General features: G+C 42.3%; 47 protein-coding genes, 1 tRNA gene, 1 pseudogene and 1 riboswitch (1 of these 50 running past the window's edge). Of the genes and pseudogenes, 35 read left to right on the plus strand and 14 right to left on the minus strand.

Translation table 11 applies throughout. The features are described 5' to 3' along the window. Positions 1-643 precede the first annotated feature (643 nt). From C2M33_RS10810 to C2M33_RS10820, 3 genes are all read left to right on the plus strand, one after another. Entirely contained in the window at positions 644-2,233 is a 1,590-nt protein-coding gene (locus tag C2M33_RS10810) for an alkaline phosphatase (protein ID WP_063702877.1), read from the plus strand. Positions 2,234-2,244: 11 nt separating this feature from the next. After that, a complete protein-coding gene (locus C2M33_RS10815) occupies positions 2,245-4,041 on the plus strand; it encodes an alkaline phosphatase (protein ID WP_105174438.1) in 1,797 nt (598 codons plus the stop codon). A 73-nt stretch (positions 4,042-4,114) separates the two neighbouring features. Next, positions 4,115-4,831 (plus strand): hypothetical protein, encoded by a 717-nt coding sequence (locus C2M33_RS10820; protein WP_063702873.1) that lies wholly within the window; start codon positions 4,115-4,117, stop codon positions 4,829-4,831. 65 nt (positions 4,832-4,896) lie between these two features. Here the strand turns inward: C2M33_RS10820 and C2M33_RS10825 are convergent, their stop codons facing one another. Further along, positions 4,897-6,963 carry a TonB-dependent receptor gene (locus C2M33_RS10825; RefSeq protein ID WP_105174565.1) on the minus strand — a complete coding sequence of 689 codons (2,067 nt, stop codon included), beginning with the start codon at positions 6,961-6,963 and terminating at the stop codon, positions 4,897-4,899. A gap of 231 nt (positions 6,964-7,194) precedes the next feature. Between C2M33_RS10825 and C2M33_RS10830 the strand changes: the two genes are divergently transcribed. From C2M33_RS10830 to C2M33_RS10850, 5 genes are all read left to right on the plus strand, one after another. Then, a complete protein-coding gene (locus C2M33_RS10830) occupies positions 7,195-7,989 on the plus strand; it encodes a VOC family protein (protein ID WP_063702870.1) in 795 nt (264 codons plus the stop codon). Positions 7,990-8,102: 113 nt separating this feature from the next. Next, positions 8,103-8,768 carry an SDR family oxidoreductase gene (locus tag C2M33_RS10835; protein WP_105174439.1) on the plus strand — a complete coding sequence of 222 codons (666 nt, stop codon included), beginning with the start codon at positions 8,103-8,105 and terminating at the stop codon, positions 8,766-8,768. A 138-nt stretch (positions 8,769-8,906) separates the two neighbouring features. Further along, positions 8,907-9,287 (plus strand): hypothetical protein, encoded by a 381-nt coding sequence (locus tag C2M33_RS10840; RefSeq protein ID WP_105174440.1) that lies wholly within the window; start codon positions 8,907-8,909, stop codon positions 9,285-9,287. Next, positions 9,284-11,620, plus strand: a complete 2,337-nt coding sequence (locus tag C2M33_RS10845; protein ID WP_105174441.1) for a fatty acid cis/trans isomerase — start codon at positions 9,284-9,286, stop codon at positions 11,618-11,620. The genes C2M33_RS10840 and C2M33_RS10845 overlap by 4 nt, the downstream gene beginning before the upstream one ends. Positions 11,621-11,714: 94 nt before the next feature. Then, the gene (locus C2M33_RS10850; protein ID WP_105174442.1) at positions 11,715-13,466 is read left to right on the plus strand and encodes a response regulator; all 1,752 of its coding nucleotides are present in this window, start codon (positions 11,715-11,717) and stop codon (positions 13,464-13,466) included. A 13-nt stretch (positions 13,467-13,479) separates the two neighbouring features. Here C2M33_RS10850 and C2M33_RS10855 read toward each other — a convergent pair whose 3' ends face one another. Next, the gene (locus C2M33_RS10855; RefSeq protein ID WP_105174443.1) at positions 13,480-14,109 is read right to left on the minus strand and encodes a hypothetical protein; all 630 of its coding nucleotides are present in this window, start codon (positions 14,107-14,109) and stop codon (positions 13,480-13,482) included. A gap of 129 nt (positions 14,110-14,238) precedes the next feature. Here C2M33_RS10855 and modF point away from each other — a divergent pair, with 129 nt between their 5' ends. Then, positions 14,239-15,696, plus strand: coding sequence for a molybdate ABC transporter ATP-binding protein ModF (modF, locus tag C2M33_RS10860; protein WP_105174444.1), 1,458 nt, complete (start codon positions 14,239-14,241; stop codon positions 15,694-15,696). Positions 15,697-15,722: 26 nt separating this feature from the next. On the opposite strand, the gene C2M33_RS10865 is transcribed toward modF, so the two are convergent. Continuing rightward, entirely contained in the window at positions 15,723-16,601 is an 879-nt protein-coding gene (locus C2M33_RS10865; protein WP_105174445.1) for a TraB/GumN family protein, read from the minus strand. Positions 16,602-17,137: 536 nt separating this feature from the next. On the opposite strand from C2M33_RS10865, the gene ilvG reads away from it, so the two are divergent. The 7 genes from ilvG to can all read left to right on the plus strand — a co-directional run bounded on the left by ilvG (position 17,138) and on the right by can (position 25,589). Beyond that, complete coding sequence (gene ilvG / locus C2M33_RS10870) at positions 17,138-18,787, plus strand: acetolactate synthase 2 catalytic subunit (protein WP_063702853.1); 1,650 nt, start codon at positions 17,138-17,140, stop codon at positions 18,785-18,787. Beyond that, complete coding sequence (ilvM, locus tag C2M33_RS10875; RefSeq protein WP_054554110.1) at positions 18,784-19,029, plus strand: acetolactate synthase 2 small subunit; 246 nt, start codon at positions 18,784-18,786, stop codon at positions 19,027-19,029. Before ilvG ends, ilvM begins: the two co-directional genes overlap by 4 nt. Positions 19,030-19,133: 104 nt before the next feature. Then, complete coding sequence (gene ilvD, locus C2M33_RS10880; protein WP_063702851.1) at positions 19,134-20,990, plus strand: dihydroxy-acid dehydratase; 1,857 nt, start codon at positions 19,134-19,136, stop codon at positions 20,988-20,990. 2 nt (positions 20,991-20,992) lie between these two features. Next, entirely contained in the window at positions 20,993-22,546 is a 1,554-nt protein-coding gene (gene ilvA / locus C2M33_RS10885; protein ID WP_063702849.1) for a threonine ammonia-lyase, biosynthetic, read from the plus strand. A gap of 128 nt (positions 22,547-22,674) precedes the next feature. Then, positions 22,675-23,679 carry an ABC transporter substrate-binding protein gene (locus tag C2M33_RS10890; protein ID WP_199776364.1) on the plus strand — a complete coding sequence of 335 codons (1,005 nt, stop codon included), beginning with the start codon at positions 22,675-22,677 and terminating at the stop codon, positions 23,677-23,679. Between the two features lie 50 nt (positions 23,680-23,729). After that, the gene (locus C2M33_RS10895) at positions 23,730-24,908 is read left to right on the plus strand and encodes a methyltransferase (protein WP_105174446.1); all 1,179 of its coding nucleotides are present in this window, start codon (positions 23,730-23,732) and stop codon (positions 24,906-24,908) included. Between the two features lie 18 nt (positions 24,909-24,926). After that, positions 24,927-25,589, plus strand: a complete 663-nt coding sequence (can, locus tag C2M33_RS10900; protein WP_063702845.1) for a carbonate dehydratase — start codon at positions 24,927-24,929, stop codon at positions 25,587-25,589. 45 nt (positions 25,590-25,634) lie between these two features. Here can and ubiK read toward each other — a convergent pair whose 3' ends face one another. Beyond that, positions 25,635-25,898: a ubiquinone biosynthesis accessory factor UbiK gene (gene ubiK / locus C2M33_RS10905; RefSeq protein WP_036971505.1), complete on the minus strand. Its 264-nt coding sequence runs from the start codon at positions 25,896-25,898 to the stop codon at positions 25,635-25,637. Positions 25,899-26,009: 111 nt separating this feature from the next. Here ubiK and rep point away from each other — a divergent pair, with 111 nt between their 5' ends. Beyond that, complete coding sequence (rep, locus tag C2M33_RS10910) at positions 26,010-28,022, plus strand: DNA helicase Rep (protein WP_105174447.1); 2,013 nt, start codon at positions 26,010-26,012, stop codon at positions 28,020-28,022. Here rep and C2M33_RS10915 read toward each other — a convergent pair. From C2M33_RS10915 to elbB, 3 genes are all read right to left on the minus strand, one after another. Next, positions 28,012-30,576 carry a bifunctional diguanylate cyclase/phosphodiesterase gene (locus C2M33_RS10915; RefSeq protein ID WP_105174448.1) on the minus strand — a complete coding sequence of 855 codons (2,565 nt, stop codon included), beginning with the start codon at positions 30,574-30,576 and terminating at the stop codon, positions 28,012-28,014. The genes rep and C2M33_RS10915 overlap by 11 nt on opposite strands. Positions 30,577-30,777: 201 nt before the next feature. Continuing rightward, positions 30,778-31,170, minus strand: coding sequence for a c-type cytochrome (locus tag C2M33_RS10920; protein WP_063702839.1), 393 nt, complete (start codon positions 31,168-31,170; stop codon positions 30,778-30,780). Between the two features lie 182 nt (positions 31,171-31,352). Further along, a complete protein-coding gene (gene elbB / locus C2M33_RS10925) occupies positions 31,353-32,003 on the minus strand; it encodes an isoprenoid biosynthesis glyoxalase ElbB (protein WP_063702837.1) in 651 nt (216 codons plus the stop codon). 511 nt (positions 32,004-32,514) lie between these two features. On the opposite strand from elbB, the pseudogene polA reads away from it, so the two are divergent. Continuing rightward, positions 32,515-35,249, plus strand: a pseudogene (gene polA, locus C2M33_RS10930) (DNA polymerase I). A 330-nt stretch (positions 35,250-35,579) separates the two neighbouring features. Here polA and C2M33_RS10935 read toward each other — a convergent pair. Next, positions 35,580-36,500, minus strand: a complete 921-nt coding sequence (locus C2M33_RS10935; protein ID WP_199776361.1) for a lipase family alpha/beta hydrolase — start codon at positions 36,498-36,500, stop codon at positions 35,580-35,582. A 424-nt stretch (positions 36,501-36,924) separates the two neighbouring features. Between C2M33_RS10935 and C2M33_RS10940 the strand changes: the two genes are divergently transcribed. Beyond that, positions 36,925-37,512: a YceI family protein gene (locus tag C2M33_RS10940; protein ID WP_063702832.1), complete on the plus strand. Its 588-nt coding sequence runs from the start codon at positions 36,925-36,927 to the stop codon at positions 37,510-37,512. Continuing rightward, positions 37,512-38,030 carry a DUF1285 domain-containing protein gene (locus C2M33_RS10945; RefSeq protein WP_063702830.1) on the plus strand — a complete coding sequence of 173 codons (519 nt, stop codon included), beginning with the start codon at positions 37,512-37,514 and terminating at the stop codon, positions 38,028-38,030. The genes C2M33_RS10940 and C2M33_RS10945 overlap by 1 nt, the downstream gene beginning before the upstream one ends. A 4-nt stretch (positions 38,031-38,034) precedes the next feature. Here C2M33_RS10945 and yihA read toward each other — a convergent pair whose 3' ends face one another. Continuing rightward, positions 38,035-38,685 (minus strand): ribosome biogenesis GTP-binding protein YihA/YsxC, encoded by a 651-nt coding sequence (gene yihA, locus C2M33_RS10950; protein WP_063702828.1) that lies wholly within the window; start codon positions 38,683-38,685, stop codon positions 38,035-38,037. A gap of 283 nt (positions 38,686-38,968) precedes the next feature. Here yihA and C2M33_RS10955 point away from each other — a divergent pair, with 283 nt between their 5' ends. The 3 genes from C2M33_RS10955 to C2M33_RS10965 all read left to right on the plus strand — a co-directional run bounded on the left by C2M33_RS10955 (position 38,969) and on the right by C2M33_RS10965 (position 41,467). Further along, complete coding sequence (locus tag C2M33_RS10955) at positions 38,969-39,601, plus strand: c-type cytochrome (RefSeq protein WP_063702826.1); 633 nt, start codon at positions 38,969-38,971, stop codon at positions 39,599-39,601. A 751-nt stretch (positions 39,602-40,352) separates the two neighbouring features. Beyond that, the gene (gene yihI / locus C2M33_RS10960) at positions 40,353-40,955 is read left to right on the plus strand and encodes a Der GTPase-activating protein YihI (protein WP_105174449.1); all 603 of its coding nucleotides are present in this window, start codon (positions 40,353-40,355) and stop codon (positions 40,953-40,955) included. Next, on the plus strand, positions 40,952-41,467 hold the full coding sequence (locus C2M33_RS10965; protein ID WP_105174450.1) for a DUF2489 domain-containing protein: 516 nt from the start codon (positions 40,952-40,954) through the stop codon (positions 41,465-41,467). The genes yihI and C2M33_RS10965 overlap by 4 nt, the downstream gene beginning before the upstream one ends. A gap of 61 nt (positions 41,468-41,528) precedes the next feature. Here the strand turns inward: C2M33_RS10965 and hemN are convergent, their stop codons facing one another. Continuing rightward, complete coding sequence (gene hemN, locus C2M33_RS10970) at positions 41,529-42,902, minus strand: oxygen-independent coproporphyrinogen III oxidase (RefSeq protein ID WP_105174451.1); 1,374 nt, start codon at positions 42,900-42,902, stop codon at positions 41,529-41,531. A gap of 273 nt (positions 42,903-43,175) precedes the next feature. On the opposite strand from hemN, the gene C2M33_RS10975 reads away from it, so the two are divergent. From C2M33_RS10975 to C2M33_RS10995, 5 genes are all read left to right on the plus strand, one after another. Next, positions 43,176-43,252, plus strand: a tRNA-Ile gene (locus C2M33_RS10975). A gap of 228 nt (positions 43,253-43,480) precedes the next feature. Further along, positions 43,481-44,188: a hypothetical protein gene (locus C2M33_RS10980; RefSeq protein WP_105174452.1), complete on the plus strand. Its 708-nt coding sequence runs from the start codon at positions 43,481-43,483 to the stop codon at positions 44,186-44,188. A gap of 21 nt (positions 44,189-44,209) precedes the next feature. Further along, a complete protein-coding gene (locus tag C2M33_RS10985; RefSeq protein ID WP_105174453.1) occupies positions 44,210-44,713 on the plus strand; it encodes an RNA polymerase sigma factor in 504 nt (167 codons plus the stop codon). 5 nt (positions 44,714-44,718) lie between these two features. Beyond that, a complete protein-coding gene (locus C2M33_RS10990) occupies positions 44,719-45,288 on the plus strand; it encodes a hypothetical protein (RefSeq protein WP_158685582.1) in 570 nt (189 codons plus the stop codon). Positions 45,289-45,439: 151 nt separating this feature from the next. Further along, positions 45,440-47,890, plus strand: coding sequence for a carbohydrate-binding domain-containing protein (locus tag C2M33_RS10995; protein ID WP_105174455.1), 2,451 nt, complete (start codon positions 45,440-45,442; stop codon positions 47,888-47,890). A gap of 550 nt (positions 47,891-48,440) precedes the next feature. Here C2M33_RS10995 and galE read toward each other — a convergent pair. After that, a complete protein-coding gene (galE, locus tag C2M33_RS11000; RefSeq protein WP_105174456.1) occupies positions 48,441-49,454 on the minus strand; it encodes a UDP-glucose 4-epimerase GalE in 1,014 nt (337 codons plus the stop codon). Positions 49,455-49,684: 230 nt separating this feature from the next. Here galE and C2M33_RS11005 point away from each other — a divergent pair, with 230 nt between their 5' ends. Continuing rightward, positions 49,685-50,188 (plus strand): DUF3016 domain-containing protein, encoded by a 504-nt coding sequence (locus C2M33_RS11005; protein WP_063702775.1) that lies wholly within the window; start codon positions 49,685-49,687, stop codon positions 50,186-50,188. Between the two features lie 176 nt (positions 50,189-50,364). Here C2M33_RS11005 and C2M33_RS11010 read toward each other — a convergent pair whose 3' ends face one another. Then, on the minus strand, positions 50,365-50,655 hold the full coding sequence (locus tag C2M33_RS11010) for a hypothetical protein (RefSeq protein WP_054561134.1): 291 nt from the start codon (positions 50,653-50,655) through the stop codon (positions 50,365-50,367). A gap of 72 nt (positions 50,656-50,727) precedes the next feature. On the opposite strand from C2M33_RS11010, the gene C2M33_RS11015 reads away from it, so the two are divergent. After that, positions 50,728-50,940, plus strand: coding sequence for a hypothetical protein (locus C2M33_RS11015; protein WP_054554124.1), 213 nt, complete (start codon positions 50,728-50,730; stop codon positions 50,938-50,940). A 268-nt stretch (positions 50,941-51,208) separates the two neighbouring features. Here the strand turns inward: C2M33_RS11015 and epmB are convergent, their stop codons facing one another. Then, positions 51,209-52,222: an EF-P beta-lysylation protein EpmB gene (gene epmB / locus C2M33_RS11020; protein WP_063702774.1), complete on the minus strand. Its 1,014-nt coding sequence runs from the start codon at positions 52,220-52,222 to the stop codon at positions 51,209-51,211. 41 nt (positions 52,223-52,263) lie between these two features. Between epmB and efp the strand changes: the two genes are divergently transcribed. Beyond that, entirely contained in the window at positions 52,264-52,830 is a 567-nt protein-coding gene (gene efp / locus C2M33_RS11025) for an elongation factor P (protein ID WP_063702772.1), read from the plus strand. A gap of 227 nt (positions 52,831-53,057) precedes the next feature. Continuing rightward, positions 53,058-54,032 carry an elongation factor P--(R)-beta-lysine ligase gene (gene epmA / locus C2M33_RS11030; RefSeq protein WP_105174457.1) on the plus strand — a complete coding sequence of 325 codons (975 nt, stop codon included), beginning with the start codon at positions 53,058-53,060 and terminating at the stop codon, positions 54,030-54,032. A gap of 66 nt (positions 54,033-54,098) precedes the next feature. On the opposite strand, the gene C2M33_RS11035 is transcribed toward epmA, so the two are convergent. After that, positions 54,099-56,198, minus strand: a complete 2,100-nt coding sequence (locus C2M33_RS11035) for a TonB-dependent receptor (protein WP_105174458.1) — start codon at positions 56,196-56,198, stop codon at positions 54,099-54,101. A gap of 123 nt (positions 56,199-56,321) precedes the next feature. Between C2M33_RS11035 and C2M33_RS11040 the strand changes: the two genes are divergently transcribed. The 3 genes from C2M33_RS11040 to thiC form a co-directional block, all read left to right on the plus strand. Continuing rightward, positions 56,322-56,711, plus strand: coding sequence for an acyl-CoA thioesterase (locus C2M33_RS11040; protein WP_054561129.1), 390 nt, complete (start codon positions 56,322-56,324; stop codon positions 56,709-56,711). Positions 56,712-56,877: 166 nt separating this feature from the next. Then, complete coding sequence (locus C2M33_RS11045) at positions 56,878-57,237, plus strand: META domain-containing protein (RefSeq protein WP_283206515.1); 360 nt, start codon at positions 56,878-56,880, stop codon at positions 57,235-57,237. A gap of 66 nt (positions 57,238-57,303) precedes the next feature. Beyond that, positions 57,304-57,405: riboswitch (TPP riboswitch) on the plus strand. Positions 57,406-57,549: 144 nt separating this feature from the next. Continuing rightward, positions 57,550-57,671, plus strand: partial view of a phosphomethylpyrimidine synthase ThiC gene (thiC, locus tag C2M33_RS11050; RefSeq protein WP_105174459.1) — the beginning only. Its footprint extends 1,831 nt past the window's final position; 122 of the gene's 1,953 nt are visible here — the first part of the coding sequence; its start codon is at positions 57,550-57,552; its stop codon lies beyond the right edge, outside the window.

Below are 57,671 nucleotides of genomic sequence, written 5' to 3' on the forward strand. Positions count from 1 at the left end.
TGCTGGTGTTGTTGCAACTATCGTTGAGTAATATCAACAGATAGAGCTTCACAGCTTATAAAAAGGTCGCCTAGGCGGCCTTTTTTAATGCCTGTAGAAAAGCTATCAGCTGTCAGCTTTCAGACGTCAGATTAGACTGATGGGGTTGTTAAGTTCGGTGTCTCGCTCAGCATTCGGCCTGTTCATTCTTCGGGTAGGTTGGTTAGAGCGTAGCGAAACCCAACGTAAACAGAGCTATCAGCTATCAGACGTCAGATTAGAACGGTGGGGTTGTTAAGTTCGGTGTCTTACTCAGAAATAAAATACCGTAGGAGGCACTTTAGTGCCGAATTAGAACCATTCTTACAATTAGGCTTGACCTAGAACCTAGAGCCTTTACCCTCGTAACTCGTAACTCGTAACTCGTAACTCGTAACTCGTAACTCGTAACTCGTAACTCGTAACTCACCCCTAGCACCTAACCCTTTTATTTCCCCTAAAACTAAATACTTACTTATATCTAAAGTCGTTTTTGTTTCATCATTTCGTCATGAAAAGTCACTTTTTTAGTAACAATGCGTTCTTAGTATTACTGCGCTAATTATCCAAGTGCAGTTTAGTTAGCACTCAAATTCTTAAAATAACGTACTAACGGAACGTAACGATGAAAATTAATAAAATTGCTACTGCAATTGGTTTAACGTTGGCATTGTCAGCGACGGCCAATGCAGGTGTGTTACCAGACAGTCAAAAACAAAATGATTGGTATAGTGCCGCTGAAGCTACATTAACAAAAAAAGAAGCGGCAGCTCAGGCTGAGCAAACGTTTAAAGCTAAAAATGTCATTCTATTTGTTGGCGATGGTATGGGTATTTCAACGCTCACTGCGTCACGTATCATGGCAGGTCAAATGGAAGGTAAGTCGGGCGAAGAAGGCTTACTAAGCTTTGAAGAATTCCCTTACTCTGCGCAAATCAAAACCTACAACGTTGATGCGCAAACACCTGACTCTGCAGGCACAATGACAGCAATTATTTCAGGCGTTAAAACCGATGTAGGTGTTATTGGTGTTAACGAAAACATCGAGCGTGGCAAGTGTGCAACCGTTGCTGGTAACGAGTTAATTACCGCTACAGAACTAGCAGAAATCAAAGGTCTAGCAACAGGTATTATCTCAACAGCGCGTATTACTCACGCAACGCCAGCTGCGACCTATGCAAAATCAGCTGACCGTAACTGGGAAGACGTATCAGACATGCCAGCTGATGCTGTTGAAGCGGGTTGTGAAGACATTGCCTCACAACTTGTTAATTTTGAAAAGAATCTAGAAGCACGCTTCGTAGGCACTGACGTTGATGGTCTTGAAGTTGTGATGGGCGGTGGTCGTCGTCACTTCTTACCAAAAGACGCAACGTTCAACTCCGCTGATGCAGTCAGCGAAGTTGAAGGTGACCGTACGGATGAGCGTGACCTAACTGCTGAATGGCAAGAAATGTATCCTGATGGTAAGTACGTTATGGATCAAGCGGGTTTCGATACGCTTAATGCCGATACCAAACGCGTATTTGCACTGTTTAATGAATCACATATGCAATACGAAGCAGACCGCGCTAACGATGTAGCGGGTGAGCCGTCACTGTCTGAAATGACAGGTAAAGCAATTGATATCTTAAAGAGCAACGAAAAAGGCTTTTTCTTAACCGTTGAATCAGGCCGTATCGACCATGGTCACCATGCGGGTAATGCTTATAACGCGTTAAACGATACCGTTGAATTTGCCAAAGCAGTGCAAACAGCAGTAGAGAATACCAATCCAGAAGAAACACTTATTCTTGTTACTGCTGACCACAGCCACGTATTTACTATCGCGGGTTATCCGAAACGCGGTAATCCAATCTTAGGTCAAGTGGTTGCCATTGGTAGCGAAGAGCCAAGCCTTGCGGCAGATGGTATGCCTTACACCACTGTTGGCTATGCAAATGGCTTAGGTTTCCGTGATTTAGGCGATGAAACAGATGCAGAGGTGTCTTATAACGATGCTGCTGTTGCAGGTCGTGTTGATTTAACCGGTGTTGATACGACTGCACCTGGCTATCACCAAGAAACGACTGTGCCATTAAGTTCTGAGACTCATGCGGGCGAAGATATTTCGCTTCATGCAAAAGGTCCAGGTGCGCAACTAGCACAAGGCGTTGTGGAGCAAAACGTAATTTTCCACATCATTAACCAAGCTCTAGAACTAATTGAAGAATAATGGCGACGACGATGAAAAAACTAAATTTAATTTCTCTTGCTGTAGTAGTGGCATTAGCGGGTTGTTCGGATGACGATGACAACTCTCCAAAAACATTAACCGTAGAAAACACGTTAGCTGTAGGTTCTGAGCAGTGCGTAAACGGTGGTACAGAAACCCTAACAGGTGCAGATAGCAATGATAACGGTGAGCTAGACTCAGCAGAAGTAACGGATACAACCGTTGCATGTAATGCACCAGCAACGTCGTTAACAGCATCGCAATTAGCGCCGTTGACTGATAATGCGTGGTTCAAGTCAGCACAAGTTAAAGTCGCTACTAGCGAAGAAAACATTGCGGCTGTTGTAAAAGGGTCAGGTAAAGCGAAAAATGTGATTCTGTTTGTTGGTGATGGCATGGGTATTTCGACTGTCACAGCAGCACGTATCATGGCCGGCCAGCTAGAAGGTAAGCTGGGTGAAGAGCACCAACTTAGCTTTGAAACACTCCCATTCTCAGGGTTTGCTAAAACCTATAACGTTGATGCGCAAACACCTGATTCAGCGGGTACGATGACGGCAATGGCATCGGGCGTAAAAACGGATGCTGGCGTTATTGGTGTTGATGAAGATATCGAACGTGGTAACTGTGCAACGGTTGCAGGTAATGAACTAGTCACAGCCACTGAGCTTGCTGAGATTGCTGGTAAGTCGACAGGTATTATTTCGACAGCTCGAATCACACACGCAACGCCAGCAGCAACCTATGCCAAATCGGCTGACCGTAACTGGGAAGATGTATCTGATATGCCAGAGGCAGCAGTTACCGCTGGTTGTGAAGATATTGCATCGCAATTAGTTAACTTTGAAGCAAACCTTGAAGCTCGCTACGAAGGCCTTGATGTTGATGGTTTAGAAGTTGTGATGGGCGGTGGTCGTCGTCATTTCTTACCAAAAGATGCGGCTTATAACTCAGCTGATGCGATGAGCGCTGTAGAAGGTGACCGTACGGATGGTCGCGACCTAACAGCTGAGTGGAAAGCCAAATACCCTGCGGGTCAGTATGTAATGGACCAAGCTGGTTTTGATGCAATCAATGCAGAGTCAACAGAGCGTGTTTTTGGTTTATTCAATGAATCACACATGCAATACGAAGCAGACCGTGCAAACGATGTAGCGGGTGAGCCGTCACTGTCTGAAATGACTGCAAAAGCAATTGATGTACTAGATAACAACGCCAATGGTTTCTTCTTAACAGTTGAAGCAGGGCGTATTGACCACGGTCATCACGCTGGTAATGCTTACAATGCACTAAGCGATACAGTTGAGCTATCAAAAGCAGTACAAGTTGCTCTTGATAAAACCAGCATTGAAGACACGTTAATCATCGTTACAGCTGACCACAGCCACGTATTTACCATTGCAGGCTACCCAAAACGTGGTAACCCAATCTTAGGTAAAGTGGTACCTGTGGGTAGCGATGAACCATCTCTTGCCGCAGATAACATGCCATACACAACGGTTGGTTATACCAATGGTGGCGGTTTCCGCGATTTAGGTGATGAGACTGATGCAGAAGAAGGTTACAACTATGCGCCAGTAACAGGTCGTGTTGACTTAACCGATGTTGATACCACGGCACCTGGTTTCCACCAAGAAGCGCTCGTGCCATTAGGCTCTGAAACACACGCAGCAGAAGATGTGGGTGTGTATGCAGTAGGCCCAGGTGCACATTTAGTTACAGGCACTAATGAGCAAAGCCTTATTTTCCATGTTATGGATTATGCCGCTGACCTTGTTAAACAAGCCGATGCTAAATTAGCACAATAATGAGTGTTTGGGAGGCTCTGAGCCTCCCTTACTCAATCAGTTATAAAGAAAACCAAGATAAAAAGAGAATCCCGTGAAAGCAGCCATCTTACTTGCCTCATTACTTAGCCCACTTGCTGTTGCAGGGCAATGCGATATGAATACCGGTTTTACGCAAGCAGACTATAAAGTCACCACAGACATTGTTGCTAATAAGCAGCATTCTGAAGACACCTTCACTCTATGGCGCACGCCTCATCAGGTGGCTAAGCAAAATCCACAGTTTATTGAGCTATGGCAGCAATTACGTAATCAACAAATTCGCCCAATTCGTTATTTCCAGCAAGCGCAGCGTGGCATTGAATATCAACCATCGGAAGTGCAAGGTGAGCAAGATTGGAGTAGCAAATATCAGTTAGTAAGCGATAAGTTTTTAGCGTCAATGACGCACCAAAAAAGCACGGGTGAAGGCTGTGAACTAACAGAATATTACACACAGCAGCAAGGTGAAAGCAAAGTCGAGCTAAGCTGGCTTGCCAATCAAAAGTTACTTAAAGCAATTCGTATTTCAACACCCACTTATAGCCGTGAAATTGCTTTAACAACCAGCCATCACAACCAGCAAAAGGTGCAGGCAGAGTTTGCGAAATGGGATAACTACCAAACCACCGATTACGCAGATATCGGTGATAATGAAAGCGATCCATTTTTAGCTAAAATGATCAACTTAGGGTTTGTTGAGCATGGCGCGAGCGGTTTCTATGATGCGCAAGGTAATCAGCTCAAAGGTGAGCATGGACATCATCACTAATTAGTACCAACCACAAAAAAAGGCACCAAGGTGCCTTTTTTATTGTTTAATTACTTAGCTTAAACCTAAAATGCATAGTTCCAAGTTAGGTTTACGGTACGACCCGTACCCGCAAAATAGCGTGTTGCAGCTGGGCGTGTTTGACCGTAGTAAGTGATGTAATACTTATCTAGCAGGTTATCGATACCTAGGCTAAATGCACCGTACTCAACACTTTGATATTGTACCGATAAATCAACGGTTGTGTAGCCGTCAAACTCTTCCCCAGTATTAAAGTCGCGGTCAAATACTTTGTTAGCTTGTACGCGGCTAGATAGATTCGCTGGCCACTGTTGCTGCCAGTAAAGGTTTAAACGTGTAGGTGAAATATTGCTGCCGCCTAAATCGCTTTCTACTTTATTATCGCCATCACCATCATATTGGCCTTCTGTATCAGCGTAACTTGCACCAAATGTTGTGCTGTTAGTTAGGTAATATTGTGCATTTGCTTCAAAACCTGAGATCTCAGTACGCTCACGTTGCACGCTGTAAATACCATCAGCATCAGCTTGTAAACGTGAACCTAAGTCTGAGTCAGATTCAAAGTAGCTAGCTTTAATATTGAAGCTATCGTTGGCATATTCAAAACCCAATTCGCGGTTATCAGAAATAACCGGCTCTAGGTTTAAGAAACTCTCAACCGATAAACCTGCTTGATTAATGCCACGCAGCACGCGACCAACATCAGCCATGCTAAAGCCTTCGCTGTAGCTTGCATATAGACGAAGTTCATCTGTTACTTGATAGACAACACCTAAGTTCTCTAATAATTCATTAAAGCTTGGCTCACCGCCTTCTACAAAGCTGCTGTTGTATGAGGCTAGGGTGGTAAAATCATCCACTTTTAATTTGCCGTACTCGTAACGAACACCGGCATTGAACGTCCAATCCTCTAAGCCGTCATAACGTAGTTGAGCGAATGGCGCGATGTTATTAAACTTGGTTTTTGGCACCCAATGGCGACCTGTTTGCGCAAGCTCTTGGTATGTTTCGTCAGAAAGTAAATCAATACCGGTCGCAATATCAAACTGGCTGTTTAACAGGTTATCTTTATTGTAAGTAACGCGGCTACCAAACTTTTGTGATTTATTTTGAGACTGATCGAAAATACTCTCGCCATAGGCTGGATCTTGAAACGACGCAAATGTGCCGCCGCCATACATAGCTGCAAAATCTTGCGTAAATAATTGAATAGCAAGGTTACCGCCAGCCACATTGCTGTGGTTATAATCTAGGGTAAAGGTTGTTACACGGTTACGTGGCGTGTCGCCTTCTACATCCCCTTTTTCAGCTGAGGTTGCAAGGCCTGTTGCTGGATCGCCATTTACAGCTACAAAGTCACCATTACCTTCAATTTTGTAGTGGTTCAGCATTGCTTGAATGCTTTGCTCGTTATCAAGCTGATATTTAACTTTTAAAAATAAGTCTAGGCTGGTTGAATCTTGCGTGTCACCTTGTGTGCCATCTAAACCAACAAAGTCACCGTTTCCATCGCGATACATACCCGTACTACGAGCCGATACACCACCAATGAAGCTAATATCATCTAGTTGTTTGCTGAATAAGTAGCTGGCTTTATAGCTTTGGCTGTCGCTGCCACCGTCTGTTGGAGTGCTAAACCCCGCGCTCATTTGGTGATTAAAATCGCCAGCTGATTTTGTGATGATATTAATAATACCGCCACTTGCGCCCATGCCTTGAATTGCATTTGCGCCACTGATCACTTCGATGCGTTCGATCATTGCAGGGTCAATCGTATTCCCATCACGAGAACCGTTACGAAGCGGGTTTGACTGAGGAACACCATCAATCATGTATAGCGGCTCACGGCCACGGAGTGTTTCACCTGCACTGGTCATTTTTTGACGACTTGGTGAAAAGCTCGGTAATAAATTACCTAAAATTTGCGATAGATCTTGAGTATGAGCAAGTTGCTCAGCAATGTCTTCACTAGTAATAACACTGATAGTTGCAGGTACAGTACTAACAGGTGCCGTACTACGAGTTGTAGAAACGGTAATACGTTCAATATCTTGGGCCTGATTTGCAAACGCAGCGATAGGAGTAAGTAAAAAAGGAAGCGCAAATTTCATCGTCATAGTTAAATCGCTATACAATTGTTATTAAAAATTGTTCGCATTTATACATGCGTTTATTGTGACAATCAATATAGTGCCATAACTGCAATTCTCTGTTTTAGCAGGGTTTAAACCTAAGTTATTGATTATGATTATTTAATTTTTCTAAACGTGAATTAAATAAATTTTAAAAATAATTGGCAAAAAAGCAGCTTGTTGATTACCGTTAATGAAGGAGGAACAGCCATGACAAAAATAAATACAAAACACCCTGCAGGTACTTTCTGCTGGGCCGAGTTATGCGCGAAAGACTGGCAAGCTGCGAAGCAATTTTATACGCAACTTTTTGACTGGGGTTTTGACGACCAGCCAATAGGTGAAGATATGTATTACACCATGCTGCAAAAGCAAGGTGATGATATTGCCGCTATGTATCAACTGCCTGCAAGTATGAGTGAGATGCCAACCCATTGGTTATTATATATTGCTGTTGATGATGTTGACCAAAGCACTGAGCAGGCAAAGTCATTGGGGGCAACGGTTTTGGCAGGGCCACATGATGTCATGACAGCGGGTCGCATGGTGATGCTGCAAGAACCTGGCGGTGCAACATTTGCCTTGTGGCAAGCGGGTGAGCATATCGGGGCTAAACGAGTGCAAGAGCTAAACCTGCCTTACTGGTTTGAGCTTGTGTCGAAAGACATGCAAAAAAGTCGCGACTTTTATTGTCAGTTGTTCGGATGGCAGTTTGAGGTGAAACCCATGGAGGGCATGGACTACACCTTATTTACCATCGATGGGCAACCGATTGCAGGCATGCTTGAAATGACCAATGAATGGCCAGATGACATTCCACCCCATTGGATGCCATATTTTGCGGTAGCAGATTGCGATCAGGCTGTCGCCAAAGCAACGCAGCTTAATGGGGCTATTTGTGTGCCAGCAACAGACATTCCAGATGTTGGGCGCTTTAGTGTTATTACCGATCCGCAAGGGGCTGTATTTTCTATTCTTAAATCAACCATTGATGAATTAACTTAAGCCCTTGGTTTTTGTCAATCTGTCCCAAAGTATATAGCTAAGCCTCTTCAAGATGCAGAAACTCGCACCTTGAAGTGGTTTGGGTATAGAAAAGCCTACTAAGGAGCAGATTGATGACTAAGCATGTGGTGGTTACGGGGGCCAATAAAGGTATTGGCCTAAATTTTTGTAAACAGTATTTAGCCCAAGGTGACCGTGTTACTGCAGTGGTTCGCACCCCAAGCGAAGAGCTAAAAGCACTCGACGTAAAAATTATTAGCGATATTGATGTGGCTGATGCCGATGATGTTGCAACCCTTGCCAATTACTTGCACGGCGACAAAATTGATATTTTGGTTAACAACGCCGGTATTTTTCATAACGAAACATTAGCTGACATGGACTTTGCTGCCATCGAAAAACAAATTAGCGTGAATAGTATCGCGCCTATTCGTATTACTCATGCATTACAGCAAAGCTTAGGTATTGATGCCAAAGTAGCGATGATCACATCACGTATGGGCTCAATTGCAGATAATAGCTCGGGTGGTTACATTGGTTATCGTATGTCAAAAGCGGCACTTAATGCTGCCAGTGTTAGTTTAGCCCATGAGCTAAAAGATAAAAAAATTGCCGTAGGGTTATTTCATCCGGGCTTTGTACAAACGCAAATGGTTAATTTTGCCGGCGATATCAGCCCTGAAACTGCCGCAGAGCGGCTCATCAAGCGGATTGACGAATTAAACCTTAGCAACACAGGTGGGTTTTGGCATTCAAACGGCGAAACGCTACCTTGGTAATGCATTTTTCACTGTTTTTATAATTCGGTTAGTTAGCAGCTAAAAAGCTGCTAACGGCTGATAAGTTTCGCTAATTATTGAACTTATAGTTTGCTATACTCGTACAATTAAAAGTCATTTTGATGTAGAGAGCAGCACATGGAATTAGAGCAAAATAGCGATTTAACCCTTCCTCTTTTTTATTTCGATGAAAACCTTCATAGCCGTGACATCGAGTCCCCAGATGTATTAATACATATAACCTTAAGCGAAGACTTACTCGCACAGCTTTGTCAAAATCCAGCTGTTGATAGCAGTGTTGCAATTGCCATTAATGAATATCGGCTTGAAGCGTTAAATGATGACTACCAAGTATTAATTGACGGTGAGCATGATGCGCAACTGACACTCGTTCGTGGACCACTGTTGAGTGCGATGCTTAGCTGCGACAACGACCAAACCTTTGTGTCGCCGCAAGTCGATATGATGCCAACCTTCGATTTAGGTGATGACGTTGAAGATATCGAGGAGGAAGGATGAGAAAACTCCTCACCACCGTATTTGGTCTTATTCTATTAAGTGGCTGTGCATATTTAGGTGCCGCTCATTACGATGAACTGTTTGGTAAAGAACAACCACAACAGCGCGTGGTTGCAGCATCAACACTTGAAGGTGCTGAGTTTTTAAGTGATGTAAAGCCCGTACTTGATAGTCGCTGTGTGGTTTGTCATGGCTGCTATGATGCACCGTGTCAGCTTAAGTTATCTTCTGTGGAAGGTATCGACCGCGGCTTAAGTAAAGAGCGTGTTTATGACGGCACACGTTTACTAGCGCAAGAGCCAAGCCGCTTGCTGTTTGATGCGACAAGTACCGCCCAGTGGCGTGGAAAAGGCTTTACCCCAGTACTTAATGAGCGAGCTCAAACCGAAGAAGCGAACCTTGCCGGTAGTGTGCTTTATAATGCCTTAGTACTTAAGCAAAGCAGCCCACTGCCTAAACAAGCAATTTTAGGCGATGAGTTTGATTTTTCACTCGACCGTGAGCAAACATGTACCACAATGAATGAGTTTGACTCATTTGCTAAAGATAGCCCGCATAGTGGTATGCCTTATGGTTTACCGGGTATCTCGAGTGAAGAGTTTCAGCACCTTGCTAAGTGGCTCCGAAAAGGCGGTTATTTAGCTCATATCGAGCCTCCTGAAAAAGGAGTACTCAAACAGGTCGAACGGTGGGAAGCATTTTTAAATCAAGATGGTTTAAAGCATCAACTGGCTGCTCGCTATATTTATGAGCACTGGTATTTAGCGCATATTTACTTCCCTGAGCATGGCGATAAACACAGCTACTTTAAGCTGGTTCGCTCTTCAACGCCACCGGGTGAAGAGATCAAACACATTAGCACCCGTCGCCCCTATGAAGACCCTAAGGTTGAGCGTGTTTACTATCGTTTAATGCATGATCGTTCGACTATTTTAGCGAAAACACATTTACCTTTAGCATTAAATGACGAAAAGCTTGCACGCTTACATTCGCAATTTATTGAAGCTGATTATCAAGTAGATAAACTGCCAAGCTATAAGCCAGAAGTGGCGTCAAACCCATTTAAAGCCTTTGCGGCAATACCAGTAAACTCACGTTATCAATTTATGCTTGATGAAGCTGAGCTTATTATTATGGGCTTTATTAAAGGGCCGGTTTGTCGTGGTCAAATCGCGTTAAATGTAATTAACGACCAGTTCTGGGTGGGTTTTGCGAAGCCTGAAATGGCGGCGACACCTAAAGTCGGTGAAATGTTGTTACAACATGAAGATGCATTAGCATTACCGGCTGAAGAAGAAAGTAATGCTTTGCCGATTTCTAGCTGGGTGAAGTATTCAAAACGCCAAAACAAATATTTGTCTGCCAAAGTTGCACTGGCAAATAAGATGTTTGCTAACGGTCAGCACCTTACAACCGATTTACTTTGGCAAGGAGATGGTCATAACCAAAATGCAGCGCTGACGGTATTTCGCCATTTCGATAGCGCAACGGTTGTAAAGGGTTGGATAGGCCAGCAACCAAAGACCGCTTGGATTCTCGACTATGCGTTATTTGAACGTATTCATTACTTGCTGGTGGCGGGTTTTGATGTGTATGGCAACATTGGTCATCAGTTATTAACTCGTTTGTACATGGACTTTTTACGCTTAGAAGGTGAAGCAAACTACCTTGCATTATTACCAGAAGCTAAGCGCAAAGAAATTAAAGCCCAGTGGTATCGTAAATCGCCACCTAGCTTAACGAGCTTCTTTGAGGATGAATTGTCATTTAGTCAACCTACGGGCATTGAATACAAAACAATGGATCCGCAGTCTGAGTTGTTCAATATGCTAAAAGCGAAACTGAAGCCAATATTGAGCCCTCGTTACGACTATACGAAAGTGCCTGAGCCGCTTGCGCGAATTAACGATCTTCCAGTTAAAGCTGTGAACTTGCTACCGCAAATTTCGTTTGTGTTAGTCAAAGATGGCGCTGATAAGCACAAGGCCTATACCCTGATCCACCATAATGCTCATTACAATATTTCGAGCTTATTGAATGAAGAAGGGCAGCGCGCTTATGACGAAGATACAGTGACGATTGTGCCTGGGTTTATAGGTGATTACCCAGAAGCAATTTGGTACTTGCACAATGATCAGCAGGTTGCAGCTTTTGCAGCTGGGCTGGCTAAAGCAACAGATGAAGCAGCTTACAGAGATCTGAAAAGTGAGTTTGCTATTCGCCGAACACATCCACAGTTTTGGCAATACAGCGATATTTTACACCGTGTAGCGAAAGAGTATCGCGGCGTCGAGTTTGGTTTATTTGACTATAACCGACTCGAAAATCGATAAATTTCTGTTAACTATCATGTTTAAAGCCCACTTCAAGTGGGCTTTCTTGTATTCTATGAACTACAATTATTTTTAAAAAAATAATGAGTAAAGCATGTTGCAGCTAGTCACAGATATCCGAAAACGATATCGCTGGGGGTTATTGGCGATTGCCATATTGATCTCTGTATCAGCCATCTTGATACAGAGCCTTTTGTATATCCAAAAGGGTGATGCCAAGGTCATCAATATTGCCGGTAAGCAACGCATGCTGTCACAAAAAATTGCCTTGTATGGCAATGCACTCATTTATCATGAATCCGATCATTTTCAACAGCAACACCGAAGGCTATTGCAACAAGCGGTTGAGCAATTTATTGCAGGGCATCAATTTTTAATTCAGCAAGATGAGCAAGATCACTATATTCATTTAAATGAGGCGCTTGAGGCCCATTATTTCTCGCCGCCGACTGCGTTAGATGAACATGTGAAGCGCTATGTGAGTAAAGCGCAGCAGCTATTAAACAATACCGATGATTTTGCCTATGTAGACCGCTCAACATTTGTTAGCAATCAGCTTGAAGCACTACTCACAAAGCTAGACCAAGCGGTTAAGTTACTTGAGCAAAAATCAGTTCAAAAAGTCACATTTTTGGCGGTGCTAGAGTTATTGTTTTGGTTGCTCGCCATGACGTTATTAGCAATTGAGCTATTTTTCATTTTTAAACCCATGGAGAAACTGGTCACTAAAAATATTGCTAAATACAAAGAACAAAAAGAGTTTGCTGAGCGTGTTAATAAAAATAAAGAGCGCTTTATTGCCCGTACCAGTCATGAGTTTAGAACACCATTGCAAGGGCTAACCGCATCAATCGAAGCGCTTGATATAAACGACAGCCAACAACTGACTAAACAGCAGGCACTTTATTGCGTGAATAGGCTGGTGGCCATGCTAGACGAATTAATGGATTTACAGCAGCTAACCTCGGGAGAATGGCAGTTAAGTTTTACTAGCAGCAATTTGTTATCAACATTAAAGCAAGCTATCTCACCCTATGAATATGCCTGTAACGATAAAGGTATTACCTTGAGCTTGAACTTAGCTGAGTCACTCAATAAAGAGGTGAGTACTGACCATGCAAGGTTGACGCAAATTGTTGCTGAAATCATTAACAATGCCGTTAAATTTACTCCAAGCCAAGGCCGTATTGCCGTAACTGCTGCGTTCCAAGGTGAGCAGCACTTTGTAATGGAAATACAAGATAACGGTAAGGGGTTTGAAAAGCCGCCGACAGATTTACTTAGCTACGAAAATGACTCAGAGCAACACTTTCAAGGCTTAAAAACGGGGCTGCTTAGGGTTATGCACATTGTTAAAGCATTAAAAGGAGAAATCCAATTTCTCAATGCTGAGCCACAAGGTGTGAAAGTATTAATTAATTTAGAACTAGAGAGCACGCCTAAATCAGTAATGCCAGCGCCGTTGCCGAAAGCTTTACACTGCTTAATTGTTGAAGATAACCCGCTAAACGCCACTATTTTAGGGCGCATGGTTAGCCATTTAAATTACAGCTTTGATGTGGCTGAAAACGGCTTAATCGCCACAGATAAAGCGTCAGAAAAGCACTACGATTTAATTTTTATGGATTTGAATATGCCCGTTATGGATGGTTTTAAAGCGATTGATATTATTCGTAATGAGCAGGGGCAGCAGGTGCCAATTTTGGTGGTGACAGCCAATACATCGAATGATGATTTACAACGAGTATACGAACTTGGAGCAAACTTGCACGTTTACAAACCGATCTCGCTAGATTCAGTGCAAAAAGCTCTCAGCATTTTATTTACTGAGAGCTCACAGGGATAACCAAAGCATTCAATTAGTTCGTTACTTTAATGTCGCCAACACCTACTTCTACTTCTACTTCAATATTGTATTGACCATTACCACGGTAGCTTGAATGCGAGCTAACCACTTTACGGCTGGTATTACCGTCATTTTTTAAGCCGCGAATTTTAGTGTCGCCCACACCGGTATCAAGCTCGATACGTTTGTAGTCATCAAGCGCACTATCAATTCTTACCGCGCCCACACCTAACTCAATATCAACCGAATTACTAGCGTCGTTAATTTCAATATCGCCAACACCTAACTCAACATCAATTGCCATCGATTTAGGCATTTTTACATGCCAGTTTTGTTGAATATCATCGTTATCTAGCTTTAAGCTAAGTGAGCTGGCACTTTGCGAGTGGCTTAATTCGATATCTGATAAGTCAACATCAGAGCTGAACCAGCTATTGTCATTTTTTGGTTCAATGCGAACTGTAACCACGACTTCGCTGCCGTCATAGCTTTCGACTTCTAAGCTGCCTACCGGAAAATCTATATCAAGTTGGCTTGCACCATTCACTGCAAAGTTATGATTTAGCTCACGTGAGTCTTTTGCCATTGCGTATGTTGTTGTAAGTGCTAAGCCTAATGCCGCTACACAAAGTAATTTTTTCATTGTCTGATTCCTGTTAATGACCTTTTATACCTTAGTCGCAGCTGTGTTTAAAAAAGGTTTAAACGATTTTTAATTTTTTATCGAATGCGGTAACGTCAAGCTAACGGTAACTTAGAATGAGGATTCAAAGTGCAACAAGTGCAGTTGGTTAATGTTAGAGCCAGCCTAAAGGGGCAGGGCAATGACGTTTATTATTTAGATGATCTTAATATCAATGTATCGCCATTGCAGCAATGGGTTTTACTTGGTGCGAATGGGGCGGGTAAGTCAGCCGTTGCTGCTGCCATTGCCGGTTTTGCGAAAATAGAGCAAGGCCAGTATGAGAATAGCTTTGAGCGTATAGCATTGGTTTCGCCAGACAGTCAAAAGCAGCTCCTTGCGGCTGAGCTAACAAAAGATCAAGATGACATTATTGATGGCGTTACGCCTTCAAGTACGGTATATGAGCTGATTATTGCGGGCCGAGACGAGCAACAGCTTGATAGTGATTTGCTACAGCAACTAATAAGTCTATTTGATTTTAGTGACAAACTTAGCAAGGCATTTCGCGATTTATCGACCGGTGAAACCCGCAAATTGATGCTGATTAAAGCCATAATAGGTCGGCCAGATTTACTTGTGCTTGATGAGCCTTTTGATGGCTTAGATGTCAAGGCAACGGCTGGGTTGAATCAGTTACTCGCTGAGCTTAGTAAAACGACGACCCTTATTTTTGTGCTTAATCGCTTAACTGAGATCCCTGACTTTGTTGATCACTACGCCTACGTTAAAGAGGGTCATGTCACAGAGCAATTAGCAAAGCCTACAGCCGAGCAGCGCGATGATTTACTCAAGCTATTGCATCTCACGCATACTCAGTTACAAATACCTGAGGCAGATATTGACCATCAAGCGCCTCCGCTCACTGATTCTATGCTGGTCAGATTAAACAACGCATCGGTAAGTTATGGCGGCGAGGCTATTTTTGAAAAACTCAACTGGCAAATTAACCAAGGCGAACATTGGCAGTTAACAGGTAAAAATGGCTCAGGTAAAACTTGTTTGCTGAACCTTATCACTGGTGATAACCCGCAGTGTTACAACAACGATATCAAGGTGTTTGGCTATCAGCGCGGAAGCGGTGAGAGTATTTGGCAAATTAAACAGCACATTGGTTATATCTCCAACGCGCTGCATATGGATTATCGAGTGAGTATCACCGCACTCAATACGGTTGTTTCGGGCTTTTATGACAGCATTGGTCTTTACCAAAAAGCCACTGATAAGCAACTTACCATAGCCAAACAATGGTTAGCGTTATTAGGGTTAAGTGACAAACAAAGCAGCTCATTTAGCCAGTTATCTTTTGGTGATCAGCGTTTATTATTGATTGCTCGGGCTATGGTTAAACACCCTAACTTATTGATTCTTGATGAGCCTTGCTTAGGTCTTGATGAAGCGAATAGACAGCGTGTGTTATTGTTGATAGAAAAAATCTGCGCTGCAGGTACCAGCACCGTGGTGTATGTTAATCACCATGCGAGTGACAAAATAGCCGGTATCGACAACTATTTAGAGATGGCTGATTTCACAAAAAAAGCGCCTTAAGGCGCTTTTTAAACGATTGAAATCATTTAGATACGGGTAACTGTAAAACCCTTGTCTGTTAACTGCTTCAATAAGCCGTGTTGCTCAGGTAAGTGCAAAGCGCCCACTGCAATGAACAGCTTTTCTTTACCGATGCGAGTAGATAGTTGATTAACCCAGTCATTGTTACGGTCTATCAACATCACTTGCTCGCTTAGTTGACCATACTGTGTGCCATCAAAGCTTTCGTTATAAAACTGTGTAAGTGTTTTCATGTCACCTGATTTCCAAGCCTTGATAAGACCAAAAAAGTAGGTGTCTACATCTGCAAGTTGGTCGAATGTTTCTTCGATCATTTTGTCATTCATAATTGCTAAGTGCTCAAACATTTCCATTTGGCGTTCAAGAGTTTCTAGCTCACCAACAGAAATTTTATGTTCTTGAGCGTAAGCAAGTACTTGCTTGTCGATGCCGTATTGATCTGAAAAACCGACGCTTTGGAACTCCATTTGCATCATGGTGACCATCACCGCCCACGGTGCTAAGTTCTTAAACATCGCAATATCAATTGATTTATCTGCAAAGTACTTTTGCAGTTTTGCATAGTTTTCAGGTGATAATTCTGATTGTAAGGTTTTGCCATTTTTCAGCATCATAAATGGTAATGAGCGACGCTGCATTTCCATTGGTGAAATAGCGCTGATATCGACCTCAACAATGACTTTATCTGAGTTATCAAGTGCTTTCGTTACCTTACTTGGTAAGCCTTTCATGCTGTTGTCACCCACATGCACGGTACCAAATAAATAAGAAGCAACGCCGTTTTTTTCTACTTTCCATAACCCCGGCTCTGCAAGTGCATATTGGCTAAAACCAAGCAGTAGCACCATAAAAAATAGGGCATTTATACGCTGGACGAATTTCATAACTTTCCTTTTCATAACGTGGTTATTTTCAATACTAAACTAATTTTTTAAAGAGGCGTTAAATTAAATCGGCTTTAAGCAGAAAAATCACATCTAATTGCTAAAAATTAATCAATCATAGAATGGCAGATAAAGAGGTATGAAATTTCAATATTTAGCAAATGGTGAAAAATAAATCTTATTAATGCTAATTGTTGGATATTTATTTCTTTAAAATCGTTTTTTTGCTTGTTTTTTGAATTGAATTTTATGTTGACTTAACGCCCCCAGCGCGGTACTAATAGAAAAAGACAGCGGGATGGCTAGATTTCCGCTACAAATGAACAGAATTTGGTTACAGATAAATGCTTACTAACAAACTTTCTCTAATTCTAATTAACGTCGTGGTGATTATTATTACCGCGGGGGCTAGTTAGTGCTTAGAGAAAAGTGAAGCATTTAAAAAGCCCCCCGCACTTAACAGTCCGGGGGGCTTTTTTGTTTTAAGGTTTGAGTCGCAGCAAATACACAATGTCACTGAGGAATGAGGATTTACGATGACAGGCGCAGAGTTAACAATCGATTTATTAGCTAAACATGGCGTTAAGGATGTTTTTGGTTACCCGGGCGGTGCCATCATGCCTATTTACGACGCTTTGTACGGTGCGCCAGTCAAACATTATTTGACGCGTCATGAACAAGGAGCGGGTTTTGCTGCTGTAGGGTTTGCCCGTAGCACAGGTAAGTTAGGTGTGTGCTTTGCAACATCAGGCCCAGGTGCGACTAACTTAATAACAGCCCTTGCTGATGCGATGATGGATTCAGTGCCGTTACTTGCAATCACAGGGCAAGTACCTACCGCAGCGATAGGCTCCGACGCCTTTCAGGAAGTGGACGTTCTAGGTATGTCGTTATCATGTACTAAACACAGTTACATGGTTGAAAGAGCTGAAGATTTAGCCGAAATATTACAAGAAGCCATCCACTTAGCGCAAAGCGGCCGCCCAGGTCCAGTGTTAGTTGATATCCCGAAAGACATCCAAATGGCGCAAGTGCCATTCCACCCTTGGTTAGCCGCCGAAGATCATTTACCAAAATTAGACCCAAACCAAGTTGCGATAGCCAATCAAATCTTAAGTGAGGCGCAGCGTCCTGTGGCGTATATCGGTGGTGGTGTACAAGCTGCTGATGCGCAAAACGAGCTTATGCAATTTTTAGAAAAAACACATATGCCAGCGGTATCAACGTTGAAAGCGCTAGGCAGTGTATTACCTGATTATGAATATGATTTGGGTATGCTAGGTATGCATGGCGGTAAAGCGGCTAACTTAGCTGTGCAACAATGTGATGTGCTTGTTTGTATCGGCGCACGTTTTGACGACCGTGTTACTGGCAACTTAAGTAAATTTGCTGCAAAAGCAAAAGTGATACACCTTGATATCGATGCCGCAGAAATTGGTAAACGTAAGCCTGCAAAAGCGTCTTTAGTTGCAGATTTAAAAACCTCATTACCGCAACTTGATTGTTTTGTTACACCAGATGAGTGGTTAACGCACATCGAAAGCATGATGAAAGAGCATGCGTGGCGTTATGACTATCCGGGCGAAAAAGTGTTTGCCCCTTACTTATTAAACCAGCTAAGCCAAAAAATGCCATCAACGGGTGTTGTGTGCTGTGATGTGGGTCAGCACCAAATGTGGGTGGCACAGCACATGAAGTTTAGCCACCCAAGCAACCATTTAAGTAGTGGTGGTGCAGGTACCATGGGCTTTGGTTTACCAGCCGCTATCGGCGCCCAAGTTGCGCGCCCAAATGATTTTGTGATCACGGTGTCGGGTGATGGCTCAATCATGATGAACATTCAAGAACTGGCAACAATTCGCCGTAACAATCTGCCAGTTAAAATTCTAATCCTAGATAACCAGCGCTTGGGCATGGTACGTCAATGGCAGCAGCTATTTTTTGAAGGTCGTTATTCTGAAACAAACCTTTCAGATAATCCTGATTTTGTGCAGTTAGCAGCGGTGTTTGGCATTCCAGGTCAAACCATCACTAAAGCAGATGAAGTCGATGCTGCGGTTGATGCGTTAGTTAATAGTGAAGGTCCATACATTCTTCATGCCTGTATCGATGATAAAGAAAATGTATGGCCGCTTGTACCACCGGGTGCAGCTAATGATGAAATGATGACGGAGACTGTAAAATGAAACACACCCTAACGATTGCACTAAAGAATCAAAGTGTCGCTGTAGAGCGCTTTTTACGCGTTGCACGTCATCGCGGCTTTGACCTAACAACCATGAATTTAGAAATGGCTGATGAAGCGTTTCATGTCACCATGACGGTAGACAGCGATAAGCCAATTTATCTACTAACATCACAGTTAAATAAATTGGTTGATGTGAAACACGTCAATGTTGAAAACCAATTTCAACAACAAGCAATCTAGTAAAAAATCAACAGGTAACTAGAGCAATCAGATTAATGCTTTAGTGAGAAATAAATTAGGAATGAGGAAGTCAGTGGCATGCCACTGCAACAACTGAGGTAATTATGGCTAAATTAAGAAGTGCAACAACAACAGAAGGTCGCAAACGTGCAGGGGCGCGTGCTTTGTGGCGTGCAACAGGGATGACAGATAAAGACTTCGGTAAGCCAATTATCGCTGTTGTTAACTCATATACTCAGTTTGTACCGGGTCACGTTCACCTTAACCAACTTAGTGAGCTGATGGCTGAAACCATCACTGAAGCGGGTGGTGTACCAAAAGAATTTAATACTATTGCAATCGACGATGGTATCGCAATGGGTCATGGCGGCATGCTGTATTCACTACCATCGCGTGACTTAATTGCTGACTCAGTGGAATACATGGTTAATGCACACTGTGCCGATGCTATGATCTGCATTTCTAACTGCGACAAAATCACCCCAGGGATGATGCTAGCAGCACTGCGTTTAAATATTCCGGTTATTTTCGTATCAGGTGGTCCAATGGAAGCGGGTAAAACTCGCCTTGCTGATATCGACATTAAACTTGATTTAGTGGATGCCATGGTGAAAGGCGCTGATACCACAGTAAGCGATGAAGACTCAGAAAAAGTAGAGCGCTCTGCGTGTCCTACGTGTGGTTCATGCTCAGGTATGTTCACTGCCAACTCAATGAACTGTTTATTAGAAGCGATTGGTTTAGCACTGCCGGGTAACGGTACCACACTTGCTACACATAAAGACCGTAAACAACTTTACGTTGAAGCAGGTGCGCGTATTGTTGATTTATGCCGAGAGTATTATCAAAAAGACAATGCAGCAGTGTTACCTCGTGCGATTGCTAATCGCACTGCCTTTATGAATGCAATGGTCGTTGATATTGCCATGGGTGGTTCATCAAATACGGTTTTACACTTATTAGCTGCAGCGCAAGAAGCGGGTGTTGATTTTGATATGTCGCACATCGATGAGCTTTCTCGCAAAACACCTTTCCTTTGTAAAGTGGCACCCGCAACCAATAAATATCACATTGAAGATGTGCACCGCGCTGGTGGCATGATGGCAATTATCCGTGAGTTAGGTAAAGCAGGCCTTGTTGATTTATCTGTGGATCACGTTGCAGGCCACAGTATGGCTGAAATGGTGGCTAAATGGGATGCGACCGATCCGAATAATGAAGTGGCGCAAAAATTCTATAAAGCAGGCCCTGCCGGTATCCGTACTACAAAAGCAATGAGCCAAGAGTGCCGCTGGCCAGAACTTGATAATGACCGTGAAAACGGCTGTATCCGCAGTGTTGAAAATGCCTTTCGTCAAGATGGTGGCTTAGCTGTACTTTCAGGTAACTTAGCCCTTGATGGCTGTATTGTTAAAAGTGCCGGTGTAGTTGAAGAAATGCTGCACTTTGAAGGCCCTGCAGTTGTATACGAATCACAAGATGATTCGGTTGAAGGCATTCTAAACGGTGAAGTAAAAGCCGGTGACGTTGTTGTAATTCGTTATGAAGGACCAAAAGGCGGCCCAGGCATGCAAGAAATGCTGTATCCAACGAGTTACTTAAAATCAATGGGCTTAGGTGAAAAGTGTGCGCTTATCACCGATGGTCGTTTCTCGGGTGGTACATCAGGTTTATCAATTGGTCACGTTTCACCAGAAGCAGCAAGCGGTGGTGCAATCGCCTATGTTGAAAATGGCGATAAGATAGTGATTGATATTGCAACCCGTGAAATCACTTTAGCGCTGTCTGATGAAGAGCTTGAAGCACGTAAACAAAAGCAACTTGCACGTGGTAAAGATGCTTATAAACCACTGGATCGTGACCGTTATGTATCACCAGCACTGAAAGCGTATGCATTACTGGCAACCAGTGCAGATAAAGGGGCAGTGCGCGATTTAGCAAAACTTGAGGAGCTTAGTTAATTATGGTTTCTCAAGAGCTCGATTATTTTCGCGCTATCATCCAAGCGAACATGGAACCGCTTGCAAAAGTTACTGAGGTCAGCGAAATGGCTGATCTTAGTGCACGGCTAGGCAACCATGTGTGGCTAAAGCGTGAAGATCAACAACCGGTTTATTCATTTAAACTTCGCGGTGCTTTTCATAAACTGAGCAAGTTGCCAAAAGGTTCTGATGTGATCACAGCCTCTGCCGGTAACCATGCGCAAGGCGTGGCACTCAGTGCCTCATTTTTAGGGCATAAAGCAACGATTGTGATGCCAGTTACAACACCAGAAATTAAAGTGAATGCAGTACGTTCACTCGGTGGTGAAGTGGTATTACACGGCCATCATTTTGATGCTGCAAAAGCCCATGCTTTAGAGCTGACAGAGCAGCGTAATGGGGTATTTGTGCCACCGTTTGATGATCCTGATGTCATTGTTGGCCAAGGTACCGTTGCCCGTGAATTAATGCAGCAATTGAACGACCTTGATGCTGTGTTTATTCCTGTTGGCGGTGGTGGCTTACTTGCAGGTATGGCGGTGTACATTAAGTCGTTACGTCCTGATATTAAAGTCATTGGTGTTGAAGCTGACGAGAGTGCCTGCTTAAAAGCAGCACTTGAAGCAGGCAAGCCTGTTGAGCTTGACCGTGTTGGCAGTTTTGCTGATGGTGTCGCAGTAAAAATCATTGGTACTGAGACGTTTCGATTAGCGCAAAAGTTTTGTGATGAAGTTGTCACTGTAACGGGCGATGAAATCTGCGCCGCAATGCAAGATATCTTTGTTTCGACTCGTGCGATAGCTGAACCTTCAGGGGCGCTATCAACAGCAGGGCTGAAAAAGTGGTGCCAACAAAACGGTGTAAAAGGCTTAAACGTTGCTGCGATTTTATCGGGTGCAAACTTAAACTTTGACCGTTTACGTTATGTTGCTGAACGAACCGCACTTGGTGAAAAGAACGAAGCACTCCTCGCTGTGACCATTAAAGAAGAGAAGGGGAGCTTTAAGCAGTTTTGTAACTCATTAGGTGGCAGAGCTATCACCGAGTTTAATTACCGTTATGCAGGTCCTGGCGAAGCACAAATTTTTGTTGGTATTGCCTTAAGACAAGGGCAGCAAGAGCTCGATGAGTTAAAAGCAGCACTGACAGAAAACGACTACACGTTTTGCGATTTATCAGATAACGAGCTGGCTAAATTGCATATTCGTTATATGGTGGGTGGTAAAGCGCCAGCTCAGCTTCATGAACGTTTATTACGCTTTGAATTTCCTGAATACCCAGGTGCACTGGCACGATTCTTAGATACCCTTGGTAGTAATTGGAATATTACTTTATTCCATTACCGTAACCATGGTGGATCGGTTGGTAATGTGCTGGCGGCCTTTGCTATTGAACCGAGTGATTATGAGGTATTCAATGAGCATTTGAACCGTTTGGGATACAACGTTCAAGATGAAACAAACAACCCATGTTTCACCCAGTTCTTAACTAGCCAAGGTCAAGAACTTAGCGAAGTTAAAGCGGCAAATCAGTAGCTTAATATAATCAAGACTGTTCACTAGCAGTCTTGATTTTTTCTCTATTTTTCCTATAGTTAATGCACGGTTTCAAGCAAGGATGATGCGTGCAAGGTATAAAAAGCCTACTAGGGTTAATCTGTTTAATGCTTTCTATGAGCGCACAGTGTGCTGATAAAGTTAGCTTACAGTTAAAATGGACTCACCAGTTTCAATTTGCAGGCTATTATATGGCTGCAGAAAAAGGCTTTTATAAGGAGGCAGGCCTTGATGTCTCTATTATTCCTGCTGATCCAAACCATCCAGATACCTTCCCTAAAGTACTAAGCGGTAAAGCCGACTTTGCCATTACTCACTCAGGCATATTACAAAAGCGTCAGCAAGGCGCTCCGGTTGTCGCCCTAGGAGCCATACTGCAGTTTTCGCCTTACTGCTGGATGGTAAAAAATAACTCAGATATTTTTCAGCCTAGAGACTTTGCTGGTAAGAAGCTAAGTAAAATCGGTTCAATAGAAAATGCTGAGTTACTGGTGATGTTACAGCGTGCAGGACTGAGCCTAGAAAGCTTGATGGCAGCTAGCCATGAAGGCGGCGTTAAAGAGTGGCTTGCCGGTGATTTAGATGCGGTGCAAGTGTATGTCACCAATGAGCCTTACACGATGATATTACAAGGAGCCGGTCACCGACTCATTTGCCCGCAAAAGTTTGGTTTGAATGTGTATGGCGATATTTTATATACCTCAGAGCAATTTTTAGCGAAAAAGCCTGAGGTTGTAGAACGCTTTTATCGTGCAACCCTAAAAGGGTGGCGGTATGCCTTATTACACTTAGAAGAAAGCATTGATGTGACCAAGCAGCATTATGCCCCCCATAAAAGCGTACAAGAGCTGGCCTACGAAGCCCATGTTTTGGCAAGCTACATTCAACCTCCGGGCATTAATCTTGGCAATATGTCGATGGCAAAGTGGCGCTTGATTGCAGATTTATATGGCTTAGATCAGGATGAATTTGATCAGGCTTTTGATGGCTTTATGTATGATCAACAGCAAACAGAAGGCATTGAATTATCGTGGATGCTGATCCTTGCCATCATTTTAAGTATTGCGTGTGTGCCATTGTACATTCGTTTGATCAGCAGTAACCGACGTTAAATAAGATAAAAACTGTTATACTGCTTTTTATTTCTTGTCGCTAAGTAGTTATGACACTTGCCGAGCACTTTGCAGCTTTAGATGCACTGCTATTTTCAACCCGCCAATACTGGCAATGTACCGCATTTGATTTTGATGATCTTCCCTGGCCTGAATTAGCCGATTTATTATGGGCGCTTGATGACCAACAAGTGAGTGAGCTTGATGCCGATCAGCAGGCCTTATATCGTTATTTTGCTGAGGCAATTGAGGGTATCGAGCAATTAGCTCAGCTATGTGAGTTACCTGCTATCAATTTAGCACGTACTGAATTTCCGTTTTGGATAAGTAATGGCATTAAAGGTCGTAAATTTGAGCAACTACAAGACTTTGTCGCGGCGATTAGTCAGCAGTCATTAAACCAGCCTGTTTTAGAGTGGTGCGCAGGTAAAGGGCATTTAGGGCGTATGTTGGCATTCAATGGAGCGCCACGTGTACATAGCATTGAGCTGCAACAACACTTGTGCGACCAAGGTCAACACAGTGCAACACAACAGCAATTGGCGATGCAGTTTTCACAAGCTGATGTATTAACCGATGACACTGATGACTTTTTTGAAAGCCAGCAGCATGCAGTTGCTTTACATGCCTGTGGTCGTTTACATCAAACATTTATGCAGCAAGCAAGCAAAGCGAAAACTCAGCAAATCAGCTTTTCACCATGCTGTTATCATTTATTCACAGATAACGCTTATCAAGCAATGAGCGAGCCTGCCAAGCAAAGTCAACTTGCGCTAACTCATCGCGATTTAAAACTGGCGCTGCAAGAAACCGTAACGGCACCGAGTCGAGTTGATAAGGTCAGAAAAACAGAAGTTGAATGGCGTCTTGGATTTGATGCGTTACGTAAAACATTGACCGGTGAAATGCACTATGTGAGTGTGCCATCAGTGAACAAAGCGATCTTCTCTGATTCTTTTAGCTCATTTTGTTTTTGGGCTGCTGAGAAAAAATCATTAAATTTACCGGAAGGCATTGATTACAATAAATTTTTAGAGATAGGTAAAAAGCGCAAAAGGGTTACTGAGCGAGTTGAACTCGTCCGACATGTGTTCAGAAGGGCAATTGAAGTTTGGCTCGTGCTCGATCGTGCTTTATATTTGCAACAACAAGGGTATCAAGTAACGGTTAGTACGTTTTGTGAAAAGCAGCTGACACCAAGGAATATCTTGATCCAAGCTAATTATTAAAAACCGTAAAGAGGCGCAATGAGAAAGTTAAAAAATTTATTCGAAAATAATAGACGTTGGGCAGCGCGTACGAGTGAAAATGATCCTGAGTTTTTTAAAATTCTATCAATGCAGCAAAATCCAGAGTACTTGTGGATCGGTTGTTCTGACTCGCGTGTACCTGCAAACGAAATCGTAGACTTATTACCGGGTGAGCTATTTGTTCACCGTAACGTGGCAAATGTTGTTGTTCATACTGATCATAACTGTCTTTCAGTAATGCAATACGCTGTTGAAGTGCTTAAAGTGAAGCACATCATGGTCGTTGGTCACTATGGCTGTGGTGGTGTTCAAGCAGTATTAAACGAAGCGCGTTTTGGTTTAATTGATAACTGGTTACGCCATGTAGGTGATGTAAAAGAAAAACACATCGAACAGCTTAATGCATTACCTGAAAAAGAGCGTTTAAACAGTTTGATCGAATTAAACGTTATTGAACAAGTACGTAACGTGTGCCGTACCAACATTGTGCAAGACGCTTGGGCGAAAGGCCAAGAGTTAACAATTCATGGTTGGGTGTATGGCTTAGCGAATGGTCACCTTAATGACTTAGAGTCGGTTGTGACCTGTGCAGAAGAAGCAAGTGATACTTATGGCACGGCAGTTAAGCGTGTATTTGAACGTATTGCTGAAAAAAGCTAATTCCGAAGTAGATTGAAAAAAGGAGAGCTAATTCGCTCTCCTTTTTTATTGTTCGTCTTGTTTGCTAGCAAGTTGCTGCTCAAGTAAAGCCACTTTCTCTTCAAGCTCAGTGAGTTTTTCACGAGTACGAATAAGTACTTGGCTTTGAATATCAAACTCATCACGGCTTACAAAGTCCATCTCAGCAAGTTTGTTTTGAATAGCTTGCTTAGTTTTGCCTTCAATTGTATCAGCAAGGTTTTTTACGCCTTGTGGCATGTTATCAGTAATTTGCTTAGCGATTTCTTCAAGTTTTGCTGGGTTGATCATCTTCGTCCCTTGAGTCACGTAAAAAAACAATCTTACCTTATTGGCTAGGCGTAGTGTAGTGATTACGGTAAAATTGCCCGTCCTGTCTTTGGATAATTTCTTTAGGGGCTTATGAAACTCAACCCAAAACAAGATGAAGCGGTAAAATATATCAGTGGACCGTGTCTGGTATTAGCTGGTGCGGGCTCTGGTAAAACGCGTGTTATTACTAATAAGATCGCTTACTTGGTGCAAAAGTGTGAGTATCAAGCGCGCAATATTGCGGCGGTAACCTTTACCAATAAAGCCGCAAAAGAAATGCGTGAGCGTGTTACGCAAACACTCGGCAAGCAAGAGTCGAAAGGCTTATGGGTTTCAACGTTTCACACCCTTGGGCTTGAGATCATCAAAAAAGAGTTAACGACACTAGGGTTTAAACCCGGTTTTTCGTTGTTTGATGATCAAGATACCAACCAGTTACTAGCCGAGCTGACCGAAGAAGAACTAAAAAAAGACAAAGACTTACTCAACCTATTAAAAATGCAAATAGGTAACTGGAAGAACGAATTGATTCTACCTGAGCGTGCCGTTCGCGAAGCCCGAGAGCCGCAAAAAGCCTTATTTGCTCAGCTGTATGCGCGTTATCAAAATCAACTACGTGCTTATAATGCCCTTGATTTTGATGATCTGATCATGATCCCTACTTTGTTACTAAGCCAAAACGCCACAGCGCGTGAGCGTTGGCAACAGCGTTTTCGTTACTTGCTGGTGGATGAGTATCAAGATACCAACACCAGTCAGTATCAGCTGGTTAAGCTATTAGTGGGTGAACGAGCTCGTTTTACCGTGGTAGGCGATGATGACCAATCTATTTACTCTTGGCGTGGTGCTAAGCCACAAAACCTTGTGCTATTGAGTAAAGATTTTCCTAGCTTACGTTTAATTAAGCTTGAGCAAAATTACCGAAGTGCTGGACGAATTCTTAAAGCGGCAAATATTTTAATTGCCAACAACCCTCACGAGTTTGATAAAAAACTCTTCAGTGAGCTTGGCTATGGTGAGCCTATCAAAGTGATTGGTTGTCGTGATGAAGAGCATGAATCTGAGCGAGTGGTCGCAGAAATCATTTCTCATAAATTCATGAAGCGCACCAGCTATAAAGATTACGCGATTCTATATCGTGGTAATCACCAAGCGCGGGTGTTTGAAAAAGCACTTATGAGCAACCGTATTCCTTATAAGATCAGCGGCGGCATGTCGTTTTTCTCGCGTTCAGAAATTAAAGATATCATGGCGTATTTACGCCTATTGGTGAACCAAGATGACGACAATGCCTTTTTACGTATTGTAAATACGCCACGTCGTGAAATTGGTACGGTCACTTTGGAAAAGCTAGGTACACTTGCTAATGAAAAGCACATCAGCTTATTTGCAGCCTGTTTTGAACCTGAACTTGCACACCGCTTAAAAGGTCGAGGCTTTAATGCCTTAGCTGGATTTGCTCGCTGGGTGGTTGAGCTTTCTGATAATGCGGTACGCGGCGATACCCTTGAAGCTGTGAAAGAGTTAGTTAGGCAAATTAACTACGAAGCTTACCTATATGAGTCATCACCGAGTGCAAAAGCCGCTGAAATGCGCATGAAAAACGTGTCAGAGCTTTATCGTTGGATCACCGACATGCTAACAGGGGATGCAGATAATCCACCGCTGAACCTTGCTGAAGTGGTTAGTAAACTGACCTTACGCGATATGCTTGAGCGTAACGAAGAAGAAGACGAATCTGACGCGGTACAATTACTAACGCTGCATGCGTCAAAAGGCTTGGAGTATCCGTATGTGTTTATGGTTGGCATGGAAGAAGGTCTATTACCGCACCAAGTCAGTATCGATGAAGATAACGTTGAAGAAGAGCGTCGTCTCGCTTACGTAGGTATAACGCGTGCTCAGCAAGAGTTGGTAATGACCTATGCTAAATTACGTCGTCAATTTGGTGAAACGTCAGATACTGAGCTCAGTCGCTTTGTGCAAGAGTTACCACAAGATGACTTAGCCTTTGAAGCGAAAAAGCCACCGTCTTCACAAGCTGAGCGCATGGAAAAAGGCCAAGCCCGTGTAGCTAACTTAAGAGCGATGCTTAAGAAGTAATAAATTGTGCGCTCGGTGCTTCGTGTTCGAAGGGGGCCAGCGCATGTTGCTTACCAATAAACAACGACAATCCGTGCTTATCGAGTAACGTGCGGTAGTTAAAAATCGACGGGCCTTTCGCGATTACTTGGATATTTTGCAGCTTAGTAATCGCTAGTACACCTTGCAATTGTAAGTGATAGTTTTCTTGCTGTAGTACACGTTTACTGAACGTTGAACTTAATAACAAGTAATCGAATTGGAACTCAGTCAGTAAGTTTAACTCACAGCGATCTTTGGCAAATTCATTCAAACCAATCGAAAAACCTTGAGCGACCAGGTTTTTTAAATTTTCAATTTGCACCGCTGATGCGTAACGAATTTCTTGTTCGTTGAATAGTAAACACATTCTATTTGCATCATGGGCTTTTAATAACTTACACAGTGCTTGAAAATTAATACGCTCTAGCACTAATCCAGAACAAGGAAACAGGACTTTTTCGAGTTTGCTGTTGCTTGCTAGGGTAAAGGCTTGTTTCAGTAGGCTGAGTTCAACCTCAAAGTGCTGAACTCTATCGGTCGCAAACTTCTTAAGTACTTCGAAGCTGGTGCTACCAAGTACAGGGTGCTCGCCAAATGCTTCGAGTAAAGATTCTGCGCGAGTTTGCTCATCCAAAGTAATGATTTCGGCACTTCTAAAGTGCATAGGCAAATCATCTAAGTGATGCATATTGTCAGCATCATGCTGGACATTGCTGGCATTAAGCAACGGATGGAAACATTCAAAGCGATTACGGCCTGCATTTTTCGCGTAATACATGGCGGCGTCGGCATCGCGAATAATTTCATCGGTGTGCTTGTAGCTTGGTTTCGAGTAGGTAATACCGATACTGGCGCCACTTTGTATGCACTGACCTTTCATACAGAAAGGTTTTCTCATTATTTCGATGATACGCTTGGCAACATCTTGGGCTTGCTGTTGCTCAGTTAAGTGAGTTAGCAACACCACAAATTCATCACCACCTAAGCGCGCGAGTAGGTCGTGCTCACGAATACAATGCGAGAAAGACTCGGCAACACCAATTAAAAACTGATCGCCTGCTTGGTGACCAAGGTGATCGTTGATGTCTTTAAATTTATCGAGGTCAATAAATAACACTGCAAACTGCTGCTCTGGGTAGCGCTGGTAATGCTGCAATGTTTTTTCAAGTTGAGTTAAGAATAAACTGCGATTCGGTAAACTCGTCAGTGAGTCATGGTGTGCATCGTGATACAGCTGTTGTTCTATTTTTTTACGTTCTTCAATTTGCATTTGCAGATGCATATTGGCTTGGCGAAGTTCTTTGGTTTTTTCAGTAACACGATGCTCAAGTTTTTGGTGACTAAGTTTTAACTCTTGGTTGGCCAAGTGGGTTTGAATAACGTTAGCTATCTGATGCGAGACAAAGGTGATTAACTCACAGTCATCCTGACTAAACTCATGCTTATTATTGTAAGCTTGGCAAACAATGAGGCCGATAACACCTTGCGAAGTTTTCAGCGGCGCGCCTAACCAACTCGTGGCGGTACGCTCTGGTGGTACATTAACCGGCCTTTCTACTACGCCTAACTTGATAAGTTCTTTTGCTCTTTCACTGTCTATGACTTGGCACTTTTCAGTGCTGAGCACCAGTTCACTGTAACCTTTAGCGAAAGGCCGCGGCAGAGCATTATCATTAAATTCATCGACGCAGTAAGGAAAACTCAGCCAGTGCGATTGTTCATCGTATAGGGCAATGTATAAGTTATCTGCATAGGTAATGGTTTTTATAATGTTATGGACATGCTGATATACATCGTCGAGGTTTTTACTTTGCGTTGCTAGCTCCGAGATTTTGAACAGGATTTGCTGGCGGTCGAGAGCATTTTTACGTTGTTGAATTTCGTCGTTTAAAGCTTGGTTGCTTTGTGTCAGAGCGCGGGTGCGAATTTTAACTTCAGACTCAAGCAGCTCACGTTTTTTAACTCGTTCAATCGCTGTTGCCAAATATAATGACATCGCTTCTAGCAATTCAATTTGCTGCTCTGAATAGCCTTGATTTTTGTCGTAACTTTGCGCGACCATGACGCCAATAATGACTTGCTCACGGTAAACGGGCACACCAACCCAATGCTCGGCAGGTGTACCAAACGCTTTAAATAAACCTTGTTCTAGTGCTTGCTCTGTTTGCTGTTTGGTAAAGTAGCTGGTTTTACCGTGCTTAAATACATAACCCGTAAGGCCTTCTTTAAAGTACTGCTCATATTTTAACGGTACTGAAAGGCCATCTTTTTCATCGGCAAAGTAAGATAACTCAAGGTTATCGTAAACCGGGTTATGTAACACAACGAAGAAGTTTCTGCTCGGAATGTAGTCTTGCAGAATGTTATGAATAGCAGGGTAGAGTAGGGTTAATTCGGCAACAGTGCTTGCTTGCTCTGATAATTGTAAAAGAGCATGTTGCAAGTGATGTGATTGCTTATACTTTTGTAAAAGCGATTTTAAGCGAGCATTTTTTCGCTCTAGCTTATCAATGTGTGTTGCTGAATCTTCCAATGATTTAGAACCAGATCTTATTATTGTTTAAATTTCGTCCTTTATAGTTCCACTTTTTTATTAGATCGTCAAGTAACAGGTGTTAACAAAATAGTAATTTATGATGGGGTTAATTTGGCTACAGCCTTAGCCTAGCGGTTAAAAACAGGCACAAAAAAAGGGCTTAATAAAATTAAGCCCTTAGTATTAGTTTTTAGACTGTTACTTGCTAGTCATGAAATCGATAGCAGCGCTGATTTCATCTTCAGAACAATCCATACACGTACCTTTAGGAGGCATCGCGTTGAAACCGTTAAGCGCGTGGTTTAAAAGTGTATCTTTACCTTTAGCGATACGAGGAGCCCAATCATCAGCTGATTTAGGTGCACCTAGTGCGCCAGTACCATGACATGCAAAACATGCTGCTTGGTAAACTTGTTCACCAGAACGAGGACCTGTAGGTTCAGCAGCGGCCGCAGCTTTATCACCTTCTAGATATACAGAACCAATTGGCGCTAGACGCTTTTTAATTGCGTCTTCAGTCAAAGAGTTGTCATATGCTTGTGCATATGCCGTTGTTGCTAGCAGTAATAATGCAGCTGATAGTTTTTTCATTTTGCCTTGCTCACTTCGATTTGAACGTGATCAATCACGATATCTGACGGAAATTAGAACGATTATAACGCTAAGCCACAATTTATAAAATGATCTAAAAGGCTTTTTCTTGAGAAAAACCGTCATTTTTTTGCGTTAGCGCAAGAAAAGCCTGCATTAGTAGCTGGCTTTTTGCCCGATGATTAAGCGAGTTCTAACACTTTGTTGACTAATTTTTCGATACCTGCGTCAGCATCTAAAATGCTTTGTGCCAACATATAAGCAGGGGTTGTGACGACTTTATGCTGCTGATCAACAACAACATCATTCACTGCACAGTTTTGATGTGCACCGCCTAGCTGCTCGATTGCTGCTGCTGTATCTGCGTCGTTACCAATGGTGGTTTTGACACCCTTGCCATAAATAAGTGGCAGCATGGCAGGGGCAATGCAAATATACCCAGCCGCTTTATTGGCATCGACAAAGGCTTTCGCAGTGGTAAGTACATCACTTTGAACTTGGGCATCTGCGCCTTTAACGGCAAAATCTGATAGGTTTTTTGCGGCCCCGAAACCACCAGGTACGATCAAGGCGTCGAACTCATTCACATCTAGCTCTGTAAGGGCTTTAATTTCACCACGAGCAATACGCGCAGCTTCAACTAACACATTACGGTTAGGTGTCATTTCTTCACCGGTTAAGTGATTAATGGTGTGCATTTGTTCGATATCGGGTGCAAAGCATTCATAGCTCGCGCCAGCTTTTGCGATATGTAATAAGGTTAATACAGCTTCGTTGATTTCGGCGCCATCATAAACACCGCAACCTGCTAAAATTACAGCAACTTTTTTCATTTTAGAACTCTCCTTAATGCGACTTGCTTTAGTTTAACAAGGATACGAGTCAGCCTACAAAATAAAAAATTTTCGCCGCTTAATAACTCGCAAAGCATGATGAATAGCTGTTTATGCCTTTTTCTAAATTACTGACGAAAAAAAAAGTATAAAGGATCGCTATGATCTTTGATCCATTATGCTAGAATACTCCTCCGGTTATGAAAAGGGATGTTAATTCGGTTTCGAATAAGCAAAAGGTTATCACTGCTAAAACCGTTTTCCACATCGGACAAAAATAATAAAAAAAGAACGTCGTAATATCTTTTTTAAATCAAAACATGAGCTTATGAAAATTTCCTAAATGTTTTTACATTTCGGGAGGTTTATCTGTGTTTGTTATCTACAAAGTTATCCACAGCTTGCTATTGAAGAAACAATTATTGGTTAATAATTCACAGTCGTTTTCTTTAAAGCCTTATGGCATGCTTACAAACAATTTAATGTTATTCAATTAGGATCCAATTTCACCATGGCTCAGATCCCTGAAAATCCACTTATTCTTGTAGATGGTTCTTCGTATTTATTCCGTGCATATCATTCGCCACCGCACCTAACTAATTCAAAAGGTGAAGCGACAGGCGCAATCTATGGCGTAGTGAATATGCTTAAGAGTTTGATCAAGCAATATGATCCGTCACATATGGTGGTGGTCTTTGATGCCAAAGGTAAAACCTTCAGAAATGACATGTACAGCGAATACAAAGCGAATCGTCCCCTATGCCGGATGACTTACGCACACAGATCGCACCACTGCATAACATTATTAAAGCAATGGGCTTCCCGCTGATTAGTATTGAAGGTGTTGAAGCTGATGATGTTATTGGTACCTTTGCGCGTATTGCTTCAGAGCAGCAACGTCATGTACTGATCTCGACTGGCGATAAAGATATGGCGCAACTTGTTAATGAACATGTCACGCTGATCAACACCATGACAGATAGCATTTCAGATCCTGAAACCGTGCTTGAAAAATTTGGCGTTGGCCCTGAGCTGATCATTGATTACTTAGCTTTAATGGGTGACAAAGTCGATAACATCCCAGGTGTTGATGGTTGTGGTCCTAAAACAGCGGTGAAATGGCTACAAAAATATGGATCATTACAAGGTGTAATGGACCATGCTGGTGAGATCAAAGGTAAGATTGGTGAAAAACTTGCCGCAGCGCTGGATCATCTGCCACTTAGCTATGAATTAGCAACAATTAAGTGTGATGTTGAGGTTGAGTCAGATCTTGAAACCTTTAAGTTGCAAGAGCCTAATCGTGATGAACTGATTGCACTTTATGGTGAATGTGAGTTCCGCCGTTGGTTAGCTGAACTACTTGATAACCCTAAAGACGCTGATACGCATTTAGATGTGCCAACTGAAGCAAATGAACTACCAAAAGTCGCTGATGCGCATTACGAAACGATTTTAACCGAAGAGCAACTTGATACCTTAGTGGCGCAGTTAAACGACGCAGAATTATTTGCTTTTGATACTGAAACAACCAGCCTTGATTATATGCAAGCACAATTGGTTGGTATGAGCTTTGCGGTTAAAGCCGGTGAAGCGGCTTACCTTCCGGTTGCTCACGATTACCCAGATGCGCCAGAGCAATTAAGCTTAGACACAGTTATGGCAAAAATTGGCCCAATCTTAGCTGACGAAAACAAGGCAAAAGTAGGCCAGAATCTAAAATACGATAAAAGTGTATTAGCGAATGCAGGCTTTGAATTAAAGGGTATTAAGTACGACACTATGTTGGAGTCGTATGTATTTAATAGTGTAGGCAGCCGTCATGATATGGATTCGCTGGCACTTAAATACCTAGGCCACAAAAATATCAGCTTCGAAGATATTGCTGGTAAAGGTAAGAAGCAGTTAACGTTTAATCAAATTGAGCTAGAAAAAGCAGCGCCTTATGCTGCTGAAGATGCAGATATAACACTTCGTCTTCACCAAGTGTTATGGCCAAAAATTGATGCTGATAGCCAGTTGAAGTCAGTATTCGAAGATATTGAGTTACCACTTGTCACAGTGCTTTCTGATATTGAGCGTACTGGTGTTGCAATTGATAGCAACATGCTGGCTGCTCACAGCCAACGTTTAGGCGAACGCCTGTTAGAGCTTGAGCAAGAAGCCTATGATATGGCTGGTGAAAAGTTTAATTTAGGTTCACCTAAGCAGCTGCAAGTTATTTTATTTGAAAAGCTTGAGCTGCCTGTTATCAAGAAAACACCTAAGGGTGCACCTTCGACGGCAGAAGAAGTATTGCAAGAACTTGCTCATGATTATCCATTACCAAAAGTGATTATTGAGCACCGTGGTTTATCTAAACTTAAATCAACCTACACAGATAAACTTCCGCTGATGGTTAATGAGCGCACGAAGCGAGTGCATACTTCTTATCATCAAGCAGTAACGGCAACGGGGCGTTTAAGCTCAACGGATCCTAACTTACAGAATATTCCAATTCGTTCAGAAGAAGGTCGTCGTATTCGTGAAGCCTTTATTGCTGCACCAGGCCATAAAATTGTGGCTGCCGATTACAGCCAAATTGAATTACGTATCATGGCGCACTTATCACAAGATAAAGGCCTACTCACTGCGTTTGCGAATGGTTTAGATGTACACAGTGCTACGGCGGCAGAAGTCTTCGGGGTTAGCCTTGAAGAAGTTACCAGCGATATGCGTCGTAAAGCGAAAGCGGTTAACTTTGGTTTAATTTATGGCATGTCGGCGTTTGGTTTATCACGCCAATTAGACGTACCACGTCATGAAGCACAGCATTATATTGATAAATACTTCGAGCGTTTCCCTGGCGTACTTGAGTACATGGAAACAACCCGTGAAAAAGCGGCTGATAAAGGCTATGTAGAAACGATTTTTGGTCGTCGTTTACATTTACCAGAAATCAATGCCCGTAACGGTGCTCGTCGTAAAGCTGCTGAGCGTGCTGCGATAAACGCGCCAATGCAAGGTACTGCTGCTGATATCATCAAAAAAGCGATGCTAAAAGTTCATCAGTGGGTGAATGCGCAAGCTGAAGGTTCAGTGAAGTTGCTTATGCAAGTGCACGATGAATTAGTGTTCGAAATTAAAGAAGAGTGTGTTGACGACTATAAAGCTGAAATTTGTAAGCTAATGTCTGAAGCCGCGACTCTTGATGTGCCTCTGATTGTTGAAGCCGACAGCGGTGACAACTGGCAACAGGCGCACTAATAGTCGCAATAGGTGAGAGCTGTCAGCTATCAGCCGTCAGCTTTCAGACTGAAAGTTAGCGAGTTTCTAGGGGAAAGTTAGAGCTGTCAGCTATCAGCCGTCAGCTTTCAGACTGAAAGTTAGCGATTTGCTTGACCGTTATAGCGTATTTATCTCGAATCTAGCTTCCAATTTAAGGGTTGCGGCATAAAGCCGCTGCTACAAGTAGGCGTGAAACTTGTTTCGCGCGTCTGACCGCTGAAGGCTGAAGGCTGAAAGCTGATCGCTTCTATGTATAGAACATCGCTTCGTGCGACCCGACTCACCCAAAAATAAATCATTACTCGTTAACTAAAACCCCAACTCCTGCAACCGCTTTACGTGTTGACGATAAAGCTCAATAGGGTCAATTTCGCGAAAATTATGTAAGCCAATGAACTGATTAATCTCATCTAAGTGGTTCATGTCATAATCATCTTTAATTACGTGGCCTAAATGGCTGCTGCAGCGTGATATTAGGCCATCATCTTTGCCTAAAATAAGTAATGAACCGAGCAGCATGGGCAGGTCGGTGGGATCCAGTATATTACTAAGTGCTGCTGTACCGCTCCACGAAAAATAGTACACGCCATTTTCGGCAACTAACTGACCTTGATCGCACTTATTTTCTGGTAAACCTTCAGGGTATTTTTGATTAAATACGTCAGCGCCCTGTTTACTTAAGCTACTTAAAGCACCGAGTGTATCTTGCGGTAATTGGCTGTGGCCTGAGAGCAGTGAAATCACCTCACCAACCCCATCAAATATGAACCGCGCGGTATGTTCAGCTTGAGAGTTCGCAGGCAGCTTTTGACTAATTAGATCAATAATGCCACTGCCATAGTTTGCACCGCCAATGCTGGTTACTGAGGCAATCAGATCAGGTCTGACAGATGCAACGTAGCGCACTGTTTGCGCGCCTTGGCTGTGACCAATCAAGTTTACTTTATTGGCGCCTGTCAGTGCTAAAATTGCTTTTACGTGAGTGAGTAATTGTTCGCCCCGGACCTCAGAGCTATTAATAGCAGAGACCGCCGGCGTAAACACCAAGGTACCATCTTGGCTAAGGCTTTCAGCAATATTATAAAAATAATCGAGGCCGAGTAGGTTATCGAATCCCATTAACCCATGAACTAAAACTACCGGGTATTGTGTCGTTGTTTTTTTGGCATGGCAGTAGGGAGTTATTAAAAAAAGTAAGGTAGCAAATAAAATTAAGGGGATTTTTTTCATACCTTTTACTCTTCTACTGCAATTTTTATCACTAACAAGCCTTAAAAAAGCCTGATTTTTGCGTGCTGTTGATTCACTTTACCCTAAATATTGGCTTGCTGTAATGTTAATTTTAGGTAAACAAGAAAAGATGGTTTTAGTGATTCGTTATTTGTTTATCAATTTGTGTTGTTTCTGCGGCTCGGCAATTTATTTTTAATCTGGTATTTGTTAAAGTCCGCGCCGTCCTCATCCTGTAGGACATCCTGTTGATGATGCATCTGAAAGGATGCAACGTATTGATAGCTTCTCCCCAGTTTGCTATACCGACTCACTCCTTGTTGAGTGAGTCGCTTTTTCTTTCTCTTATCATACAATTCATTGCACAAATTAACGCAAGTGATACCATCAAAGTGATTCTTATTTACTTTCGAAGGAATGCGTTATGTTTAAATCTATGGCAATTGCTGCCTTTTCATTATCGAGTATTTTAGTTGCCCCTTTAGCCAGCGCAAACTGGCAAGTTAATAATGAGCAAAGCAATGTGAGCTTTGTGTCTATCAAAAAGAATTCAGTTGCAGAAGCGCATCATTTCAAAAACGTGTCGGGTACACTTAACGAACAAGGTCAATTTAAGTTAATGATCGATCTGTCATCGGTTGAAACCCTGATCCCTATCCGTAATGAGCGCATGACGAAATTGTTATTCGAAACAGCTAAATTTCCTAATGCAGTGTTAACTGCGGATTTAAGCAAAGCGCTGTTAACGCTAAAACCTGGTCAACATGTGCTTAAAGGTTTGAAAGCTGAATTAGATTTTCACGGCAACAAGAAAGAGCTAACAATTGATGTGCTTGCCAATATGTCACCGAAAGGCGATGTGACTGTTTCATCGTTTACGCCGGTGATTATTAATGCAAGCGATTTCAAAGTAACAGAAGGTATTAGTGAGTTACAAAAACTTGCGGGTTTACCATCAATTGCGACAGCTGTACCTGTAACATTTTCTTTGACGCTAGATAAAGAAAAGTAATGCAATCACTTGCCGAATTAGAAGCCGCACTTCAAGCGCCCGATAAACCTTTTGATCAATGGCAACCACAAAATTGTGGGCAACTGCCAATAACGATTGATGCGCAAGGGCTGTGGTTTTATGCCGGCAGTGAAATAAAGCGCGAGGCAATGGTAAAACTCTTTGCCTCTGTGCTTTGCAAAGAAGCCGATAGTTATTTTTTAAAAACACCTGTTGAGAAAATGGCAATCACCGTCATTGATGTGCCTTTTATTATTGTTGATTGGCGCTTTGAAGAGACAGAGCAAGGCCGTGCACTTTGTTGTGTCGATAATTTACAGCGTGCATGGTTGGTATCAGCAAAGCAACCACTATTACTAAGAGAATTTGAGGGGGTTAGTGTGCCTTATCTTCAATTAGCGCATGGCTTGGCTGCGAGGGTATCGAGAAATGTTTATTATCAGTGGGCTGAAATAGCCTGCTCAGACGAGCAGGGCTATTATATAGAATCATTAGCCAAGCGTTATTACTTGGCCTAAGCGATTAAGCTTCTGGTTGTTCGTCATCAGACTCAGGTGCTTCAACTTCAATAGGTCCTAAGAACCACTCATCAAGCTTTTTAGCAACTTCTGGTAAACCTGTGCCTTTTAGTGAAGAGAAGGCGTGTACAGTAATATCACCCTCTAAGTTACTTAACTCACGGCGAACCTGTAAAACTTGTGCTTTACGCGCACCTTGTTTGAGCTTGTCGGCTTTAGTTAAAAGTGCAAGCACAGGTATTTCACTGCCCACAGCCCAATCGATTAAGTCACGGTCTAAATCTTTTAACGGATGACGAATATCCATTAAAACAACGATACCTTTTAAGCTTTGACGCTTTTGTAAGTATTCACCTAGCGATTTTTGCCATTTCTTTTTCATTTCGATAGGCACTTTCGCAAAACCATAACCCGGTAAGTCGATAAGGCGTTTGTCGGCATCTAGCTCAAACGTATTGATCAACTGAGTACGACCTGGTGTTTTAGAGGTACGTGCTAATTTTTGATCTGTTAACGTATTTAGGGCACTTGATTTACCCGCATTAGAGCGACCAGCAAACGCGACTTCAATCCCCGTATCAGCAGGTAAGCGTGAGATATCAGGTGCGCTGGTAACAAAGGACGCAGTATTGTATTTGATACGAGATTTGAGCACAGGCTCTCCTAGTCTTTTATAAATAATAACGAACAGTGGCTAATTTCCACTTAAGGCACGTATTTTATACTATTAAAGCAGCATTCAAAAGCGTATTTAAGCGTGCTAAATTGGCTTTGAATTAGGAAAATTACTAGGTAGAAACTTAATCTAAGTCAAATCCCTATAAATTATGAGCTTAATGTGGGCAGAAAACGTGCCAGAGAATTTATTATCGTGTAGAATATAGAAATCACAACATCCATATTGTAGATGATACAGGGTCGGAAACAGAGAATTCACCATGAAAAAAATAGCACTATCTTTAACTATATTGCTTGGTACGTTGTCAGCAAGCAACGCAACAGCATTTGATGGCGATGTAAACGCAGGTAAAGAGAAATCGGCAACGTGTGCGGCTTGTCACGGCCCAGACGGTAATGCGCCGGTTAATATCTACCCTAAGCTTGCAGGCCAACACGCAGATTATATCTATAAACAATTAAAAGATTTGAAATTAGGTATGACATCTGGCGGCAAAGAAGGTCGTATGGATCCAGTAATGAGTGGTATGGCTATGCCGCTTAGCGATCAAGACATGAAAGACCTAGCAGCTTACTTCTCTTCTTTAAATATGTCTGAAGGTGCAACACCTAAAGATGTAGTAGAAGTTGGTCAGCAGCTTTATAAAGCCGGTGATGCAGAGCGTGGTATTCCAGCATGTGCTGCGTGTCACGGTCCACGTGGTAACGGTACATCACTTGCAAAATTCCCGAAAATTTCGTTCCAACATCCAGAATACATCAAGTCACAACTTGAAAAATTCCGTGATGGCACGCGTAATAACGACTTAAACGGTATGATGCAAGACATCGCTAAAAAGTTAACAGACAAAGACATCGAAGTACTTTCAAAATACTTAGGTGGCTTACACTAAAGTCTGATTGCCAGTAGTAATACTGCGCAGTAATATGTGATTAGTGTGAAAAAAGCAGCGCAAGCTGCTTTTTTTGTATTTAATCCATGTCGAAATATCCCACACTCTTGTGAGACATTGACCATATCGAGCTGTAAGCTAAATCTTATTTTTATTTCACTTTTAATTGTAAGTCTTTGTTATTGGTTGATTTGATCTTGTTGCAATATCTTATCTGTAAGAAAAATTATATAAATTAGTTGTAACAAAATTATTAATGAGTAAATTAACCACTGTCGCTGAGACAGCAAAAACAACATGGACAATGTAATAAGGAAAGTGATTGCGGCAAGTCTTTAGGGGTTGACACTGGTTAGGTGTCCTAAAGGAAATAACAAAAAAGCGTCAGGATTGACCGAGAATAATAAAAGCTCATGGAAGTTTAATAATAAAAACAAAATGGAATGCTACACGGAAGGTTAAAACAATAACAAAATGGAAAAACAATAATAATAAAAATAATAAAGACTAAAAAGTCGAAGGGAGAAGTGTCCAGATAATTGGCGCTCAGATTAGTAGGCGGTAGAGATGTTTTCTCTACCGCCTTTTTATTTGTCCTGTTACAATAGCCACCGTTTGTACTAAAAGTATGAAAAGTGCGCAGTTCGTCAAGTTGACCAACCACATCCGCACATCGAATTCTTCTGGTTATGCCAGCATTACAATGCCACACAGGCGTTGTGCACAACCTCTTAAGTGAGATGATCAAGATATGAGTAGAAAGAAAAAGTCGCGTAAAATTCCATCGAATGGTCCTGTACGTCTAAGTAAAGAAAAGCTTAGAGAGATGCGCGCGTTAAAAGAGCAGCGAGTTAAAAAGACGAAAGGTGCTAAACCTGGGTCTCGAAATGCGCCTGATGCACAAAGTGCAGAAAACACTGCTGCGAACAATCAACCGAAAGATAAGCGTGTTGGTAGTAAAAAGCCGGTTTCTTTAGTTGCGCCTAAGGCTGAGCCAAAAGTTGAAATGAAACGCAACTTAAAGCCAATGGTTGAGCTGAAGAAAGTAACTGAGCCTGAGTTAACGCCAGAGCAAGAGCTAGAAGCGCTAGAAAATGACGAGCGTCTTCTGAAACTGGTAGAACGTCATGAGCGTGGCGAGTTACTAACAGGTAAAGACGCTAAGTACTTTAATAGTCGTATTGCTCGTCACCAAGCTCTGTGTGAGCTATTAGGTATCGAAGATGATGAAGACGACTACGAAGATGACTTTGAAGATGATTTTTACGATGAAGGTGAATCAGACTTCGATAAGTACTTATCTGATGATTTAGCGAACGAATGGTTTGATGACGAAGATGAGGATGAGCGATGAGCACAACCTTGATTATTGCCATCGTTATTGGTGCGGCAATTATCGCAGGGCTTGCGTTTTATGCAGGACAACTTCTGTATAAACTAAAAGAGCAAAATAAGCTTATCGCCAAGAAGCAAGCTGAGCATGAGCAAAAGCTTGCGGCATCAAGAACAAAGCGTAATGCAAAGTTAGCCGATAGCATTCATTTAATTGCCCGTGCAATGAATGAAGAGCAATGTGAGTTCTCAGAGGGCAGCTTACGCATTTGGGTGCTGATCTCTCAATACAGCTTTGCAGAAGAGTTTGAGTTAAGTGAGCGCTACCCAGGCATATTTAAAATGTACGAAGTAGTTAAAGACATGCCAACGCATGATGCCCGTAAGAAATACTCTAAAAAAGAGATTTTTAAAATGGACACCACTCGCTGGCGTGCTGAAGAGCAACTTAGCGATGAGATAAAAGCAGATTGCGTACGTATCATTGAAGAGTTTAAAGAAGCCCCAGACAGCGAAAACGTCGTATTCAATTAAACATACGTGCAGTGATTTAAGCAAAATAAAAAGCAGAGCCTAGGCTCTGCTTTTTGTTGGGTTAGATAACTCGTGAGAAACGAGTTTGCTTGATTTGTTGTTGTAGGTGCGCATCAAAGCACATACAAATAATACGAATAAATAAATTACCACGGGCTGTTACTGTGATTTTTTCTTGGCTCACAGACACCAAGCCATCAGCCAGTAGCGGGTCAAGTGCTTGTAGTGCCTCGCAGAAGTAGCTGGCAAAGTTGATATTAAACTGCTTTTCGATTGCAGGAATATCCAGCTCAAACTGGCAGATCAATTGTTTGATCACTGCGGCACGTAACGTATCGTCATCAGTTAAAGCAACACCTTTACAGACTGCACTGCCAAAGCCTTCTTGCACGGCTTTGTAATAGTGTTTTAACTCTTTTTCGTTTTGTAAAATGGCATTGCCAATTTGTGAAATCGACGACACACCCAAACCTAATAAGTCACATTGGCCATGCGTTGTATAACCTTGGAAATTACGATGTAATTGACCCGCGTTTTGTGCAATTGCCAGTTCATTGTCTTTACGGGCAAAGTGGTCCATACCGATAAACTGATAACCCGCCGCTAACATCTGCTCAAGGGTATTTTTGAACATAGTGAGCTTATCGCCCGCAGATGGTAAGTCAGCGTCTTTAATTTTACGCTGTGCTGCGAATCTATCTGGTAAGTGGGCATAGTTAAATACCGACACGCGATCAGGGTTTAACTCTATCAGCTGTGCAATCGTCTCTTTAAAGCTCTCAGGTGTTTGCAGTGGCAAACCGTAAATCATATCGGCATTAATAGATTTAAAGCCAAGTTCACGAGCCTCAGTAATCAAGCCTTTTACAGATTGCACACTTTGCGGGCGATTAACTGCCAGTTGCACAGCATCATTGAAATCTTGAATACCAAACGAAACACGATTGAAGCCAAGCTTACGTAGATGAACTAGCATGCCATCAGCTAAAGAGCGAGGGTCAATCTCAATACCGCGCTCGGCATCATCAGCAAAATTAAAATGTTGTTCAACCAATGCCATTAAGCGGCTCATTTGTGTTGCCGATAAGAACGTTGGCGTACCACCCCCTAAATGCAGTTGCTCAACCTTATAATCGGCAAAAAGTGTTGCTTGCTCAGCAATTTCAAGCGCTAAATTATCTAGGTATAAATCGGCTTTAGATTGATGACGAGTGATTACCTTATTACAACCACAGTAATAACAAAGCTGACTGCAAAAAGGGATATGGATATACAAGGATAAAGAACGGCTTTTCGATGCCGCAATCGCGTTAATCATATCTTGTTGGTTATAACCATCAGCTAAAGACAATGCTGTTGGGTAAGAGGTATATCGAGGCCCAGAAATATTGTACTTGTTGATCAGAGATTGATCCCAGCTAGGTAAATTTATCACAGTCAGCACTCCGCAATTGATTGAGCGGCTATTTTAACGAGTTTAGTGATTTAGCTATTTGATCTAGAACAATGTCGGAGGCTAGAAACTAATCGACATGCTTTAAGGTCGTTGTAAAAACAAAGAGTTTACTATTTGAGCAGTTGATTTAGTGATTGTTAAAATAAAGGGTTTTGCTAGTGACAAGGTTACAAAAACTTCTTATACTGCATCCCGCTTTAGTCAGTTAAACCTGCTAAACGCATCAAAAAATTTAGCTTTCGCTAATACAATGGCCCCTTAGCTCAGTTGGTTAGAGCACACGACTCATAATCGTTAGGTCCCCAGTTCAAGTCTGGGAGGGGCCACCATTTTCTTACTGTAAAAATCCAAAATTAAAGCTGTTTTTATAGCTGCGCTCAATTTATTTTTATCCTTAAAATTCAACGAAATAAAATTATTTTTAATTTTTTAAAAATATTTTGTCAGGTTATCTGTGTTTGTCTCGTCTATAGCTGCAAATGACACGAAGTTGTTCTATTCGGTGGTAGTAATAGGCAGTGTCTTGTGTATCTATTTTTTACGAAAAGGACAAACTCATGACGACCACAACATCAACTGTGAATACGCTAAAACTTGATTCAACGAATGCACCATTTAGTGATGCGGCTCTTTGGTTAAAAGAAGGATGGGGGTTATTTAAAAAAGCACCGTTTAAACTTTTTTTACTTATGACGCTGTTCGCCATTTTACCTGGTTTAGTGCAGCTATTGCCTGCACCTACAGGTTTAACCATATCTAAATGGTTAGCGCCTATGTTAATGGCAACGGTGTGGCCTTTGTTGTTTAACCTGAATAATCAGCAAGAATTTTCATTTAAGCATAATGCAACATGGGCGAAGTGGGGGCGAGTTGCCGTGTGGTCGGTTGTTGGTATTTTACTGGCGCTGGTGCAATTTGCAGTAGGGAGTACTTTGATTGGTAGTGAGCAGTTATCGGCATTATTGTCTGGTCAGTTTGTTGATGTTGAACGCTGGCGCGTTGGGGTCATGTTTGTATCAATTGTTCCTGTAAATATGTTGCTTATGTTTGTGGTGCCTCTATTACTTTTAAACAATGCTTCGCTTAGTACCGCTGTTAAAGAGAGCATTACAACGGCACTAAAGGTGATTAAACCATTAAGCATGCTTTGTTTGATTAATATGCTTGTTACCTTTGCTGCCCCTTATAATCTTTTACCTATGTTGTTGGTTGGGCCGGTATTAGCATGTACCTACTTTTGTGCCTATACTCGTTTGTTTAAATAATAATAAAAACATGGAAGTACAGTGAAAACTGATGTTCAAATAAACACATTGCTGAATGAATACGCGCCGCTGTTGGCGCGTGTTGCTGCAACCTATGAGATTAATCAAGCGCTACAAGATGAGCTAATTCAAGAGATGTCATTGGCTGTTTGGCGCGCTTTTGAAAGTAATGACTCATCACCCGATGTTGCCTTTCGGGGCGATGCCAGCATAAAAACCTATATTGCCCGAATAGCTCATAATAAAGCGGTTGATCATGTGATAAAAGAGCAAAACCGCAAAGAGGTGGCAAGTTCTGGAAGTATTGATTACACCCAAGCTTTAAGTGCGCATAAATCACCAGACGACAGTTTAGATTTAATGGCTGCCCTTCGTAAATTAACGCTGAAATACCGACAGGTGCTTGCCTTACAGCTTGAAGGGTTTAATCAAAGTGAGATAGCTCAAACGCTGGGGCTGTCTGAAGATGCGGTTGCTAAACGTGCAAGTAGAGCAAGGCAACAACTTGCAAGCCTAGTGGAGTGAATAAAGTGGATAAATTCGAAGCAGATGATCAATTAGCTAAGTGGCAGCAGGCATTCGTTCAGGCAACGCCGAAAGTGGATAGTGCAGCGTTAATAGCACAAACGCAAAAGTCGCGAGCTAAGTTAAAACTAAAAGGGTTAATCGACTCATTTTTAGGTGTTGTGGTAACCGTATTTTGTATTTACGCCATGTTGTTTGAGGCAAAAAATACCTATGAAACCATTATGTTTGCGCTATTAGTGCCTATTCCTTTAGGCTTTGGGATTTGGTCATACCGCTTAAGACGAAAGCTTTGGCAGGCAGAAACACTAGACGTTAATGCAATGCTTAATTTTAAAGAAAACCAGCTGAAGCACCAAGTTCATTACTGGCATGTGAGTTTTATTGGCTGCGTTGCTCTTTGGTGCGCTTTGCTGATCGTTGCCTTGTTTAATATGGTTATGTTTAAAACATATAGCCTATGGCTTATCCAGCTTGGTATTAATGGCATTATCGTGCTGGCTGTTTATGTACGCTATAAAAAACTAAAAGCACAGATAGCTGTAGCGCTTGAGAGCATTCAAGCGATGCGCTGATGAGCGGTGTTGCTATTTGAGGTGGCCAAATTGTGTTTATAGTGTGGAAGTATTGTGCTTATACAATAAAGATGCCTCCCAGCCTATAGTAGAGCGCCCTGTAACTGGCTAAAAATACACCTATGTCAATACTGAGATATAGGGAGTATTTATGACACATGTTGTGAAATGTTTGCTTTTATCGATCATTATGCTGAGCTTAGTTGCCTGTGGTGACAGTGGCTCAGACAATCAAGAAACGGTGAATTCGGCGCCTATTGCGATTGCAGGGGTCGATCAAAGTGTCGAAGCGGGCACATTGGTTACGTTAGATGGCTCATCAAGTAGTGATGAAGATGGTGACACGTTAACCTATCAATGGTCTTTTGTTAGCGTACCTTCGGACAGCTCCGCCAGTCTTACAAATGCAACCAGCGCATCTGCTACTTTTACTACAGATGTAGTGGGGAGCTACCAAGTACAGCTTGTTGTAAGCGATGGTGAAGACACAAGTAGTGCAGATACGGTTACTATCACGGCAAGTACCACTAGCGTTGAAAATACAGCACCTGAAGCCGATGCTGGTACAGATCAAACTGTTGAAACGGGCACGCTCGTCACCTTAAATGGCGCGTCGAGTAGTGATGACGATGATGACACATTAACTTATCAATGGTCTTTTGTAAGTATGCCATCAGGCAGTGAAGCAACCCTATCAAATGCAACGAGTGTCTCTACTACTTTTACTGCAGATAGCGATGGCGACTATGAAATACAGTTAATAGTGAATGATGGAACAGAGTCGAGCAGTGCAGATACGGTGACTATTACTGCCTCATCGACAGCTGCAACTAATACCGCACCCGTAGCGGAAGCGGGCGACAGTCAAAGCGTTGAAACTGGAGTTGAGGTGACCTTAGATGGTTCATCTAGTAGCGATGAAGATGGCGATACACTTACTTATCAATGGTCATTGTTATCAACTCCGACAGACAGTGAAGCCGAATTAACGAATGCAACAACGGTATCCCCCTCATTCACAACTGATTTAGACGGTGTTTATACCATTCAATTAATCGTCAATGATGGCTCGCAAAATAGTACTGCTGATACGGTAACTATTACCGCGACCACGAGTACGTCATCTGCAGATACCATTACCATTTTAGACTACAACCCGTCAGGAGCCGCAGAAGGAGATACTGACAACACCGGTGAAGATGAAGACGACCTTGTTGAAAATGCAAGCTTTGATGGCACTGTTATTATTAGTTATGCCGATACCAGCGTATCGGTTACAAATCCCTTTGAAGACAATGGTGTTGAGATTAGTGTTGATGGTGCTGATGTGACTGTTGTGGCAACCATCTCGGGAGTTGCGTATGACGTCGCGGGCTCGAGCACTGAGGGGTCATTAAAGATCTACAGTGATAATAAATTTAAACTGGGTTTATCAGATCTTGAGCTTGTAAATAGTGATGGCCCTGCCATTAATATTCAGTCTAAAAAAACGGTGTTCGTTATTTTAGAAGGTGAGAGCTCTCTTATCGACGGTACAACGTATTCAGATATTCCTGACGATGAAGACGCTAAAGCGACCTTCTTTAGTGAAGGGCAACTCATTTTTAGTGGCTCAGGTGAGTTAACTGTGACGGCTAATTACAAGCACGGTATTGTCAGTGATGATTATATCCGTGTACGTGATGGCACTATTATTGTGACTGACGCAGTAAAAGATGCCATTCATACCAATGATTATTTTATTGCTGATGGCGGTAGTTTTACGCTTGCAGCACAAAGCGACGGTATTGATGCATCTGAGGGCTACATTATTATCAATGATGGAGTCTTTAATATTGATGTGCTAGATGATGGTATTGCTGCATCTTATGATATTAGCGAAGAAGACGAACCGGATGAGTCAATCACTCCTAATGTAACGATTAATGGCGGCACTTTTACGATAACAACCTCAGAAGGTGAAGGAATTGAAGCGAAAAGTGAAATAACCATTAACGATGGGCAATTTGAGATCAACGCGTATGACGATGCTATAAATGCAGGCGATATGATTTATATTAATGGCGGTCAGATCTACGCGTATAGCAGTTCAAATGACTCGGTTGACTCAAATGGCGAAATTACTATCACCGGTGGTGTCCTGATAGCGATTGGTAGCAGTGCACCAGAGGCAGGGATCGATGCAGATAGCAACACGATTAAGTTCACAGGGGGCACAATTCTTGGGCTCGGTGGAACCACAAGTTTACCAAGCTCAACCGAAAGCACGCAAAATAGCATCGTGCTCGATGGGGTAGCCAAAGATAGTATTTTACATATTCACTCCGAATCACAAGACGAAGCGCTTACTTTTTTAGTGCCTAAACAAGTTGCGACCATACTCTATTCAAGTGCCAAATTGAGCTTGTCAGAAAGCTACGATATTTATGTTGGCGGCAGTGTGAGTGACGGTGAAAGCTTTAATGGTTTGTATACTTCAGGGGAGTTCTCATTAGACGGAGCAAGTTTGTCAGAGTCATTTACTCTTACTGATGTTGTTACTCAGTTAGGAGGGCAAACTGGCCCAGGTGGTGGCGGTGGTCGAGGTGGCCCCGGCGGTTAGTGATTTATAATTAAGCCTGCATATAGTGCAGGCTTAATTTTTACTGGCTCAAAATATTAGTCCGCCATACCTTGGCTAAGCGCTTTTATAAAAGGAATCGCTATAATACCAACCAGCAATAATACTTAATCGTTTTGAGGGATTAAACCTGTCGCTAACTGCGTTAAAAATTTCTCATTTACGACTGCATGGATGCAGAAGGTAGATCAATGCAGGAGCAATTGCCGAGCACAACTAAATAACGAAATTTTTGCCTTGTTATCAACGAGGTTTTATTGCCTCAAAATAGACTACTTAATTAAGCGGATTGGTATAACTTGACGAGCTGTTCCTAAAACTTATATAACTTACTATTCAAATAATAATAAAGGATATAGAGATGGAAGTTTTATACAGTATTTTGTTTTGGGGATCGCCTGTCGGCTTAGGGTTGTTCTTTTTCTTATCGTGCACGGGGGCAGGGATACTTTTCTGGGGTATTGCGCAGCTTAAGAAAGCTTCATTAAATTAAAAAGCCGATGTGTGAACATCGGCCTTAAAATGATTTTGACTATTTGTAACCGTTCGGGTTATTGCTTTGCCAGCGCCATGTATCTTGCATCATCTCATCGATACCACGCTCTGCTTGCCAGCCAAGCTCGTTCAACGCTTTTTCTGGAGCTGCGTAGCAGGCTGCAATATCGCCCGCTCGACGCGGCGAAATTTGGTAAGGTACGGCTTGACCGCTGGCTTTCTCAAAAGCGGTAACCATTTGTAATACTGAGTAACCATTACCTGTGCCTAGGTTAAATACGTGCGCACCTGTATCACTTGCAATTCGGTTCAGTGCTTTTAAGTGACCTAATGCTAAATCGACGACATGGATATAGTCACGAACACCCGTTCCATCTACAGTATCGTAGTCATCCCCAAATACACCTAGCTTTTCTAGTTTACCCACAGCGACTTGCGAAATATAAGGTAATAAGTTGTTAGGAATACCGTTAGGGTCTTCACCGATAAGGCCAGATTCATGAGCGCCGACAGGGTTAAAGTAACGTAAGATAACAAAGGCAAAGCGTTCATCTGATTTCGCGATATCTTGCAGCATCATTTCAACCATAAGCTTTGATGTGCCATATGGGTTAGTTGTACCGCCAACTGGGAAGTCTTCACGAATTGGCAGGCTTGCAGGGTCACCGTATACGGTTGCTGATGAGCTAAATACTAACTTAAACACGCCAGCATCACGCATAGCATCAACCAGAGTCAGCGTACCTTGTACGTTGTTTTGATAATACTCGATAGGTTTTACAACCGATTCACCAACCGCTTTTAAACCTGCGAAGTGAATAACACTATCAATTGTGTGTTCACTGAAGATTTTGTCTAAGCAGGCTCTATCTAAAATATCACCCTGATAAAATGTGACGTCTTTACCCGTGATTTGTTTTACGCGAGCCAATGACTCATTTGATGAATTGCTTAAGTTATCGAGTACAACAACGTCAGTACCTTGTTGTAATAACTCTAATACGGTGTGAGAACCGATGTATCCGGCTCCGCCGGTGACTAAAATGGTCATATAATATCCATGAACTATACCTGGTTGAATTAGCCTTATTTCATCACATTTCGGCCTAAATTACATGAATAAATTGTGACTTATAGCAATAAAGCAAAAATATGAATCGCTTGTTTTTGATTACATTTTGCACCATATTGGTTACACCTAAGTGTTTAGATATTAAGCTATAGTTAATTGTCAGCAGCTAAAATTTAATCATTAGCTATACCTGTTAAGTGGAGAAACAGATGAATACAGTAAAAAAAATTGCCTTAGCAATGATCATTGCACTACCTGCTTTTGCTCACGCAGGAGAGGCAAAAGTTAAATGGCATGACTTTAACGATTACCGCGATGTTGAACCTGGCAACAACTCACCGAAAGGTTCATTTCATAAAAATGTGGCGAAGAATTTTGAAAAACACTTTAACAAGCTTGCTGAAAAACTACCTGAAGGCTACACCTTCAATGTTGAAGTGACGGAGCTTGATCTAGCGGGTGATGTGCGTTTTGGTACGATGAATGAATTGCGCATCATCAAACCAATTTATTTCCCACGTATCGACCTAAATTATTCGATTACCGATAAAGACGGTAAAGTGATAAGCGAAGCTAATGATGTAAAGCTTAAGGACATGGGCTTCATGGATCGCATGAAAATGGGTCGCGATGAAGCCTATTACTACGACAAGCGGCTAATCACTGATTGGTTTGAAGACGAGCTACTGCCGTCGTTAAATCTGGGTGAATGATAGCCGTCAGTTTTAAGTTGAGCTGCGTTGTTTGTGAGTCTTGTAAAAGACCTGCAACGTGGGAGGCGTTTTAACGCCGAAAACAATGCTTGGATAAGGCTGCTCCCACATGTAGGCGTGAAATTTATTTCACGCGATAGCCTCTATTCACAATAAATAAAATAGAGGCTTCTACGTTACTTAAACGTCGCTAACAGTTGTAGTAACTGCTGCAGTTTAATAACGGTTTTTTTCAGTTTTTCTTCGTCCATACCGTCGTTGCTTAAGCTTTCTACATCAGCAGCAACATCGAGAACGTAAGGTTTAAAACGTTTTGCTTCAAAATCAAAGCCAGCATCTTTTGCAAATAAGGCTGTGAATTTGCCATGGCCTTGCTGCTGTAAATCATCTAATTTTTTATCAGCATCAAGTGCCTGACGATAAACGATTTTTAGGTTAGCATTGAGTTGTTCAATAATTGAATCCATTTTTTTCCTAAAGCTTTAGACTGCAATGCCGATATAGTACGTGGATTGTCATAAAAAGTCAGGTAATGAACTATGAATATATCAGGATCAAGCTTACCAGCGATGAGTGGCGGTGGCGAAAGCGCAGAAGTTTACAGCGCATCGCTTGCTAAAAAACAGCAAAAGGCTGATGGTGCTGCGGCACTTGCACTTATCGAAGGTGCAGCAATGAATACCAGTGCTGCACAAACACCTGCTAAGTCGGTAACTGCGACACTAGGTAACAACGTAAACGTATACGTTTAGTTGTTAAACTAGATAGGGCGTGTTGACCCTTTATGATTAATTTTGCAGCAGTGTGTTTGGTATTTAGGCAAGGCAGAGCCTATGTAGTGTGGTTGTTCCACATAAATAGGCGATAACGCAGCATCAATGCCAAACACGCGCTGCCCTTCGGGTTCTTCCTAGGGGCGATTAACTCTTTGTTGCTCGGTTTTTACTTAGCCCACTAGGTTACAAATCTCGCGCCGCGATTAAATCGCCCCTAGAGTGAACAAATTTCAATCAACAAAGGTCAACACGCCCTTAGGTCGATAGGCGTTTTACTTTTTTCGCCGCCGATCTCGCGCACCAACTTAGGAACTAAGAACCCCGGCAATGCTGCTAACATAGCCGTCACGATTTCCCGTGCCTGACTCTCAGCTATATCAAAGTGGCTGGCACCTTCAACTTTATCGAGTAGATGTAAGTAGTAAGGAAGTATATCTGCCTCAAACAGAGCCTCACTAAGTGCAACTTGCGACTCGACAGAATCATTCACATCTTTTAGTAACACCGCCTGATTTAATAACGTAACCCCTGCAGCTTTTAACTTTTGCATGGCCATTTTAAAGTCATCATCAATTTCGTTAGCGTGATTGATATGGTTTATAAACACCACTTTTAACGGTGATGCAGCAAAGCGTGCACATAGCTCATCGGTAATTCTTGCTGGGATCACCACAGGTAAGCGGCTGTGAATACGCATGCGTTTAATTTGCGGAAGTTGCTCTAACTCATCCATAAACCAACTAACAGCATCGTCTTTGGCCATCAATGGATCGCCACCACTTAAAATGACTTCGTTGATGTTGCTGTCTGCTTTTATGTAAGCCAGTGCGTCAATCAAGCTGCGTTTGTTTAATTGGTTTTCTTGATAAGGAAAATGGCGTCTAAAACAATAACGGCAATTTACAGCACAGCCGGTTTTAAACATCACTAAAACCCGAGAGCGATACTTGTGTAACAAACCAGGTTGGTTGTTATCTTGCTCTTTTAGAGGATCTTTGTCGTAACCTGTTTTTGCTAAAAACTCTTGGTGTCTTGGCATCACTTGCAGCAAAAGAGGGTCGTTTATGTCGCCATAACGCATTTTTTTGATAAAAGGCAGTGGCACGCGGACAGGAAAAAGACTGCGTGCTTTGAGGTCTTTTTCGTCTACTTTGCTTGATAATCCTAGCATTTCTAGCAAGCGTTCAGGACAAGTGACAACATTTGCCAATTCTTTTTGCCAGTTTTTATGCAAATTTACTTCATTTCTTTGTATCATTGACACGTAGATTACTCGAAATTATTTAGACAGAGGAAACGATGGCGAATTATAGCACCAATGAGTTCAAGGGCGGCCTAAAAATTATGTTAGACGGCGAACCTTGCAGCATCTTAGAAAATGAAATGGTAAAACCTGGTAAAGGCCAAGCGTTTAACCGTGTTCGTATTCGTAAACTAATTTCAGGCAAAGTTCTTGAGAAAACGTTTAAATCAGGCGATAGCGTTGAAGGTGCAGACGTAATGGATACAGATTTAGCGTATCTTTACACTGACGGTGAGTTCTGGCATTTCATGAACAACGAAACATTTGAGCAAATCGCTGCTGACGAAAAAGCACTTGGCGACAATGCAAAATGGTTAGTTGAAAATGACGTATGTACAATCACGCTTTGGAACGGTAACCCAATCGCAGTTACTCCACCAAACTTCGTTGAACTAGAAATCACTGAAACAGATCCAGGTCTAAAAGGTGATACAGCGGGTACGGGTGGTAAACCAGCAACATTAAGCACTGGTGCTGTTGTTCGTGTTCCTCTGTTCGTACAAATCGGCGAAGTGATCAAAGTTGATACACGTAGCGGTGAATACGTGAGCCGTGTTAAGTAATAGGCTAAATAATACCAATTCGCAATAATACTTAATCATTTTGAGGGATTAAACCTGTCGCTAGCTGCGTTAAAAACTTCTGATTTAGAACAACTAAATAACGAAATTTTTGCCTTGCTATCAACAAGGTTTTATTGCCTCAAAATAGACCACTTAATTAAGCGAGTTGGTATGAAATTATTATAAAATCCCAGCTTCTGCTGGGATTTTTTTTTGGGAAACACTTTATGTCTAATGTCCTTTGGCAACCAAGCGCCGATATTGAAACTTTACGAGAGCGTGCCGCCATCATTCGTCGTATTCGCGAATTCTTTTATGCACGGGATGTATTGGAGGTTGAAACGCCGAGTCTTAGTGCTGCCAGTGTAACCGATGTGCATTTAGCGACTTTTAGTACCGAGTTTGTTGGCCCAGGTCATGCTGGTGGCTTGCCACTGTATTTGCAAACGTCACCTGAGTTTGCCATGAAGCGTTTACTTGCAGCGGGCTCTGGGGCTATTTTCCAGCTGTGCAAAGCCTTTCGTAATGAAGAGGCGGGTAGTCATCATAATCCTGAATTTACAATGCTTGAGTGGTACCGCCCAGGCTTTGATGAGTTTGCGCTTATGGATGAAATGGATGAGCTTATGCAATTAGTGCTTGGTGTAGATAGCGCAGAGCGACTAACTTATCAGCAAGCCTTCATTAACGCTTTAGGTGTTGATCCTTTAACTGCTGATATCAGCACATTACAACAGCTAGCAGCGGAGCAGGGCTTTGCCGATATTGCCGCGAATGAAACGCACCGCGATACCTTGTTGCAGCTATTATTTTGTATGAAGGTTGAACCAACGATTGGCCAAGAAAAGCCTTGTTTTGTTTATCATTTTCCGGCATCGCAAGCCGCTCTTGCCCAAATTTGCCAACATGATGAGCGAGTAGCAGGACGCTTTGAGTTATATTTTAAAAATATGGAACTGGCAAACGGCTTTAATGAACTGACCAATGGTAAAGAGCAAGCAGCTCGTTTTAGTGAAGATAATCAATATCGTGAAGCGAATGGATTAAAGCAAGTGCCAATGGATGAGCGCTTAATAGCTGCACTAGAACATGGTTTACCACAATGTGCGGGTGTCGCACTGGGTATTGATCGACTCATTATGCTGGCAACGAATAAGCAAAAGATTAAAGACGTACTTGCCTTTGATGTTGAAAGGGCTTAACTGATTTGCCTCTAGGCTCTAGGCTCTAGGCTCTAGGTGCTAGGTTAAAAACCTAGCACCTAATTCTTATAGCTCGTAAATAAATGTCACACCGGCAACCATAGGTTCGCCAAGTTGTGTGTATGTATGAGTGGTGTAACCGTCTAATGGATCGTTACCAAACTCAAAGCCACGAGTTGGTACGTCTTCGTCAAATAAGTTACGTGCCCATGCATTAATGCTCCAATTATCACTTTCATAACCAAACGAAGCATTCACTAAGTTGCTGCTAGGTGCTTTTGAGTTATGGCTATCAGAGAAGTAGTAATCGTCTTTGCCTTCTATACCAATTGATGCGTAAAGTGCTGGCGTAAAGTTATAACGCGCAGTGAATGCGTATTGGTATTTAGGTGCTTGTGCTTGATCTCGACCATCTTGATCTAGGCCTGATTGCGCAACAAAGTCATTGATTTCTGTATTTAGGTAACCTGCACTACCTGTTAGTAGCAAATTGTCAGTAGCTTGGAAGCTGCCTTCAATTTCTAAACCATAGTTTTCGCCAGAGCTGGCGTTATCGATATAGCCTGTGAATTTTTGGCCTTCAACTTGCCACGATTTTAGCTGCATATCTTCGCGGTACATGTAGAAAGCGGCAAGACGTAACACAAACTTATCATCCAAAGAGCTGCCTTTTACACCAAACTCACCGCTCCAAAGGTATTCAGGGGCAAATGATGTGTGATTAGCGAAGAAATCAGCATCTAGATTTAAGCCCTCATCTTTAGCTTTTGCTAAAGCTTCAGAGTTAATACCGCCAGCCTTATAGCCACGAGTAATGCTGGTGTAGATCATAGTGCGATCAATCACTTGGTATTCAAGTGCAAGCTTACCGCCCACCATGACATCATCCGTTTCTTCAATAAAACCGTTATTGTCGATGTAGTCGCCTTGATACTGCTCAACACGCAAACCCGTTATTAAGGTTGTTTTTGGACCAATAGCTGTTGCTAGTTGGCCATACGCTGCAATATTGCTGGTTTCATAATTTGAGGTAAATGGCTGTGCAAGCCAAGTGTATTGGCGCTCTAAATCAACTTCGCGGCCTTGATAGTAAATGCCAGCGACCCACTCACCTGATTTACCGCTAAATTGCAGCTCTGCAGCCTGATCTTGACGATCGCGAAAGTAAGCATCTGTTGAGCTATAGCCCCAATCATGTAAGCCAGCGGCACATAATTCAGGTTGGGCTTCATCATTACACACCCAGTCCTCGTCGTAGCTGTATAACAGCTCGCTGTCGATACCAGAAAGGTTTAGGCTGACATCAAATAAGTCAAAACCGGTATAAATATTTGCTAGGCCAACCGCAATGCTTTCTTGGTTGTCTTGACCTGGTTCATCAGCAACACTGTAGCGGCTGTTATCTAGTGTGAATGCGTCATAGCCGTTATTTATATCGATGTAATGTACATTCAGTTCAGTACGCAGATGCTCGGTTAATTGACTGTGTAATTTAAAGCGAGAAACGAGCTCATCCTGTTGTTGGGTATCTTCGCCTAAATAACGGTTTTCTACATAACCATCAGATTCACGTTGATAAATGCTAGCGCGTACTGCCGTGTCGTCAGTAATACCCGTACCTGCGGCAACACCAGCTTCGTAGCTGTTGTAGTTGCCCGCACCTAATTGTATTTTCACACTTGGGTCAAGGGTCGGTGCAGCAGATTCCATTTGAATCATGCCTGCTAAGGCATCAGCGCCAAAGCGAGTCCCTTGTGGGCCGCGATAAATTTCAACTTGGTCGATGTCAAATAACAGTGAACTGCCGCCTAAACCTGAGTAGTTAATGCCGTCGATCACTAAGCCGACCGAAGGATTAATAGGGTCAACGAACTGTGAGCGTAAACCAACACCACGAATTTGCACGAAACGACCACGAGATGCCCCTGAGGTAAAGTTAACATTCGCTGCACTAGCAAGCATCTCATCTAAAAATTTTGCACCACGTTGATTGATTTCATGGTCTGAAAATAAGCTTGCGCTGGCACTAAGGGTTTGAATGCTTTCTCTTTTGAAATCACCGGTAACTTCAATCGTTTCCAGCTCGCCGTCTTCAGCGTAAGCAATCGAAGATGCTGCGAATAAAGGCAGGATAGCAGCAGATAATAATGATAAACGTCGTTTCATGCGGATTCTTAACTCCATTTTCGGGACTGCTATTCTAGCAACCTAGCTAGCCAAATGGCTATAAAATCAATTTTTATGGTATAAACGCAGGCAATTATACGTAAATTGATTAGGAATACGACTATGACCTTTAAAGTAGACTTTAAAGTGCGTGATTATGAGTGTGATTTACAAGGAATTGTAAATAACAGTGTTTATTTTAATTACTTAGAGCATGCTCGCCATGAGTTTTTACATGCTCAAGGTATCGACTTTGCAAAGCTAGCAAGAGAAAAAGTAAACCTTGTCGTGCTGCGTAGCGAAATGGATTACAAGGCATCACTTGTGCCGGGCGATGAGTTTTACGTTGCCGTTGAGCCTGAGCGTATTAGCCGTTTAAAGTTTGCTTTTAGGCAAACAGTGTATCGCAAACATGACGATAAAGTGATGCTGCAAGCTTTGGTGATTGGCACGTCGGTAAATGAAAAAGGTCGTCCTTTTTTACCAGAAGAAGTCGATAACTTATTCAAATAGTCTGCATTGTTCCTTGATAAGCTAACTTAGAACAATTTTTTACAGATAAAACATGTTTTTTTAACGATCAATTGCGTTAAATGTTGTTATTATTACTACATTGAAATTTGAATCGTAAAAAAATATGAAGTTAGTAGCCTTGCCCCTCCTTTTAGTATTATTTTGCATGGGCTGCTCATCGACAGGGACAGTCACTAGTGAGCAATTAAAATATACACAGTGGCAATTATCAAAAGTGAATGGTTTAGCTATTCCTGTATCCCAAACAGCCTCGCTGCGTTTTATCGAAGCGATGCAGGTTAACGGCTTTGCTGGCTGTAATAAATTTTTTGGTGAAGGTGCGCTCAGCGAAGATACGCTAACAGTAAATAAGTTAGGTATGACACGTAAATCTTGTGGTGAACAAGTTGATGCGCTTGAGCAGCAATTACTGTCAACGCTAAAAGAAGGTGCGGCCATTACTTTAACTGCTGAGCAACTGACCTTGCAAGGCGAGCACCACTTTACCTTCATTGCAAAAAACTAAAGTGGCTGAGCTTGCAGCAAATTTTTAACTAACGTACACTCATTGCGTTAATAAAAAATAACGAATTTAAACTTGTCGGAGTGCCTTTAACAAGGCTGAGATCGCGAAAGCGGGATCCGTGAACCTGATCAGGCTAACACCTGCGTAGGGAACAAGCTGCCTCACTAGGCGCTTGTGCGCCAAATTTTGGGGCATAAGCGGCACAGGCTGCACTGGTAAGCATTTAACTTACTAACGATCCAATGGCGTTTGCCACTCTCTATTGCACTTGCAATATCTGACAAGACAACCCTTAAAGCAATGAGGTAAGTCATGTCAAACACAACAACTAAACCATCTCGCCGCGAAGTTCGTGCGGCAGCATCTGATTATATTTATAACTTAACGGGGCAACCGTTTCCTAACTCTCATAAAGTTTATGTAGAAGGCACGCA

This window comes from Pseudoalteromonas sp. T1lg122 (assembly GCF_002964825.1).
Lineage (GTDB): Bacteria > Pseudomonadota > Gammaproteobacteria > Enterobacterales > Alteromonadaceae > Pseudoalteromonas > Pseudoalteromonas gelatinilytica.

Excerpts from the sequence above, each read along its gene's own strand:
- C2M33_RS10810 (WP_063702877.1), top strand. The coding sequence starts at position 644 with ATGAAAATTAATAAAATTGCTACTGCAATTGGTTTAACGTTGGCATTG.
- C2M33_RS10815 (WP_105174438.1), top strand. The coding sequence starts at position 2,245 with ATGAAAAAACTAAATTTAATTTCTCTTGCTGTAGTAGTGGCATTAGCG.
- C2M33_RS10825 (WP_105174565.1), bottom strand. The coding sequence starts at position 6,963 with ATGAAATTTGCGCTTCCTTTTTTACTTACTCCTATCGCTGCGTTTGCA.
- C2M33_RS10830 (WP_063702870.1), top strand. The coding sequence starts at position 7,195 with ATGACAAAAATAAATACAAAACACCCTGCAGGTACTTTCTGCTGGGCC.
- C2M33_RS10835 (WP_105174439.1), top strand. The coding sequence starts at position 8,103 with ATGACTAAGCATGTGGTGGTTACGGGGGCCAATAAAGGTATTGGCCTA.
- C2M33_RS10840 (WP_105174440.1), top strand. The coding sequence starts at position 8,907 with ATGGAATTAGAGCAAAATAGCGATTTAACCCTTCCTCTTTTTTATTTC.
- C2M33_RS10845 (WP_105174441.1), top strand. The coding sequence starts at position 9,284 with ATGAGAAAACTCCTCACCACCGTATTTGGTCTTATTCTATTAAGTGGC.
- C2M33_RS10850 (WP_105174442.1), top strand. The coding sequence starts at position 11,715 with ATGTTGCAGCTAGTCACAGATATCCGAAAACGATATCGCTGGGGGTTA.
- C2M33_RS10855 (WP_105174443.1), bottom strand. The coding sequence starts at position 14,109 with ATGAAAAAATTACTTTGTGTAGCGGCATTAGGCTTAGCACTTACAACA.
- C2M33_RS10865 (WP_105174445.1), bottom strand. The coding sequence starts at position 16,601 with ATGAAATTCGTCCAGCGTATAAATGCCCTATTTTTTATGGTGCTACTG.
- ilvG (WP_063702853.1), top strand. The coding sequence starts at position 17,138 with ATGACAGGCGCAGAGTTAACAATCGATTTATTAGCTAAACATGGCGTT.
- ilvM (WP_054554110.1), top strand. The coding sequence starts at position 18,784 with ATGAAACACACCCTAACGATTGCACTAAAGAATCAAAGTGTCGCTGTA.
- ilvD (WP_063702851.1), top strand. The coding sequence starts at position 19,134 with ATGGCTAAATTAAGAAGTGCAACAACAACAGAAGGTCGCAAACGTGCA.
- ilvA (WP_063702849.1), top strand. The coding sequence starts at position 20,993 with ATGGTTTCTCAAGAGCTCGATTATTTTCGCGCTATCATCCAAGCGAAC.
- C2M33_RS10890 (WP_199776364.1), top strand. The coding sequence starts at position 22,675 with ATGCTTTCTATGAGCGCACAGTGTGCTGATAAAGTTAGCTTACAGTTA.
- C2M33_RS10895 (WP_105174446.1), top strand. The coding sequence starts at position 23,730 with ATGACACTTGCCGAGCACTTTGCAGCTTTAGATGCACTGCTATTTTCA.
- can (WP_063702845.1), top strand. The coding sequence starts at position 24,927 with ATGAGAAAGTTAAAAAATTTATTCGAAAATAATAGACGTTGGGCAGCG.
- ubiK (WP_036971505.1), bottom strand. The coding sequence starts at position 25,898 with ATGATCAACCCAGCAAAACTTGAAGAAATCGCTAAGCAAATTACTGAT.
- rep (WP_105174447.1), top strand. The coding sequence starts at position 26,010 with ATGAAACTCAACCCAAAACAAGATGAAGCGGTAAAATATATCAGTGGA.
- C2M33_RS10920 (WP_063702839.1), bottom strand. The coding sequence starts at position 31,170 with ATGAAAAAACTATCAGCTGCATTATTACTGCTAGCAACAACGGCATAT.
- elbB (WP_063702837.1), bottom strand. The coding sequence starts at position 32,003 with ATGAAAAAAGTTGCTGTAATTTTAGCAGGTTGCGGTGTTTATGATGGC.
- C2M33_RS10935 (WP_199776361.1), bottom strand. The coding sequence starts at position 36,500 with ATGAAAAAAATCCCCTTAATTTTATTTGCTACCTTACTTTTTTTAATA.
- C2M33_RS10940 (WP_063702832.1), top strand. The coding sequence starts at position 36,925 with ATGTTTAAATCTATGGCAATTGCTGCCTTTTCATTATCGAGTATTTTA.
- C2M33_RS10945 (WP_063702830.1), top strand. The coding sequence starts at position 37,512 with ATGCAATCACTTGCCGAATTAGAAGCCGCACTTCAAGCGCCCGATAAA.
- C2M33_RS10955 (WP_063702826.1), top strand. The coding sequence starts at position 38,969 with ATGAAAAAAATAGCACTATCTTTAACTATATTGCTTGGTACGTTGTCA.
- yihI (WP_105174449.1), top strand. The coding sequence starts at position 40,353 with ATGAGTAGAAAGAAAAAGTCGCGTAAAATTCCATCGAATGGTCCTGTA.
- C2M33_RS10965 (WP_105174450.1), top strand. The coding sequence starts at position 40,952 with ATGAGCACAACCTTGATTATTGCCATCGTTATTGGTGCGGCAATTATC.
- C2M33_RS10980 (WP_105174452.1), top strand. The coding sequence starts at position 43,481 with ATGACGACCACAACATCAACTGTGAATACGCTAAAACTTGATTCAACG.
- C2M33_RS10995 (WP_105174455.1), top strand. The coding sequence starts at position 45,440 with ATGACACATGTTGTGAAATGTTTGCTTTTATCGATCATTATGCTGAGC.
- galE (WP_105174456.1), bottom strand. The coding sequence starts at position 49,454 with ATGACCATTTTAGTCACCGGCGGAGCCGGATACATCGGTTCTCACACC.
- C2M33_RS11005 (WP_063702775.1), top strand. The coding sequence starts at position 49,685 with ATGAATACAGTAAAAAAAATTGCCTTAGCAATGATCATTGCACTACCT.
- C2M33_RS11010 (WP_054561134.1), bottom strand. The coding sequence starts at position 50,655 with ATGGATTCAATTATTGAACAACTCAATGCTAACCTAAAAATCGTTTAT.
- C2M33_RS11015 (WP_054554124.1), top strand. The coding sequence starts at position 50,728 with ATGAATATATCAGGATCAAGCTTACCAGCGATGAGTGGCGGTGGCGAA.
- epmB (WP_063702774.1), bottom strand. The coding sequence starts at position 52,222 with ATGATACAAAGAAATGAAGTAAATTTGCATAAAAACTGGCAAAAAGAA.
- efp (WP_063702772.1), top strand. The coding sequence starts at position 52,264 with ATGGCGAATTATAGCACCAATGAGTTCAAGGGCGGCCTAAAAATTATG.
- epmA (WP_105174457.1), top strand. The coding sequence starts at position 53,058 with ATGTCTAATGTCCTTTGGCAACCAAGCGCCGATATTGAAACTTTACGA.
- C2M33_RS11035 (WP_105174458.1), bottom strand. The coding sequence starts at position 56,198 with ATGAAACGACGTTTATCATTATTATCTGCTGCTATCCTGCCTTTATTC.
- C2M33_RS11040 (WP_054561129.1), top strand. The coding sequence starts at position 56,322 with ATGACCTTTAAAGTAGACTTTAAAGTGCGTGATTATGAGTGTGATTTA.
- C2M33_RS11045 (WP_283206515.1), top strand. The coding sequence starts at position 56,878 with ATGGGCTGCTCATCGACAGGGACAGTCACTAGTGAGCAATTAAAATAT.